30 protein-coding genes and 3 pseudogenes are annotated in these 41,723 nt (G+C 68.8%); 26 read left to right on the top strand and 7 right to left on the bottom strand.

The features are described from left to right. Positions 1–219 precede the first annotated feature (219 nt). Together E3T28_RS17305 and E3T28_RS06190 are read right to left on the bottom strand one after the other, a co-directional pair. Positions 220–437, bottom strand: a pseudogene (locus E3T28_RS17305) (IS1380 family transposase); the annotation flags it as partial. A 30-nt stretch (positions 438–467) separates the two neighbouring features. Next, positions 468–1,070 carry a helix-turn-helix domain-containing protein gene (locus E3T28_RS06190; protein ID WP_134428942.1) on the bottom strand — a complete coding sequence of 201 codons (603 nt, stop codon included), beginning with the start codon at positions 1,068–1,070 and terminating at the stop codon, positions 468–470. Between the two features lie 97 nt (positions 1,071–1,167). Between E3T28_RS06190 and E3T28_RS06185 the strand changes: the two genes are divergently transcribed. The 4 genes and pseudogenes from E3T28_RS06185 to E3T28_RS06170 all read left to right on the top strand — a co-directional run bounded on the left by E3T28_RS06185 (position 1,168) and on the right by E3T28_RS06170 (position 4,614). After that, a complete protein-coding gene (locus E3T28_RS06185) occupies positions 1,168–2,082 on the top strand; it encodes an NAD(P)/FAD-dependent oxidoreductase (RefSeq protein WP_241979196.1) in 915 nt (304 codons plus the stop codon). A gap of 186 nt (positions 2,083–2,268) precedes the next feature. Next, positions 2,269–2,529, top strand: coding sequence for a putative antibiotic biosynthesis monooxygenase (locus E3T28_RS06180; RefSeq protein WP_134428938.1), 261 nt, complete (start codon positions 2,269–2,271; stop codon positions 2,527–2,529). A gap of 193 nt (positions 2,530–2,722) precedes the next feature. Then, positions 2,723–3,004: pseudogene (locus E3T28_RS17725) on the top strand (DUF805 domain-containing protein); the annotation flags it as partial. Between the two features lie 222 nt (positions 3,005–3,226). Beyond that, positions 3,227–4,614 (top strand): annotated as a pseudogene (locus E3T28_RS06170) (ISL3 family transposase). A 188-nt stretch (positions 4,615–4,802) separates the two neighbouring features. Here E3T28_RS06170 and E3T28_RS06165 read toward each other — a convergent pair. Continuing rightward, on the bottom strand, positions 4,803–5,639 hold the full coding sequence (locus E3T28_RS06165; protein WP_134428936.1) for an SDR family NAD(P)-dependent oxidoreductase: 837 nt from the start codon (positions 5,637–5,639) through the stop codon (positions 4,803–4,805). Positions 5,640–5,760: 121 nt separating this feature from the next. On the opposite strand from E3T28_RS06165, the gene E3T28_RS06160 reads away from it, so the two are divergent. The 6 genes from E3T28_RS06160 to E3T28_RS06135 all read left to right on the top strand — a co-directional run bounded on the left by E3T28_RS06160 (position 5,761) and on the right by E3T28_RS06135 (position 12,672). Beyond that, positions 5,761–6,687, top strand: a complete 927-nt coding sequence (locus tag E3T28_RS06160; RefSeq protein ID WP_134428950.1) for an ABC transporter ATP-binding protein — start codon at positions 5,761–5,763, stop codon at positions 6,685–6,687. 121 nt (positions 6,688–6,808) lie between these two features. Continuing rightward, on the top strand, positions 6,809–7,864 hold the full coding sequence (locus E3T28_RS06155; protein WP_134428935.1) for an aliphatic sulfonate ABC transporter substrate-binding protein: 1,056 nt from the start codon (positions 6,809–6,811) through the stop codon (positions 7,862–7,864). Between the two features lie 120 nt (positions 7,865–7,984). Next, the gene (locus tag E3T28_RS06150) at positions 7,985–8,848 is read left to right on the top strand and encodes an ABC transporter permease (RefSeq protein WP_134428933.1); all 864 of its coding nucleotides are present in this window, start codon (positions 7,985–7,987) and stop codon (positions 8,846–8,848) included. Then, positions 8,839–10,974: an acetate--CoA ligase gene (gene acs / locus E3T28_RS06145; protein ID WP_134428931.1), complete on the top strand. Its 2,136-nt coding sequence runs from the start codon at positions 8,839–8,841 to the stop codon at positions 10,972–10,974. Before E3T28_RS06150 ends, acs begins: the two co-directional genes overlap by 10 nt. 123 nt (positions 10,975–11,097) lie before the next feature. Next, a complete protein-coding gene (locus E3T28_RS06140; protein WP_134428930.1) occupies positions 11,098–11,688 on the top strand; it encodes a hypothetical protein in 591 nt (196 codons plus the stop codon). Positions 11,689–11,799: 111 nt separating this feature from the next. Then, positions 11,800–12,672, top strand: a complete 873-nt coding sequence (locus tag E3T28_RS06135; protein ID WP_134428928.1) for a 2,3-bisphosphoglycerate-dependent phosphoglycerate mutase — start codon at positions 11,800–11,802, stop codon at positions 12,670–12,672. A 51-nt stretch (positions 12,673–12,723) separates the two neighbouring features. Here the strand turns inward: E3T28_RS06135 and E3T28_RS06130 are convergent, their stop codons facing one another. Next, positions 12,724–13,905: a glycerate kinase gene (locus E3T28_RS06130; RefSeq protein WP_134428926.1), complete on the bottom strand. Its 1,182-nt coding sequence runs from the start codon at positions 13,903–13,905 to the stop codon at positions 12,724–12,726. 86 nt (positions 13,906–13,991) lie between these two features. Between E3T28_RS06130 and E3T28_RS06125 the strand changes: the two genes are divergently transcribed. Together E3T28_RS06125 and E3T28_RS06120 are read left to right on the top strand one after the other, a co-directional pair. Next, positions 13,992–14,984 carry an LLM class F420-dependent oxidoreductase gene (locus tag E3T28_RS06125; protein WP_134428924.1) on the top strand — a complete coding sequence of 331 codons (993 nt, stop codon included), beginning with the start codon at positions 13,992–13,994 and terminating at the stop codon, positions 14,982–14,984. A gap of 152 nt (positions 14,985–15,136) precedes the next feature. Further along, positions 15,137–16,405, top strand: coding sequence for a methyltransferase (locus E3T28_RS06120; protein ID WP_134428922.1), 1,269 nt, complete (start codon positions 15,137–15,139; stop codon positions 16,403–16,405). A 59-nt stretch (positions 16,406–16,464) separates the two neighbouring features. Here the strand turns inward: E3T28_RS06120 and E3T28_RS06115 are convergent, their stop codons facing one another. Continuing rightward, complete coding sequence (locus tag E3T28_RS06115) at positions 16,465–16,845, bottom strand: DUF1622 domain-containing protein (protein ID WP_134428920.1); 381 nt, start codon at positions 16,843–16,845, stop codon at positions 16,465–16,467. A gap of 470 nt (positions 16,846–17,315) precedes the next feature. Between E3T28_RS06115 and E3T28_RS06110 the strand changes: the two genes are divergently transcribed. From E3T28_RS06110 to E3T28_RS06080, 7 genes are all read left to right on the top strand, one after another. After that, on the top strand, positions 17,316–18,719 hold the full coding sequence (locus E3T28_RS06110) for a DUF6421 family protein (RefSeq protein ID WP_134428917.1): 1,404 nt from the start codon (positions 17,316–17,318) through the stop codon (positions 18,717–18,719). Between the two features lie 4 nt (positions 18,720–18,723). Then, on the top strand, positions 18,724–19,407 hold the full coding sequence (locus E3T28_RS06105; protein WP_241979194.1) for an SDR family NAD(P)-dependent oxidoreductase: 684 nt from the start codon (positions 18,724–18,726) through the stop codon (positions 19,405–19,407). 87 nt (positions 19,408–19,494) lie between these two features. Further along, positions 19,495–20,379, top strand: coding sequence for an ABC transporter ATP-binding protein (locus tag E3T28_RS06100; RefSeq protein WP_134428915.1), 885 nt, complete (start codon positions 19,495–19,497; stop codon positions 20,377–20,379). Between the two features lie 50 nt (positions 20,380–20,429). Further along, positions 20,430–21,533, top strand: a complete 1,104-nt coding sequence (locus E3T28_RS06095) for an ABC transporter permease (protein WP_134428946.1) — start codon at positions 20,430–20,432, stop codon at positions 21,531–21,533. 124 nt (positions 21,534–21,657) lie between these two features. Beyond that, complete coding sequence (locus E3T28_RS06090; RefSeq protein WP_174776791.1) at positions 21,658–22,746, top strand: threonine aldolase family protein; 1,089 nt, start codon at positions 21,658–21,660, stop codon at positions 22,744–22,746. Next, complete coding sequence (locus tag E3T28_RS06085; RefSeq protein WP_134428914.1) at positions 22,743–24,434, top strand: long-chain-fatty-acid--CoA ligase; 1,692 nt, start codon at positions 22,743–22,745, stop codon at positions 24,432–24,434. The genes E3T28_RS06090 and E3T28_RS06085 overlap by 4 nt, the downstream gene beginning before the upstream one ends. A 302-nt stretch (positions 24,435–24,736) precedes the next feature. Then, complete coding sequence (locus E3T28_RS06080; RefSeq protein WP_134428912.1) at positions 24,737–26,203, top strand: dihydrolipoyl dehydrogenase family protein; 1,467 nt, start codon at positions 24,737–24,739, stop codon at positions 26,201–26,203. 57 nt (positions 26,204–26,260) lie between these two features. Here E3T28_RS06080 and E3T28_RS06075 read toward each other — a convergent pair whose 3' ends face one another. Both E3T28_RS06075 and E3T28_RS06070 read right to left on the bottom strand, forming a co-directional pair. Beyond that, on the bottom strand, positions 26,261–27,307 hold the full coding sequence (locus E3T28_RS06075) for a zinc-dependent alcohol dehydrogenase family protein (RefSeq protein ID WP_134428910.1): 1,047 nt from the start codon (positions 27,305–27,307) through the stop codon (positions 26,261–26,263). A 69-nt stretch (positions 27,308–27,376) separates the two neighbouring features. Further along, the gene (locus tag E3T28_RS06070; protein ID WP_134428908.1) at positions 27,377–29,566 is read right to left on the bottom strand and encodes an ATP-dependent Clp protease ATP-binding subunit; all 2,190 of its coding nucleotides are present in this window, start codon (positions 29,564–29,566) and stop codon (positions 27,377–27,379) included. A gap of 245 nt (positions 29,567–29,811) precedes the next feature. On the opposite strand from E3T28_RS06070, the gene E3T28_RS06065 reads away from it, so the two are divergent. The 7 genes from E3T28_RS06065 to E3T28_RS06035 all read left to right on the top strand — a co-directional run bounded on the left by E3T28_RS06065 (position 29,812) and on the right by E3T28_RS06035 (position 41,100). Then, entirely contained in the window at positions 29,812–31,242 is a 1,431-nt protein-coding gene (locus E3T28_RS06065) for an aminobutyraldehyde dehydrogenase (protein WP_134428906.1), read from the top strand. An 85-nt stretch (positions 31,243–31,327) separates the two neighbouring features. Continuing rightward, positions 31,328–33,280 carry a primary-amine oxidase gene (locus E3T28_RS06060; RefSeq protein ID WP_241979192.1) on the top strand — a complete coding sequence of 651 codons (1,953 nt, stop codon included), beginning with the start codon at positions 31,328–31,330 and terminating at the stop codon, positions 33,278–33,280. Between the two features lie 36 nt (positions 33,281–33,316). Continuing rightward, the gene (locus tag E3T28_RS06055; RefSeq protein WP_166786941.1) at positions 33,317–34,204 is read left to right on the top strand and encodes a universal stress protein; all 888 of its coding nucleotides are present in this window, start codon (positions 33,317–33,319) and stop codon (positions 34,202–34,204) included. Positions 34,205–34,220: 16 nt separating this feature from the next. Continuing rightward, positions 34,221–35,774, top strand: a complete 1,554-nt coding sequence (locus E3T28_RS06050) for an APC family permease (protein WP_134428900.1) — start codon at positions 34,221–34,223, stop codon at positions 35,772–35,774. Positions 35,775–35,881: 107 nt separating this feature from the next. Further along, complete coding sequence (locus tag E3T28_RS17145) at positions 35,882–39,190, top strand: DEAD/DEAH box helicase (RefSeq protein WP_198417163.1); 3,309 nt, start codon at positions 35,882–35,884, stop codon at positions 39,188–39,190. Positions 39,191–39,303: 113 nt separating this feature from the next. Continuing rightward, entirely contained in the window at positions 39,304–40,188 is an 885-nt protein-coding gene (locus E3T28_RS06040) for a fructose-bisphosphatase class II family protein (protein WP_134428896.1), read from the top strand. Between the two features lie 297 nt (positions 40,189–40,485). After that, positions 40,486–41,100 (top strand): histidine phosphatase family protein, encoded by a 615-nt coding sequence (locus E3T28_RS06035; RefSeq protein ID WP_134428894.1) that lies wholly within the window; start codon positions 40,486–40,488, stop codon positions 41,098–41,100. Positions 41,101–41,723: the final 623 nt, after the last annotated feature.

Genomic DNA, 41,723 nt, shown 5'->3' with positions numbered 1-41,723 from the left:
GGCCGGTGAACAAGGTCGAGATCGTTAGCGCACAGCTCGGTCTCACCAGCCAGTGGCAGCCGGACGGGAGCGTCCTGGTAGTCCCCGCCTACGCGTTCACGGATGCCGAAGGCGGCACCTGGTCGGTACTCGCCGTCGAGGAATCGATGCTCGACTTCCGGGCTTTTCGACCATGACGGCCGGTTGGTGAAGAACGCGTGGAACCTGTAAGTATCGAAAAATCGCGGGTGTCACGGCAGAGCCCATCGGTGCAGTGAGGGAGACTCTCGCGCCGACCCGGTGGACGGCGGCGACGACCGGGCGGTTATAGAACGCTCTGTCGGCGCGGAGGCGCACCAGCCCGGACGCGGTCGCTGACCGCAACCGCCGGACGGTGGCGAAGGTGCCGCCGACAATTTGCCGGCGCCGCGCGGGGATCGGCCCGCGCCCTTGCGGAGCAGGGCTGTCTGGGCGAGCCCCTGAGTCGGTCAGATATCGGCGCTGTCCACGCGTGATTCCGATTTGGCGCGGACGTGCACACCTTCGCCTTGCCGGCCGAACAGGCTGAGCACTTCGGCGCCTTTCCCGTCTGCGCTACCGAACCAGTGGGGAAGACGGGTGTCGAATTCGGCAGCCTCACCGGCGCTGAGAACCAGGTTGTGGTCTCCGAGGATGAGCCTCATCTTCCCGGCGAGTACATAGAGCCACTCATATCCTTCGTGGGTCCGAGGCTCCGGCTTGGTTTGGGTGGCGGGAATGAGAATTTTCCACGCCTGCACACCACCAGGCTGCGGAGTAAGCGGGATTACAGTGCGGCCATTGACTCGCCGCGGCCTCAGGCGCACGCGAGGATCGCCTACCTCGGGGGCACCGACCAGTTCGTCGAGCGGGACCCGGTATGCCTGGGCGAGTGGGAGCAGTAGTTCCAAACTCGGCCGGCGTTTGCCAGTCTCCAATCTGGACAATGTGCTCGTGGAGATCCCCGTCGTGCCCGACAATTCGGCGAGTGTGATGCCACGCTGGGAGCGCATTCGTTTGAGTCGGGGTCCGACTGCATCGAGCGCAGCGGCAATGATTGTGTTTTCTTCCATGCCCCCATTCCATCGCTCTATCCCGGAATTAGCAATAAACTTTGCGTAACGGGTAGCAACCGGTCACGCTCATCACATGAGTAATTACGACGTGCTAGTGATCGGCGGTGGTGCGGCCGGCCTGACAGCTGCGGTGGTTCTGCTTCGTGCCGGACGCACAGTGGCAGTGGTGGATGCCGGCGCACCGCGCAATGCGCCCGCAGCCGCGATGCACGGCTACTTGTCCAGAGACAGCATGCCACCGCGAGACTTGATCGCAGCTGGTCAGACGGAAGTCGCCGGCTACGGAGGCACCATCATCTACGGCACCGTCGTGGACGTTCAACCAGGCTTTCGCGCGCTCCTCGCAACTTCCACGGAGGTTGGTGCCCGCAAGATCCTTATTGCTACTGGTCTCCGCGACGAGATACCAAACATTCCGGGCGTCCGTGAACGGTGGGGGCAGGACCTGCTGCACTGCCCGTACTGCCACGGGTATGAGGTTCGCGACCAGCCGCTTGGCGTGCTCGGCGGCGACTCAGAAGCGGTTCAGCATGCGCTTCTCGTACGCCAGTGGTCATCAGATATCACGTTGTTCACGAACGGCACGTCCCCGACACCCGAGCAGCGAGAGGTGCTGGCAGCCCGCGGCGTCGTCATCATGGAAGAAGTAGTCGCTCGACTGGCCGTATTCGACGACAGACTGCATGGTGTTGAGCTGGTCGACGGTGCCCTCATCCCACGCTCCGCCGTGTTCGTACGTCCCCGGTTCGTTCCAAACTCAGACCTTTTGACGGCGCTCGGCTGCGACACGGATGACAACGGGTGGGTCACCCACGCAGCGACAGGTCGCACGTCGGTCGCCGGTGTATGGGTCGCCGGCAATGCTGCCGATCCACGGGCCCAGGTCATCACCGCCGCCGGGCAGGGATCCACCGCTGCGATCGCTATCAATGCGGAGCTGGTCGAAGAAGACATCGCCTTCGCGCTGGCCACTCACCGAGCCGCAAACCCCGATTCGTCAGGTCAGTGAACAGCTCGGCACCCGCCGGGCCGGTCCAAAGTCCTCTCACCCCTTCCCTCAGTTACGACTGGCACCCATACCCCCAGCTCACCCTGCCCACAGAACTTCAGCTGGGCCGATGGCATGGAAAGCACCACAACGGGCTCATTAGCCGTTCTCAATCTCACCCAATCACCTGATATAAGGAGCAACCAAATGTCTGCGACACCCACCGAACCCCGCACTATCCCCGTCGGGCCCCCGACAAAGCACCAGCTCGCGCTGATGATCTGGCTGGCAGTTTTTCCCACACTGACCGTCTTGAACCTCCTGCTCGGTTCCATCCTCAGTAATTTTCCGATGCTGCTACGCACCTTCATCCTCGCTACGATCGCGGTTCCCATCGTCATCTACGGCATCATGCCGCACCTCCACCGAGCCCGTCGGGCCCTGTTGGTCCGCCGCCACACCAACTAAGCCCTCCCTGCCCCTCGGATTCTCGGTAGGGAGAGTTAGGGAGAATTAGGCCGAGTGTTTCCTGGGTCGCCCACGCTATTTCGGGACCCGACAGAGTCGGCAGCCTCCGGAATGCAGATGATGGCATCATCCTCTCGAGAGAAAATATTCATGACGTTCGTGCCCGCCATTCGCACGGTGTTCCGAGTTCTGGTGGGGGGCGCCCTTTCGCGGCCTCGTTGATGCCGGTTTGGATGCATTCAGCAGCTCATTCGCCGACGGCACCACCACCTTGGATGCACTGTTATTCCTCGGTGTTTTGCTTCCCAGCCTCGCCGTAACTGTCCGTCGCCTTTGCAACGCCGAAAACAGCTGGCGTCATGTCTTATGGATACTGCCGCCCCTCGCGGGGAGCGTACTCATCGCGGTGCTCTGCGCACAGCCGCCGAAGCAACGCCTACCCCTGCTGTCGCCGGCTACCGTCGCTAACCGCTAAGTGAGCGCTGCCTTCAAGGTGGTCAATCGGGGCGCTTGTCGAGGCACCGGACCGCCGAGACGGCCCATTCACCCAACCGCGCCCTCAGAACGAGCATAAATAGTGCAACATAGGCTCTCCTGCTGCATCTGTGGGTGTTTCGGAGTGCCTGAACGGCCGCACGCCGCTTCCTGTTTAGGTTTCTGACTGTCTAGGAAAGAAACTCAAGGGCAGGAAAACGGCATGCGGTCTCTAACAATATGGCGGACTTTGCTTGGTGTCGACAAGACAGTGGTCGAGGCCGTTGATCTCGACATCGCGACGGTCGTTTTTGTCGCTTCGGTTCGGCTGACCAGGTCGATGCGGAACCGGTGTGGGAGCTGCCAGAAACGCACCCTCGCTACGACGAGGGGTCGGGCCGCCGCCGGTGGCGGGGCTTAGATTTCGGCTCGATCCGGGTCTTTTTGGAAGCGGATGCCCCGCGGGTGTCGTGCCGGGATCATGGTGTGATCGTGGCTGCGGCCCCGTGGGCCCGGCATCAGGCCGGCCACACCCGCCACTTCGATTCACATGTCGCGTGGCTGGCGACGAAAACCTCGAAGACCGCGGCAACCCAGTTGATGCGGATCGCATGGCGCACGGTCGGGGCGATCATCACTCGCGTTTGGGCCGAGACGGAAAAGCTCCATGATCCCTTCGCCGGGCTCACCCGGATCGGGATCGATGAGGTCTCCTTCAAACGCGGCCGGAAGTTCTTGACCGAGGTCGTTGACCACGACTCGGGCCGTCTGGTCTGGGCCGCTCCGGGCCAGGACAAAGCCACCCTGGCCACCTTCTTCGATGCCCTCGGCGAGGAACGATCCGCCCTGATCACGCATGTTTCCGCGGATGGGGCCGCCCGGATCGCGTCAGTCGTCGCGGCGCGCTGCCCGAACGCGGTCCGCTGCGCGGACCCATTCCACGTCGTTAAATGCGCCACGGAAGCCCTCGACGAAGTCCGCAAGGCCGCTTGGACCGAGGCCCGGAAACAGGCCCGCTTGAACGAGTCCCGCACGGTTGGCCGGCCCGCGCACTACGCCCCGCCCCGGCCCCACAGCGAGCACGCGAAGTTAATGATGAACTCCCGCTACGCGCTCTGGAAAAACCCGGAAAACCTCACCGAGAGACAACAGATCAAGCTGGCCTGGGTCGTTCACACCAACCCGGCCCTGGGCCGGGCCTACTACCTCAAAGAAGGCCTCCGCCTAATCTTCAAGCCGCCCCACGACGAAACCGCCGAGGCCCTGAACAAGTGGATCGGATGGGCCCGCCGCTGCCGGATTCCGTCGTTCGTGCAACTGCAACGCTCCATCGTCAAGCACCGCACCACGATCCTCGCCGCGATCGAGAACGGCCTCTCCAACGGCCGGATCGAATCCGTCAACACCAAGACCCGACTCATCACCCGAATCGCCTTCGGCTTCAGCTTCGGCTTCGGCTTCGGCTTCGGCTTCGGCTTCGGCTTCGGCTTCGGCTTCGGCTTCGGCTTCGGCTTCGGCTTCGGCTTCGGCTTTAAATCATCCGACGCCCTCATCGCACTAGCCATGCTCAGCCTCGGCGGCCACAAACCACTCCTCCCCGGCCGGGTTTAACCCACGGTTATGACAGGAGAGCCAGAATCTCCGTCGAATTGGTTGATGACCGGGCTCGGGGCTGCGCGCCGGAACCTCTGCAGGACAAGGTGACGGGTCTCGACGGGCTCGACCACCGGCGGGCGGCCTCCGGAGGACAGGGTCACCGGGTCGCCGCGTGTCGACGGGCTCGACCACCGGGGCTCGATTCAGGGGCGGCCGGTGAACTCGTCCATAGAGCCGTAGACGCCGAAGACGCGGCCGGCCACCACGTCCCAGAGGGGCAGAGGCAGCACTCCGCGGACCACCTTTGAGAGCTCGACCGTCCACGGCATGGTGAGCATGGGCTTGCCCGCGAGCATCGCCCGCCAAACCCGCTCGACCACATATTCCGGCGTCATCACGGGCGTCAGCAGCGGACCGCGGGCACCCTCGAACATCCCGGTCGAGATGTAGCTGGGGCAGACGGTCGTGACCTTGACGTGCCCGAACCGTTGTTGCTTGAGCTCCAGACGCAGCGAGTCACCCCACCCGATCAGGGCCGCCTTCGACGCCGCATAGACGCTCATCCGGGGGTTCGAGAGCATCCCGGCCGCCGACGCGATGTTCACGATGCGCGACGCACGACCGCGATTCGCCATCATCGCCGGCAGGAACTCTCGGGCGATGTACATCGGCGCGAGCGCGTTGATCTGCATGGTCGGCCGCGTGTCCGCGCCGTTGTCGTGCTCCCAGAAGAAGGCTCCGCGCACGACGCCGGCGTTGTTGATCACGATGTCCGGGTCGCCGACCTCCGTGCGCACCCGCTGGGCGGTCTGAGCGATCGCGCCGAGGTCGGCGATGTCCACGACATACGGGACAACGAGCGTGCCCTCGCCGGCCAGATCGCCGAGGATGCCGGCCACACGGGTCAGCGCCCCGGCGTCCCGGTCCCAGAGAATCACGGCCTGCGCGCCCTCGGCGACGGCCCGCTCGGCATAGAGACGGCCCATGCCGCTGGCGGCACCGGTAATGAGTACGAGGGCTCCGGAAACGGTTCGAGTCATGGCCCCATCATCCCAAGAAGAAGCGCCGCGTGTTACGTCGGGTTGCGGCCGGCCCAGCAGCATCCGTCTGCCCTCGGCTAACGTCAAGCAACTCTTCCCCGCCACCGACCGAAAGCCGCCCATGCCGCACCTCGCCGAACCACACGGGACGTCCGCCGATCCGGCGTCCGGGCGCGGCGGGGCGGCCAGAACCACGACCACGACCGGAAACTCGGCCTTCACAGTCGAGTTCGAGGCGATCGGCCGCACGTTCGCCCCCACCGCGACCCGCGGGCCCACCGCGTCGCCACCGGTGCTGCGCGACGTCTCGCTCACTGTGCGCCCCGGCGAGGTGCTGGCGATCCTGGGCACGAGCGGATGCGGCAAGTCCACTCTGCTTCGCATCGCAGGCGGCCTCGATTCCCCGACCACCGGCCAGGTGAGCATCGACGGCTCGCCGGTCGCCGGCATCGACCCGCGCTGCGCGGTCGGATTTCAGGAGCCGCGCCTGCTGCCCTGGCGCACCGTCACCGAGAACGTCGCATTGGGACTGCCCCGCGGCACCCCGAGGGCCGCCGGCCGCGCCCGCGTCGCCGAACTGATCGAGTTGGTCGGTCTGTCCACCTTCGCCGGCCACCGCCCCCAGGCCATCTCCGGCGGGATGGCGCAGCGCGCCTCCCTCGCCCGGGCTCTGGCTCGCAATCCGGGCGTGCTGCTGCTGGACGAACCGTTCGGCGCCCTCGACGCACTCACCCGCCTCAAAATGCAGGACCTCCTGCTCGACGTGCACGCCCAGGCGCCCACAACGGTCCTCCTGGTCACGCACGACGTCGACGAGGCGCTACAGCTGGCCGACCGGATCATCCTGCTCGGCCGGCCCGACAACGACACCCGCGACGGCGCGACCATCGTGCAGGAGCTCACCGTTCCCGGGGCCCGCCCCCGCGACCGCGGCTCGGCGGAACTCGCCGAACTGCGCGGACGACTTCTCGCCGGGCTCGGCATCGACCGTCACGGCGAGGCACGCGGGCTCGCCGCGACCTCCACCATCCCGGCCTTCCCCTACTGACTTCCCTGCCTCACCACTTTCCCCACACGTCACCATCGCACTGCTTCACGATCCCACTGCTTCACCACCGCTTTCCCACACCGGGGGCAGCATCCGCAGCCCGACCAACTGAGAGAACCCGATGACACAGCACCGCTCCACCGCACGAATCGCGCTCCTTGCCGTCGCAACGGCCGCCGCCCTGCTGCTCACCGGCTGCGTCGCGGGTGAGACTGCGCCGGCCGCCGAGCCGGCCGAAGCCGCCGAAGCGGGTGAGGCCACCGTCACCACCGGCGGCACCCTGAACATCGACTTCGCCACCTACAACCCGCTCAGCCTGGTGATCAAGGACCAGGGCTGGCTCGAGGATGCCCTCAGCGACCAGGACATCGCCGTGAACTGGGTGCAGTCAGCCGGCTCCAACAAGGCCAACGAGGCCCTGCGCGCCAATGCCATCGACGTGGGTTCCACCGCCGGCTCGGCCGCTCTGTTGTTCCGCTCGAACGGCTCGCCGATCCAGGTCATCGATATCTTCTCGCAGCCCGAGTGGGCGGCCCTCGTCGTTCCCGGCGACTCCGCGATCACCGACGTCGCGGACCTGAAGGGCAAGCAGATTGCCGCCACCAAGGGCACCGACCCCTACTTCTTCCTGCTCCAGGCACTGGAGGAGGCCGGACTCACCCTCGACGACGTGACCGTGCAGAACCTACAGCACGCCGACGGCTGGGCTGCCCTCCAGAACGGCTCGGTCGACGCCTGGGCCGGACTCGACCCGATCATGGCCGGTGCCGAGGCCGCCGGTGCGGAACTGCTCTACCGCAACGTCGCCTTCAACAGCTACGGCTTCCTCAACGCCACCGAAAGCTTCGTGACCGAAAAACCCGATGTGGCCCAGACCGTCGTCGACGTCTACGAGCACGCCCGCGCCTGGGCGCTGGAGAACCCCGACCAGACGGCCGAGATCCTGGCCGGCGTCTCGGGCCTCGACCTCGCCGTTGCCACCACGGTGATCACCGATCGCTCCAACCTCGACGTGGACAACGTGCCCGGCAAGGCCCAGCTCTCGGTGCTGAAGAAGATCGGCCCGACCTTCGTCGCCGCCGGTGACGTCGCGGCGCAGAGCCAGATCGACGACGCCCTCGACACGATCATCAACGACAGCTTCGCCACGAAGGCCGACCCGTCGGTCGTGAAGTAGCGGCCCTAGCCCGGTAACCACCGCACCACCGTCCGGGGCGGGCAACCGCCCCGGACACCCGCGCCGCCAGCACACCCGCGCCGCCAGCACACCAGCACCACCCACCGAGAGGACGCGACCATGACCGAGACCGTGCCCCGCACGCTGCCGCCCACGTCGGCCCGGACCGTGACCGATGCCACCGCAACGGCATCCGCACGCACCGCGCACTCCCCCCGCCGGTCGCTCACCTCGCGCGGCTCGGTCACCCTCATCGGCGGCGCGATCCTGCCGGTCCTGATCCTTGCGGCCTGGCAGCTCACCACCGCGCTCGGCGTGTTCACGATCGCCCAGCTTCCCTCCCCCGCCATGGTCTGGCAGGCCGGCCTCGACCTGTTCGCGAGTGGTCTGCTCGGCCAGTACGCGGCGATCTCCACCCAGCGCGTGCTCATCGGTTTCGCCGTCGGCGCCGCCCTCGGCATCGCCCTCGGAGCCCTGGTGGGGCTGTCCCGGACCGCCGACATCATGTTCGCCCCGACCCTCGGCGCCATTCGCGCGGTGCCGTCGCTCGCCTGGGTTCCCCTGCTCATCCTCTGGCTGAAGATCGGCGAGGAGTCCAAGCTCACCCTGATCGCCATTGGCGCCTTCTTCCCGGTCTACACGACCGTGTCGGCGGCGCTGCGGCATGTCGACCGCCAGCTCGTAGAGGCAGGACGGGCGTTCGGCCTGCGCGGGGTGCGCCTGTTCGCATCCGTGCAGCTGCCGGCCGTGATCCCCGCCGTGATCTCCGGGCTGCGGCTGGCCCTGGCCCAGGCCTGGCTCTTCCTCGTCGCCGCCGAGCTGATCGCCTCCTCGATGGGTCTGGGTTTCCTGTTAATCGACTCGCAGAACAACGGCCGCATCGACCGCATCCTGCTGGCGATCATTCTGCTCGCCATCCTCGGCAAGCTGACGGATGCCGCCGTTGGCCTCTTCGAGCGCTGGGCGAACCGTAAATGGGCGTGACGCCGGTGACGGCCGCATCGACGCCACCGACCGGGGCCCCGCGCTCGATCGATCCCGCGAGCGCCATCATCCGTGGTCTCCTGACCGAGACCCGACGCTACCCGGCCCCGGCCGCCTTCGCGGCGCAGGCGAACGTGGACGCCACCTGGTGGGACCGGGCCGCCGCAGATCCGATCGCGTTCTGGGCCGAGCAGGCGCACCGCCTCGACTGGGCCGAGCCGTGGCACACCGACCACACCTGGCAGCCGGCGGCAACGGATACCGACGGCGTGCTGTCCGTGCCCCGCGCCGAGTGGTTCGCGGGCGGAAAGCTCAACGTAGCCGTCAACTGCGTCGACCGGCACGTGGCCGCCGGCAAAGGCACCAAGGTCGCGTTCCACTTCGAGGGCGAGCCCGGCGACCGCCGCACCATCACCTACGCCGAACTCGGCCGCGAGGTGAACCGGGCCGCCAACGCGCTCACCGACCTCGGCATCGTGCCGGGCGACCGGGTCGTGCTCTACCTGCCGGTGATCCCCGAAACCATCATCATCACCCTCGCCATCGCGCGCCTGGGCGCCGTGCACTCGCTGGTCTTCGGCGGATTCTCGGCCGAGGCCCTGCGGTTCCGGGTGGAGGACACCGGCGCGAAGCTGCTCGTGACCACCGACGGCCAGTTCCGCCGGGGCCGGGCCGTTCGGGTCAAGGACGCGGCCGACGCGGCCGTCGCGGGCGTGGACTCGATCGAGCACGTGCTCGTGGTGCGCCGCACCGGCGACCTGACCCCCGACATCCCCTTCACGCCGGGCCGGGATGTCTGGTGGCACGAAGCAGTGGACCTCGCCTCCCCCGTGCACGAACCCGTGTTCTTCGACGCGGAGACCCCGCTGTTCATCATCTACACCTCGGGCACGACGGGCACCCCGAAGGGGCTCGTGCACACCAGCGGCGGGTACCTGACCCACGCGTCCTGGAGCCATTGGGCCGTCTTCGACGCCAAGGACGACGACGTGCACTGGTGCACCGCCGACCTGGCCTGGGTCACCGCGCACAGCTACGTGCACTACGGGCCGCTCTCCAACGGCACCACCTCGGTGATCTACGAGGGCACACCGAACACCCCGCATCCGGGCCGGCACTTCGAGATCATCGAGCGCTACGGTGTGACCACCTATTACACGGCGCCGACGCTCATTCGCACGTTCATGACCTGGTTCCCGGAGGGGCTGCCGAGCGAGTTCGACCTGTCCAGCATCCGCCTGCTCGGGTCAGTCGGCGAGGCCATCAACCCGGAGGCGTGGGTGTGGTTCCGCGAGAACGTCGGCGCCGGCAGTGCCCCGATCGTCGACACCTGGTGGCAGTCGGAGACGGGCGCCGCCGTGATGGCGCCGCTGCCGGGCGTCAGCACGCTCAAGCCCGGTTCGGCCCTGCGCGCCCTGCCCGGCCTGACGACGCACGTCGTCGACGACCACGGCCGGCCGGTGCCGTTCGGCTCCGGTGGCTACCTGGTGATCGAGGGAACCTGGCCCGGCATGGCTCGCACGGTCTGGGGCAACCCCGAGCGGTACCGCGATTCCTACTGGGCGCGGTTCGCCGAGCAGGGTTTCTTCTTCTCCGGCGACGGCGCGAAATACGACGACGACGGTGACATCTGGCTGCTCGGCCGGGTCGATGACGTGATCAACGTGTCCGGGCACCGCCTGTCGACGATCGAGATCGAGTCGGCGCTGGTGGCGCATCCGCTGGTCGGCGAGGCCGGCGTGGTCGGCGTGACGGATGCGACGACCGGGGAGGCCATCGCTGCTTTCGTGATCCCGGCGACGGCACCGCTCCGCTCCGGCAGCTCGGGAACGCGCGGCGGCCCCGGCAACCCGAACGACCCGGACGACTTGGCGGTCTGGCTGGGCGCACGAGGCACCCTCGAACCGCTGCTGCGGGCCCATGTCACGCAGGCCATCGGGGTCATCGCGAGGCCGCGGGAGGTGTTCGTCGTGCCTGACCTGCCCAAGACCCGCTCGGGCAAGATCATGCGCCGCCTGCTCGGTGACATCACGGCCGGCCGGCCGCTCGGGGACGTGACCTCACTGCAGGACGACACGGTTCCGAGCCGCATCGCCGCGATCGTGGCGGCGACGCGACAGCGCTGAGCCCTGTCCGGAGCAGGTTTCGCGCCGATTTGCCCCGGTTCCGGCGTTATTCCAGCCCCTACCCAGCGATGGGTGGAATCGTAGAAAACAACGCCCCGTCCCACCCGAGCCAAGGAGCACACCATGGGATTCTTCGACCGCCTTTTCGGCACCGAGCCCCAGCGGCCCCAGCAGCAGCGCCGCGCGGCCGCACCGGAGCGCACCGACGACGAGATCGCCGTCGAGCGCTACCAGTACCTGCTGCGCACGGCCCCGCCCGAGACGATCGAGCAGGTGCACGCGGAGGCCTTCAGCAAGCTGACCGATGAGCAGCGCGACCTGCTGTTCCGGCAGCTGAGCGAGAACGCCGAGGCCGGCGAGCGCCCAGCGAACGCCGAACCGGCGACGTTGGCCCAGGCGGCCACCCGGGCGGAACTGCGCCAGCCCGGCACCCTCACGCGCGCCTTCGGTAACCAGGGCGGTCAGGGGCAGGGTCAGGGCGGGCAGGGCGGACCGAGCTTCGGCAGCATGATGGGCAGCTCCCTGCTCGGCACCGTGGCCGGCTACGTCATCGCGTCGACGCTGATGAGCGCCTTCCTGCCCATGGATGGCGGCTCTGCGGATGCCTCGGGCACTGATTCCGGCGGCGACGCGGGTTCCGGCGGCGACGCGGGTTCCGGCGGCGGCGGCGACTTCGGCGGCGGCGACTTCGGCGGCGGCGACTTCGGCTTCTAGGCCGTCCCACTGCCGCGCGTGCGCCCAATCTGCCCCCTTGGCGCCGCCGCAGAGACACATTGCGCGCACGCGCGGCTGGGTTGCGGCGGCGGCGGGACTGTAACCTGAGGAATGCCGGCGGACGACGCCGTGACTCCCCGGCTGCGGCATCCGTCGCCGGGCAGGCGAGATCGAACAGGGCTGGTTACCGTGCGTGAAGCGGGGGTGTTGATCGTGCTGCGGCACGGCGAGAGCACCGCGAACGCCGCCGGGCTGTTCACGGGCGTGCTGGATGCGCCGCTGTCGAACCAGGGAATCCGCGAGGCCTCTGGGGCCACCGCCCTGCTGAACGCGGCACTGCCCCTCGACGTGCCGCGGGTCGATGCGCTGCCCCACCTCGCAGCATCCGTCACCCTGTTCACCTCGACCCTGGCGCGCGCCCGGCAGACGGCCGCGATCGTCGCCGCCGGGCTGGCCTGCCCCCTGGCCGGCTGCGACGCCGACTGGCGGTTGAATGAACGCAACTACGGCGCGCTGACCGGTCGATCCAAGGACGATGTGCGCGCGGAATTCGGTGAGGAGCAGTTCGTGGCCTGGCGCCGCTCGGTCGCCGAGGCCCCGCCCGCCATGGGCGACCGGCTCTACGACGAGTTCGCCGGCACCGCCCTGTTCCGCGCGCTGCCGCCGGCCGCGCTCACCCGCACCGAAGCGCTGAGCGACGTGATCACCCGAGTGGATGCCTTCCTCACCGAGCGCGTGGCGCCGCTCCTCGCCCGCGGCGAGACCGTGCTCGTGGTCGCGCACGGCAACTCCCTGCGGGCCCTCTGCGCGGTAATCGACGGTCTCGACGACCGGCAGATCCGCGACCTGAACCTACCCACCGGGCAGCCGCTGGTCTACCGTTTCGACGCCCGGGGGCACCCCGCGCCGGCCGGCGGCCGCTACCTCGACTCCGTCACCGCGCTGGCGGCCGCCATCACGCTCGCGAACGAGGGCGGCACCTAGCGATCACGGGCGTTCGCCCCTGGGCCTGACACGCTCCGGCGTGCGCGCCGCTCAAGCGCCCGTCGCCCAGCCTGTCTGCGCCCCGCGCGCGACCCCGGCCGACTGGCCGAGGGCAAGGATTCGGCACACCGTGGCGGCGGTCCGTTCCAGGTTCGCCGGGCCATCCGTCAGCGCGCGCTGGAGGTCGCTGACCTCCTGCACGATCGGCACCAGCGCGGCGAAGCCCTGGTCGTAGAGCACCTCGGCCCCCGGTCCAACCCGGCCCGCGAACGCGACCACGGGCACACCGTGACGCGCGGCAGCCTCTGCCACACCGAGCGGGGTCTTACCGTGGAGGGTCTGCCCGTCGATGCTACCCTCGCCCGTGAAGACAAAGTCGGCCCCGCTCAGGCGCTGCTCGAGGAGGGCAGCCTCCATCACCACCTCCACGCCGCGGCGCATGCGGGAGTCGAAGCAGGCCAGGAAGGCCGCGCCGAGCCCGCCGGCCGCACCGGCGCCGGGAAGATCTGCCACGGAACGTCCGGAGTCCGCGGCGAGCACCCGCGCGAAGACCGTGAGCGCCTCCTCGAGGTCCAGCACGGCCTGCGGATCGGCGCCCTTCTGCGGGCCGAAGACGGTGGAGGCCCCGTCGGGGCCGAGCAACGGATTGGCGACGTCGCTCGCAATCTCGAACGACGCGGACCGCGCCCGCGGGTCGAACCCCTCCAGATCGATCCGGCTCAGTCGCGAGAGCTCAGCGCCACCGTTCCCGAGGTCGCGTTCGTCGGAATCGAGCAGCCGCGCGCCGAGGGCATGGAGCATCCCGGCCCCGCCGTCATTGGTCACCGAGCCGCCCAGCCCAACCACGAACCGGCTCGCGCCTCGGTCCAGCGCATCGGTGATGAGCTGCCCGACGCCGAACGTGCTCGCGCTGCGCACGTCGCGGTCGGCCGAGGCCACGAGGTGGATGCCGGCCGCCGCAGCGACCTCGATGATCGCCAGTTGCTCGGCGGCCACGTAGCCGTAGGCGGCCTGCACCGGGCGACCGCAGGCATCCTGCACCTCGGTCACCACGAATTCGCCGGCGCAGGCGGAGACCAGCGCCTCCACGGTGCCCTCGCCGCCGTCCGCCATCGGCACCCGCACGCACTGGGCGGTGGGGAACACGGAACGGATTCCTCGCTCAAGGGCCTCGGCCGCCTCGGCGGCCGACATGGATTCCTTGAACGAGTCGGGAGCCAGAACGAACTTCATGCTGTTGATCTTCCCGGTCCCGGGCACCCGCTGCAACTGCGCGGCTCCGGAGGCCGCATCCGTTGCACCCGCGTAGGCTCGAAACCATGCGATTCGGACTCTTCATACCTCAGGGCTGGCGTCACGACCTGGTCGATATCGATCCCGCCGAGCAGTGGGCGACCATGAGCGGCCTCGCCGCGCACGCCGACGCCGGTGAGTGGGAGTCGATCTGGGTGTACGACCATTTCCACACCGTGCCGGTGCCGAGTGCCGAGGCCACCCACGAGGCCTGGACGCTGATGAGCGCGTTCGCCGCCACCACGAAGCGGGTGCGCCTCGGCCAGATGTGCACCTGCATCAGCTACCGCAACCCGGCCTACCTCGCGAAAGTCGCCTCGACCATCGACATCATCTCCGGCGGACGCGTCGAAATGGGCATCGGCGCCGGGTGGTACGAGCACGAATGGCGCGCCTACGGCTACGGCTTCCCCCGTGCAGGCGAGCGCCTCGCCCGCCTCGACGAGGGTGTGCAGATCATGCGCCAGGCCTGGACCACCGGCACGGCCACCCTCAACGGGCAGCACTACCAGGTGGACGGCGCCATCGTGCGGCCCCTCCCGTTGCAGGACGGCGGCATCCCGGTCTGGATCGCCGGCGGCGGCGAGAAGGTCACCCTCAAGATCGCGGCGAAGTACGCGAACTACACGAACTTCGACGGCTCCCCCGAGGGCTTCACACACAAGAGCGAGCTGCTCGAGGCGCACTGCCAGGCGGAAGGCACCGAGTTCGGCGCCATCACCCGCTCGGCGAACTACAACACCGTGATCGGGGCGACGGATGCCGAGGTCGCCGACAGGCTCGACGCCATCCAGTCCCGGGTCACGCCCTTCCTCGGGGAAGACGGCGCGACGGCGTTCATGGCCGAGTACCGCAGCGGCGAGGCGCAGGGCGTCGGCACGCCGGAACAGGTCGTCGATCGCCTGAACGGTATGAAGGCACGCGGCCTCGGCTACGCGATCCACTACTTCCCGGAGGCCGCCTACGACCGCTCGGGCCTGGAACTGTTCGAACGCGAGGTCATGCCCGCGCTGCGCTGATCGGGCGCAGTCCCCGCCGAGTTCGACACTTCCGGTCGAGTTCGATCCGCACACCACTCGAACTCGACCGAAACATTCGGCGCACTCGGCGCATTCGAGCGCACGCGGCGCATTCGAACGCACGCGGCGCATTCGAGCGCAAGGATGGAACCATGAGCAACACCAGCACCGACGCCGGAGCCGCGACCCCGGCCGGCCCCGCCCGCATCACCTGGGAGGAGGCCGGGCAGACCCGCTCGGCCCTCTGGCACTCGGAGAGCGGCTGGGCGCCGCCGCAACGCGTCATCATCGCCGACGACACCCTGACCGCGGATTCCGCCTACCGCTTGGCCCAGAACGGCACCGGCATGCTCTGGCGCGGCGACTTCCAGAACGCCCGCCAGCTGCTCAGCGCCCTCGCCCGCCGCGCCGACCGCGGCCGGCACGCGCCCACGACCGACCTGGCCGCGGCATTCCGGCACCACCGGTCCGAGGCGTTGCGCCGTGCCCGGCTGCTGGCCCTGGTGCTCGTGCCGCTCGACGCCGACTACACCGTTCCGCTCCGTCGCGCGCCCGACGTGCGGCGCGCCTGCACCGAGACTTACGGCCCGACGACGGATGCCTCGGTCACCGCCCTGCGCGAGCTCGTCGGCGTCATCGGGGCGCACGAGTGGCGCACGACCGGCGTCGACGTGCCCGCGCTCGGCGCCCGCATCCACCCGCACTACGGGGTCTTCTCGCCCGTGCGCGGCGAGTACCTCGACCTCGTCAACACCGCCCCGCTGCCGGCGGCCTGGGCCGGGGGCGCGGGTGAGACCGGCGCAGGCGAGTCCGGCTCGAGCGCCCGGGCCGCCTCGGCGTTCGACATCGGCACGGGCACCGGGGTGCTCGCGGCGGTGCTGGCGCGGCGTGGCATCCGTCACGTGGTCGGCACCGACCAGGAGCCGCGGGCGCTTGCCTGCGCGCGCGAGAACATCACGCGGCTCGGGCTCGCCGGTTCGGTCGAGATCGCCCGGGCCGACCTGTTCCCCGCCGGCCGCGCCGACCTGGTGGTCTGCAACCCGCCATGGATCCCCGCGTCCGCCGTCACCGCCACCGACTTCGCCGTCTACGACCCCGACAGCCGGATGCTGCGGGGCTTCCTGTCGGGGCTGGCCGACCACCTCGAACCGGCCGGGGAGGGCTGGCTCGTGCTCTCCGACATCGCCGAACACCTCGGGTTGCGCTCCCGCGGCGAACTCCTCGACCTGATCGAGGATTCCGGCCTCGAGGTGGTCGCCCGTCTGGACACCAAGCCCGTGCACGGTCGCGCCGCCGACGCATCCGACCCCCTGCACGCCGCCCGGTCGAAGGAAGTGACGTCACTCTGGCGGCTTCGAGCCGTCCCGGCGCCGGCCCAGGCGCCGGACGTCGCCGCCGACGTGGCCGACGCTGCTCGCTGAACCGTCACGTTTGAGGGGTCGGCGGCGGAGTACACCCCTCAGACATGTCGTTTCGGGCGCTACTCGAGGTTCTGCTTACCGCTCTTGGTCGCGGCGAGCCTCCAGCGGGACCAGGGCCAGATGCCGTCCATCTCCACCTCGAGCGAAAAACTGAGCAGCACCCGGATCACCACGATCGCGCCGAGCACCAGCACGCTCTCCGGGGTTGGATCCACCAGAATGGTACGGATGATGTCGGCGATGATCAGCACTTCGAGTCCGAGCAGGATGGCCCGGCCCAGATTGCGCCGCAACTCCTCGTAGGCTCGCTGCCGGGTGTCCGCCCGCAGCACGGCAGGCACCGCGGCAAGGAACGCGGTCGCACCGCCGAGCACCATGATGGCCGCGCCGGCCGCCTCCACGACCCGCACGACCGCCGAGATCACCTCGTCAAAGTTCATCGGCGGCGCTCCTCGCTGCATGGTCGCTGCATGGTCGCTGCGACGATAGCGCGGGCGACCCCGCCGGTCGAGCCGTCCGCGCGGTCGACCCCTGACTTGAGAGTCGCCGTTTGCGCCCACAATCGCCGGCGGGACGGCGTCACTCGGCACTATCGGCGATTCTCGACGTCCGAGCCGCGGGCCGCGGGCGGCGGGCCGCGGGCGGCGGGCCGCGGCGCTCACCCGACCGTGCCCGTTCCGGTCGAGAGTGACCCGCGGAACGGACACTTTCGACCGGAACGGGGGTTTTCGGCGAGCGAAGGGCGGGAACACGGCGATTCGTTGCGAGTTATGGCAAGAAAACGCTCGCGGCCTCCCGCTACTCTGGACCGTGGCGCCGGATGGCACCGAAACGCACGCTGCACGGCTCCAGCCCGCACCACCGCACCACCCCGCCGCGACCGCGGCACTCACGAAGAACGGAGGTTCCCATGTCGAATTACATTGCGCAAGATGCACTGGTCGGTGAGCCCGAGGTTCTAGAGGATGCCGCCAGCACCGTCGCCGCCGACCCGGCAACCCACCCGGCCTGGCTCCGCCTCAAGTCCGCGGCCACCGCGCTGCAGGCCAGCCAAGCGCAGGACGGCTCGATTCCCGTCGCCGACGCCCACACGGATGCCGCGGCGCACGTCGACGTGATCGTCGCAGCCATCGACGAGCTCGCCCCGCTGTTCCCGCACGACGCCGCCTACCTCACGGCCGTGAACGTGGACTTCACCCGCTGGTGCAGCGAGGGCTTCGGCGTGCCGGACTTCTTCGACTCCCTGATGGTGTTCCAGCCGCAGCAGCAGCGGGCCGACGGCATCCGTCACCTGGTCGTGTTCCCGATGTACACCCAGAACGGCAGCACGAACCGTTTCGTCGAGGCCGTGCTGATCGAGGTCATCTGGCCGGAGTTCATCGACGAGCTCGAGCAGGAGTACACGAACGGTCTGTTCGTGCCGATCCGGTTCCTCGACTTCACGCCCGGCTACGACACCAACTCGGCCGTGCTGTTCCCCGAGACCGTCGCCATGCGCCAGATTCCCACCTTCACCTGGGGTGCGATTTTCGCCGACCGCGAGGCTGCCCGGTTCCGTCGAGTCGTGCGCGCGGCCGCCGAGATCACGCGTCTCGAACTGCCCGCCGACGCGGCGGCGCTGCTCGACGACCAGCACCTGGCCGAGGAAACCTTCGTCATGTGGGACCTCATCCACGACCGCACGCACATGCGCGGCGACCTGCCGTTCGACCCGTTCATGATCAAGCAGCGGATGCCGTTCTTCCTCTATTCGCTCGAGGAGCTGCGCTGCGACCTGACCGCATTCCGCGAATCGGTCACGATCGAACGCGACGAGAATGCGAGTCCGGAGGCGCGCAGGCACGCGAAACTCGTGCAGTATGCCGTGATCTTCGACCGGATCTTCCGGTTCGCGATCAGCGGCAGCCGGGTGCGCAACTACGACGGGCTGGGCGGGCAGCTGCTGTTCGCGTGGATGCACCAGCACCACGTGCTGCACTGGACAGACACCCGGCTCACCTTCGACTGGGCGGCCGTGCCCGACGTCGTCATCGCGCTCGGCGCGCAGATCGACGACCTCTACTGGGAGTCGATCGACCGGCCGAAGAAGTCCCACTGGCTGGCCGCCTACGACATGATCGCGAAGACGCTCACGCCGAACCCGGCGTCGCAGTGGGCTCGCGGCCTGCCGTTGGACGTGCTCGCCGGCGCGCCGAAGGGCTACACCGACCTCGTGCTCGACGACGAGTTCCCGCTGTCGATGTTCTTCGAGGCGCTCGACAAGAAGATGAAGCCCGTGATCGAGTCGACCGCCGGGCTCACCGGGCGTGACTGACGACGTGGCTGATTCCGCTGCCGGCCGGGCCGTTGCCGGTCGCACCGTGCTCATTGCCGGTGCGACCAGCGCGGCCGGCCGCGCCGTGGCCATCGCGCTGACGGATGCCGGCGCGCGCGTGATCGCGGTCGGCTCCAACGCCGAGCGCCTGCAGGGCCTCCAGGCCGAGGTCACCGGCGCCGAAACGTATGTCTGCGACCTCGGCGACCTCGCGGAGGTCACGGCGCTGGCCGACGCCGTGCACGCCGAGCACGGCCGCATCGACGGCCTGATCCACCTGGTCGGCGGCTGGCGCGGCGGCGGCGGACTGGCCGGCCAGTCCGACGAGGACTGGGACTTCCTGCACGCGCATGTCGTCACCACGCTCCGCAACACCACTCGCGCGTTCAACGACGACCTGCTGGCCTCGCCGGCCGGGCGCCTGGCGATCGTATCCAGTGTCTCGGTCGACAAACCCGCCCCGGGCGGCGCGAACTACGCCGCCGCGAAGGCCGCCGCCGAGATCTGGACCCGCGCGGTCGGTCAAGGCTTCGCCAAGGCAGGCTCGGATGCCGCGGCGGTCGTCTTCGTCGTGCGTGCCCTCGCCGGGCTGGAAACCGAGCTGGCGACTGAGGTCGTTTCCCTCTGGGACCCGCCCGCGGCATCCGTCAACAATTCCCGGATGCTCCTGGCCCCGCCGACCGAGTGAACCGCTGACAGTTGGAGGGAAGAGCGGAAGCCGGCCGGCCGCAACTCGCGGCACGCTAGCGTGGGACCAGGCTTCGAAGGGGTAGGCATGCTCGAAATCAGGTCCATCAACAAGCGCTACGGCACCCGGAAAGTACTGACCGACGTGAGCTTCGGCGTCGACGGCGGACGCCTGACCGGTTTCGTCGGCGCGAACGGCGCCGGCAAGACCACCACCATGCGGATCATCCTCGGTGTGCTGTCGGCCGACTCCGGCACGGTGCTGCAAGACGGCGTTCCGCTGTCCAGCGACGACCGTCGCCGCTTCGGCTACATGCCGGAGGAGCGCGGCCTCTACCCGAAGATGCGGGTCGGCGAGCACCTCGTCTACCTGGCCCGCCTGCACGGGCTGAGCCCGGCATCCGCCCGCCGCAACACCGCCGAGCTGCTCGACCGGCTCGGACTCGGCGAGCGCACCGGCGACCTGGTGCAGTCCCTCTCGCTCGGCAACCAGCAGCGCGCCCAGATCGCGGCCGCGCTTGTGCACGACCCGGAGTTCCTCGTGCTCGACGAGCCGTTCTCCGGCCTCGACCCGCTCGCGGTCGAGGTGGTCATGAGCGTGCTCTCCGGCTTCGCCGCCCAGGGCGCGCCGGTGCTGTTCTCCTCGCACCAGCTCGACATCGTCGAGCGTCTCTGCGACGACGTCGTGATCATCGCCGACGGCGAGATCCGGGCGAACGGCCCCCGCGAGCAGCTGCGCGAACAACACAGCAGCCCCCGGTTCGAACTCCGCACGGCCGCCACCGCGGAGTGGGTCCGCGCCGTGCCCGGCATCTCCGTGCTCGACCTCTCCGACGGGGTCGCCGTGTTCGAGGCCGAAACGGATGCCGCCAGCCAGGCCGTCCTGCGCCAGGCTCTCGACCTGGGCCCGGTCACGTCGTTCAGCCAGCAGCGCCCCAGCCTCGCCACCATCTTCAAGGAGGTCGTTCAGTGAGCACGCCCCGGAACGACCTCGCCGGCACGCCGCACACCGACCGTGCGCAGGTGCGCCCGCGGTACCCGGCCCCGAGCTTCGCCCGGAGCGTGTGGCTCGTCGCCACCCGCGAGATCGTGGCGCGGCTGCGCAGCAAGGCGTTCCTGGTCTCCACGGGCATCCTGCTGCTCATCTCGATCGGTTCCGTCGTCGCCGGCAGCATCGCGAGCCAGAACCAGACCCTGCCCAAGGTGGCCGTCGTCGGTGCCGCCGCCCAGATCGTGGAGCAAACCGAGTCGTTCACGACGGTGAAGGCCGACGACGTCGCCACTGCCGAGGACCTGGTGCGGGACGGCACCGTTTCCGCTGCGGTCGTTCCGTCCACCCGAGCCGATGCCTTGCTCGGCGTGCGCGTCATCGCCCTCAGCTCCCCGCCGGTCGGCGTGCTCGCGGCCCTGAGCGTTACGCCCGCAGTGAGCGTGCTGGAGCCGACCTCGCGGCAGAGCGACGGCCTGGTCTACCTCGTCTCGCTAGGTTTCGGGCTGGTCTTCTTCATGTCGGCGATCACGTTCGGCTCGACCATCGCGCAGAGCGTCGTCGAGGAGAAGCAGACCCGGGTCGTCGAGATTTTGATGACCACCATTCCGGTGCGCGCTCTGCTCGGCGGCAAGGTGGTGGGCAACAGCATCATGGCCTTCGGGCAGATCGTGGCGATCAGCTCGCTGGTGGCGATCGGCATGGCCACAACCGGCCAAATCAGCCTGCTGGGCACCGTCGGGCCGTCGATCCTCTGGTTCGCCGTGTTCTTCGCGTTCGGCTTCATCATGCTCGCGGCGCTGTTCGCCGCGACCGCCTCGATGGTCTCCCGCCAGGAAGACGTGGGCTCGGCCACCTCGCCGGTGCTGTTCCTCGTGATGATTCCCTATTTCCTGGTGATCTTCTTCAACGACAACCCCACCGTGCTCGCGATCATGTCCTACATCCCGTTCTCGGCCCCGGTCGGCATGCCGATGCGCATCTTCCTCGGCACCGCCGCCTGGTGGGAGCCGCTGCTCTCGCTGGCGATCCTGCTCGCATCGACGGCCGTGGTCATCCTGCTGGGCTCCCGGATCTACTCGAACTCCCTGCTCCGGATGGGAGCCCGCGTCACGTTGCGCCAGGCCCTGCGCGGCTGACCCGACCCCGAACCAATTCGACGGAGATTGTGCCCTGACGGCCGCGTTTCGGCCCGAAAACACCGTTTCAAGGCACAATCTCCGTCGAATTCGCACACCGAGCGCACAGAACCGAGGCAGACGGATGCGCAAAGATGGAGTGGTGACTCAACTCCATGACCTTTCCTCGCGCGGGTTTGCCTCCGACAATTACTCCGGGGTGCATCCCGAGATCCTCGACGCGATCGTCGCCGCCAACGGCGCGCACCAGATCGCCTACGGCGAAGACGTCTACACGGCCAGGCTGCAGCAGGTCTTCGCCGAACACTTCGGCGCGGGCGTGGAGGCCTTCCCGGTCTTCAACGGCACCGGCGCCAATGTGATCGGCCTGCAGTCGATGCTGCCGCGCTGGGGCGCCGTGATCTGCGCATCCACCGCCCATATCAACACGGATGAGGCGGGCGCCCCCGAAAAGGTGGCCGGCATCAAGCTCCTCACCGTCGACACCCCCGACGGCAAGCTCACCCCCGCTCTGATCGACCAGCAGGCGTGGGGCTGGGGCGACGAGCACCGGGCTCAGCCACTGGTCGTGTCGATCACCCAGACCACCGAGCTCGGCACCGCGTACACCGTCGACGAGGTGCAGGCCATCGCCGACCACGCGCACGCCCACGGCATGAAGCTGCACATGGACGGCGCCCGCCTCTCCAACGCCGCCGCCTCGCTCGGCCTGCCGTTCCGCGCCTTCACCCGCGACGCCGGCGTCGACGTGCTCAGCTTCGGCGGCACCAAGAACGGCATGATGTACGGCGAGTGTGTCGTGGTACTGAACCCGGAGGCATCCGCCGGCCTGATCTACCTGCGCAAACTGAACATGCAACTGGCCTCGAAGATGCGCTTCATCTCGGCCCAGCTGATCGCGCTGCTCGGCGGCGACCTCTGGCTGCGGAACGCCGGCCACTCCAACGCCATGGCCCAACGGATGCGCACCGCTCTCGAGGCCGGCATCGCCGCCGGTCAGATCGAGGGTTTGTCCTTCACCCAGAACACCCAGGCCAACGCGATCTTCGCGATCCTGCCGCCCGGCGTGGCCGATCGCCTTCGCGGGCACTTCCGGTTCTACGATTGGAACCCTGCGACCAACGAGGTGCGCTGGATGTGCGGCTTCGACACCGACGAGGCCGACATCGACGCATTCGTCGCGGCCCTGATCCGAGAGCTGGCAGCCCGATGAACGTCTTCGAGAACAAACCCTGGCTCGGCTCCTACGCCCCCGGCGTTCCTAGCACCATCCAAGAGCCGACCGACACGCTCTCCGACATGATCGAGACCTCCGCGCGCCGGTTCGGCCCCAGTGTGGCACTCGACTTCTTCGGCGCCACCACCACCTACGCCGAGCTCGGCGAGCAGATCTCCCGCGCCGCGAACGGCTTGCTGCGCCTCGGCGTCAAGCCCGGCGACCGGGTGGCCCTGGTACTGCCGAACTGCCCGCAGCACGTGGTGGCCTTCTACGCCGTGCTGCGCCTGGGCGCGATCGTGGTCGAGCACAACCCGCTCTACACCGAGCGCGAGCTCCGGCACCAGTTCGAGGACCACGGCGCCCGCGTCGTGATTGTCTGGGACAAGATCTACAAGACCGTCACCGATTTCCCCGCCGACCTGGGCCTACGCACCGTGATCGCGGTGAACCTGACGGAGGCGATGCCGCTCGCCAAGCGGCTCCTGCTCAAACTGCCGATAGCGAAAGCCCGCGAGTCGCGCGACGCCCTGACCTCAGGCCCCTTGGGCAAGGATGCCTTCACCTGGGCCGGCATCGTCGGCTCGCGCAAGCTGCGCCACAGCCACCCGCGCCCGAAGGTCACCGACACGGCCGCGCTCCAGTACACCAGCGGCACCACCGGCACCCCGAAGGGCGCCATCCTCAGCCACTTCAACCTGCGCGCGAATGCCCTGCAGGGCGAGGCCTGGGTGCAGGGGCTGCGTCCCGGCGAGGAAGTCTTCTACGCGGTCCTGCCCATGTTCCACGCCTACGGCCTGACCCTGTGCCTGACCTTCGCGATGGCCACCGGCGCCCGGCTCGTGCTGTTCCCCAAGTTCGACGAGGGACTGCTGCTCGATGCGGCCCGGCGCACCCCACCCACGTTCATGCCGGCCGTTCCGCCGATCTACGACCGCCTCGTGAAGGCCGCGGCGGCGAAGAATGTGAGCCTCCGCAGCGTTCGTTACGCCATCTCGGGCGCGATGAGCCTGCCGGTGTCGATCGTGGAACGCTGGGAGGCCGCCACCGGCGGGCTGCTGGTCGAGGGCTACGGCATGACCGAGGCCTCGCCGATCGCCGTCGGCAACCCGATGGGCCCCAGCCGACGCCCCGGCACGGTGGGCGTGCCGTTCCCGAGCACCGAGATCCGCGTGGTGGACCCGGACGACCCCACCGTGAACCGCGGAATCGAGGAAGAGGGTGAGCTGCTCATCCGTGGCCCGCAGGTCTTCTCCGGCTACTGGGACCAGCCGACCGAGACCGCCAAGACCCTGCTCGAGGGGGGCTGGCTGCGCACCGGCGACATCGTGCGGGTCTCCGCCGACGGCTTCGTCACGGTCGTCGACCGCATCAAGGAGCTCATCATCACCGGCGGCTTCAACGTGGCGCCCTCCGAGGTCGAGGCGGCCCTGCTGTCGCATCCGGATGTCGCCGACGCCGCCGTCGTTGGGCTGCCGAGCGCGAACGGCGGCGAAGACGTGGCCGCCGCGGTGGTGCTGGCGCCGGGTGCCACCCTCGACGTGGACGCCATCCGCACCTACTGCCGCACCCGGCTCTCCGCCTACAAGGTGCCCCGCACCGTCGTGGCGGTCGACGAGTTGCCCCGGTCACTGATCGGCAAGGTGCTGCGCCGCGAGGTGCGCGCGGGTCTGATCGAGGAGTAGCGCCCGGGCTCCCCCGCAGCCCGATCAGCCGACCTCCGGCTCGCCCGTGCGCTTGAATCGTCGTTCAGTACGCGCCACACCGACAATTCACCCGCACTCGCACGCCGGAGGTCTCGGCGGCTCGGTGATCGAGCCGCACCGGTGATCGAGCCGCACCGGCGGTCGAGCCTGTCGAGATCCCTGTCGAGATCCCCGCCCCGACACAGTAACTCCACAGCCCCGTCAGGTAAAAATGTCATCCGACTATTTTTCTCGGACAAGCGTCCGGGCGCTCTCAGGAGTGACCACCGGTGGAGACCACGATGACCAGAAACACTCTTGACCACTTCGATGTCGTCGTCATCGGCGCGGGGCCGGCTGGAACGGCCGCAGCGCTCCGGGCCGCCGAACTGGGAGCCCGCGTCGCCGTGGCGGAGGCCGACCGGCTCGGCGGAACCTGCGTGAACACGGGGTGCGTGCCGACGCGGGTGCTCGCCAAGGCGGCACGCCTGATGCGCGAGGTGCGCACGGCGGATACCTATGGAATCGTGGTCAGCGACCCGCGCATCGACTGGGCCACCATGGTCGATCGGGTGCAGTCGCGGGTGAACAAGGTACGCTCGATCAAGAGCGAGGCCGAGCGGTTCGAGGCTTCGGGAATCGAACTGGTTCTGGAAGGCCGGGCGCGATTCATCGATCCGCACTCCGTGGTCCTGGACACCGGCCGCATCCTCACCGCCGACACGTTCCTGGTCTGCGTCGGCGGGCACTCTCGGCGCCTGCCCGTGCCGGGGGCGCACCTGGCGACAGTCCCGGAAGACATCCTGAAGCTGACGGCCCTTCCCCGACGGGTCGCCGTGATCGGCGCCGGCAACACCGGCGCACAACTAGTCACGGTGTTCAGCTCCTTCGGCTCGGCGGTGACCCTGCTCGACGTCGCCCCGCGTATCCTGACGGCATCGGATTCCGACATCTCCGACACGGTGTCGACGGCATTCCGCCGGCAGGGTGTGGCCGTGCACACGGGAATTGACACGGTGACCGCGATCCAGCAGCAAGCCGACGGAACCCTCACCCTGTCCTGGCGCGAGAACGGAGCGGGGCAGTCCGCCGACTTCGATGCCGTCATCATGTCCACCGGCTGGCCAGCGGATGTCGACGACCTGGGACTCGATCAGGCCGGCATCACCACCGAACGTTCGGCGATCCCGGTGGACCTGTACTTCCGGAGCGTCGTGCCTCACATTTTCGCCGTCGGCGACGCGAATGGACGGGACATGCTCGTGCAGGCCGCCCAGTTCGAGGGTGAAGCCGCCGCCGAGAACGCGGTGCTGGGCGCCAATCGCAGAACGCCGCACCACCTGCTCCCTGCCGGCGGCTTCACCGACCCCGACTACGCGGGCGTGGGGTTCACCGAGGAGGAGGCCAGGGCTCGGGACCCGCACTGCGTCGTCGCGACAGTGCCCTACTCCGAGCTCGACCGCGCTGTGATCGACGGCCGGAACCTGGGGTTCCTCAAGCTGATCGCCGACCGGCGGCGGGAACTGATCCTCGGCGCCCACGCCACCGGGGAGAACGCGGTCGAGGTGATCCAGTCAGTGACGACGGCGATGGCCGCCGGAGTCGACGTTGCCACCCTGGCCGGGGTGCGCTTCGCCTACCCCACCTACAGCGCGGTCATCGGCCTCACGGCCCGTCGTCTGCTGCTGGAGGCGCCGGAGCCGGTCGCGGTGGCCGCGCCTGCCCCGGTGGCCGCGCCTGCCCCGGTGGCCGAGCCAATCCCGCGGTGATCGAGCCGGTCGCGGTAATCGAGCCTGTCGAGATGCCCGACAAGCCCGATCTCCGGCCTACGGGCGCAGCAGCACCTTGATGGCGCGCCGCTCGTCCATGGCGGCGTAGGCGTCGGCGACCTCGGACAGCGGCAGCTGCAGGTCGAACACGCGGCCGGGGTTGATGGCGCCCGAGAGCACCTCCGGCAGCAGCTCTTCCACGTAACCGCGTACGGATGCGACGCCGCCGTTCAGACCCACGTTCCGCCCGAACAGCGGGCGAACCTCGATCGGTCCGCCGGTGGGCACGCCGACATAGCCGACCATTCCGCCGGGACGGGCCGACGCGATCGCCTGCTCCATCGATTCCTTGGTGCCGACGCACTCGAGCACGCAGTCCGCGCCGATGCCGTCGAAGAGTTCACGGATGCGGGCCACACCGGCCTCGCCGCGCTCCTCGACGACGTCGGTGGCGCCGAACTCGCGGGCCACGACCTGGCGTTCGGGGTGGCGCGACATGGCCACGATCCGGGATGCCCCGAGCCGCTTGGCCGCGATGATGGCGCAGAGGCCGACCGCGCCGTCGCCGACGACGACGACCGTGCTGCCCGCGGTCACACCGGCGGAGACCGCGGCGTGGTGGCCGGTGCCCATGACGTCGGCGAGGGTCAGCAGACCGGGAACCTGGGCGTCGGTGGGCAGCGTCGGCGTCGCCACGAGCGACCCGTCGGCGTGCGGCACGCGCACCTTCTCGCCCTGGGCGCCATCGGCGAAGCCGCCGAGCTGGTCGTCCGAGCCCCACCAGCCGCCGTGCAGGCAGGAGGTGCTGGTGCCGTTCTGGCAGTTGATGCAGGTATTGTCGCAGTCGTAGAACGGCGCGATGACGAAGTCGCCGACCTTGATCCGGCTCACGTCGGCGCCGATCTCCTCGACGATGCCGACGAACTCGTGGCCGATTCGTTTCGGCTCCTCGGTGGGCTGGATTCCCCGGTAGGGCCAGAGGTCTGAGCCACAGACGCAGGCTGCGACGACGCGCACGATGGCGTCACCGCCGGTGGAGAGAATCGGATCGGATACTTCTTCGAGGCGGATGTCCCGTTCCCCGTAAATCACTGTTGCACGCATGGTCCGAGCCTAAGCCCGCCCACCTGACCGTCTCCCGACGGCCAGGGGGAGCGGCGGCGACGGGAAGCCCTACAACAGCGCGTCGTCGTCGAGGTCGACCGGGTCCGAAACCAGCAGCGGGGCGGAGGCGACGCTGAGTGAGTCCCCGTCCGGCGCCAAGTCCACGCGCACCGTGTCGCCGTCCCGCACGGCGCCCGACAGGATCGCCGTCGCCAGCTTGTCATCGATCTCGGTCTGCATCAGCCGGCGCAGCGGGCGGGCGCCGTAGATCGGGTCGTAGCCGCGCTCCGCCAGCCAGGTGCGGGCATCCGGGGTCACCCCCAGCTCGAGCCGGCGCTCGACCAGCCGCTTTTCCAGCCGGTCCACCATCAGCCCGACGATCTGGCCGAGGTCCTCCATCGACAGCGTCTGGAACACCACGATGTCATCGAGACGGTTGACGAACTCGGGCTTGAACGTCTGGCGCACGAGCGTCTGCACGGCAGCCTCCTTCTCCTCCCGGCTGAGCACCGGGTCGATCAGGAACGCCGACCCGAGGTTCGAGGTCAGCACCAGGATCGTGTTGCGGAAGTCCACGGTGCGGCCCTGGCCATCCGTCAGCCGGCCGTCGTCGAGTACCTGCAGCAAGACATCGAAGACCTCCGGATGCGCCTTCTCCACCTCGTCGAACAGGATCACCGAATACGGGCGGCGGCGCACGGCCTCGGTCAGCTGCCCGCCCTGCTCATAGCCGATATAGCCGGGAGGCGCCCCGACCAGGCGGGACACGGAAAACTTCTCCCCGTACTCGCTCATGTCGATGCGCACCATCGCCTTCTCGTCGTCGAAAAGGAACTCGGCGAGCGCCTTCGCGAGCTCTGTCTTGCCCACGCCGGTCGGCCCGAGGAAGAGAAACGAACCGGTCGGCCGGTCCGGGTCAGAGATACCGGCTCGGCTGCGGCGCACGGCGTCGGCGACCGCCCGCACGGCCTGCCTCTGCCCGACCAGGCGGTGCCCGAGCTCACCCTCGAGGTTCAGCAGCTTCTCCGTCTCGCCCTGCAGCAGCCGGCCCACCGGGATGCCCGTCCACATGGCGACCACTGCGGCGATGTCCTCGGCGGTGACCTGATCATTGACCATGCGCGGCCCGTCGGACTCCGCCTGCTCGGCCGCGGCGAGCTCCTTCTCCATCTTGGGGATGTCGCCGTAGAGCAGCCGGGACGCCTTCTCCAGGTTGCCCTCCCGTTCGGCCCGGTCCGCCGCGCTGCGCGCGGTGTCGAGCCGCTCCTTGAGCCCGCCGACCCGGTTCAGCGAGGCGCGTTCCTTCTCCCAGCGTGTCTGCAGCTCGGTCAGTTTCAGCTCACGATCCTCGAGGTCGCCGCGCAGCTTCTCCAGCCGGGCCTTCGACGCGTCGTCCTTCTCCTTCTTCAGCGCGAGTTCCTCCAGCTTGAGCCGGTCCACGCTGCGCCGCAGCTCGTCGATCTCCACCGGGGCGGAGTCGATCTCCATCCTGAGCCGGCTGGCGGCCTCGTCGATCAGGTCGATGGCCTTGTCGGGCAGCTGGCGGGCCGTGATGTACCGGTTGGAGAGGGATGCCGCGGCCACCAGTGCCGCGTCCGCGATCAACACCTTGTGGTGCGCCTCGTAGCGCTCCTTGAGGCCGCGCAGGATGGCCACGGTGTCTTCCACGCTCGGCTCGTCGACCAGCACCGGCTGGAAGCGGCGCTCGAGGGCGGCATCCTTCTCAATGAATTCGCGATACTCGTTGAGCGTGGTCGCGCCGATCAGGCGCAGTTCGCCGCGCGCGAGCATGGGCTTGAGCATGTTGGAGGCAGCCACGGAGCCCTCGCCGCCGCCGGCACCCATCAGGGTGTGCAGTTCGTCGACGAAGGTGATGATCTGGCCCTGCGCGTCGTTGATCTCCTTGAGCACGGCCTTGAGCCGTTCCTCGAACTCACCGCGATACTTCGCCCCGGCCACCAGGGCCGCCAGGTCAAGGGCCACCAGTTGCTTGCCCTTGAGGGAATCGGCCACGTCGCCGGCCACGATGCGCTGGGCCAGGCCCTCCACCACGGCGGTCTTGCCCACGCCGGGTTCCCCGATCAGCACCGGGTTGTTCTTGGTGCGGCGGGTGAGCACCTGGCTGACCCGGCGGATTTCGGCGTCCCGCCCGATCACCGGGTCGAGCTTGCCGCTCTTGGCGATCTCGGTGAGGTTGACGCCGTACTGCTGCAGCGCCGTCTTCGCTTCGTCCTGGGGCGGTTGCTGACCTGCTTGCATCGGAGGATCCTCTCTCGGGCCGGCCGCTCGCGCCGCAGGTCGGTGGAAAAGCTGAGTCTGATGGACTCAAGTTTAGAGGACATCGGGAAAACGCGCCAGCGGTTCGGGGGCGAACGGGCCCGCAAGGCCCGCCTGCACCCCCCGTCACGACTCAATTTCCCCCGGGGTATCCGGATTCCTCTGTCGGATGCCATACTTACCGAACAAAAGACCCGTTTCTATACTCAGCGCAGAGGATCAGGCCCGTGGCCACCCCCACCCTTAAAAACTTCATCAATGGCCGCTTCGTCGCTCCCGCCGGCACCGAGCTGCTTCACATCGTCGATCCCACGACGGGACGCCTGGTCGCGCTGGCCCCGGTGTCCACAGCGGCCGACGTCGACGATGCGATGACCGCCGCGAAGAGCGCCTTCCGCACCTGGGGGCGCACAACCCCCTCCGAACGACAGCGCGCGCTGCTGCGCCTCGCTGACGCGATCGACGCCGAGAGCGACGCCATCGTGGAGGCCCAGCACCGCAACACCGGTCAGCCCCGTGCCACGATCGCCGCCGACGAGGTCGCGGCCGGTGCCGACCAGCTGCGTTTCTTCGCGGGTGCCGCCCGCCTGCTCGAGGGCAAGTCCGCCGGTGAATACCTGCCCGGCATGACTTCCTGGGTGCGCCGGGAGCCGATCGGTGTGGTCGGCCAGGTCACCCCGTGGAACTTCCCCTTCCTGATGGCGATCTGGAAGATCGGCCCGGCGCTGGCCGCCGGCAACACCCTCGTTCTCAAGCCCAGCGACACCACCCCCGAGTCGACCCTCGAACTCGCCCGGATCAGCCAGGGCATCCTCCCCGACGGCGTGATGAACATCGTGCTCGGAAACGGCGGGACCGGGGCCGCGATCGTCGAGCATCCGGTGCCGGGCCTGGTCTCGATCACCGGCAGCGTGCGGGCCGGCATGGCCGTCGCCGCAGGCGCCGCGAAGACGCTCAAGCGGGCCCACCTCGAGCTCGGTGGCAAGGCGCCGGCCCTGGTCTTCGCCGGCGTGGACGTGGCGAAGACCGCCGCCGCCATCGCCGACTTCTCCTTCTACAACGCCGGGCAGGACTGCACGGCCATCACCCGGGTACTCGTGCACGAGTCGATCCACGACGAGTTCGTCGAGGCCTTCGTCGCCGAGGCCCGCGGCCGCACCACCGGGTCGGCCGACGACGCCGACAACTACTTCGGTCCGCTCAACAACGTCAACCACTTCGGCGACGTCGTGCGGAAGGTCGCCGCCCTGCCCGACCACGCCGTGATCGCCACCGGCGGCCACCAGGTCGGTACCGAGGGCTTCTACTTCGAGCCCACCGTTGTCACCCAGGTGCGGCAAACGGATGCGATCGTGCAGGAGGAAACGTTCGGCCCGGTGATCACGGTGCAGCCCTTCAGCTCGGAGGAGGACGCGGTCACGCTCGCGAACGATGTCAACTATGCGTTGGCGTCCAGCGTCTGGACTCGCGACCACGCCACGGCCATGCGGGTCTCCCGCGACCTCGACTTCGGCGCGGTGTGGATCAACACCCACATCCTGCTGACCGCCGAGATGCCGCACGGCGGGTTCAAGCAGTCCGGTTACGGCAAGGACCTGTCGATGTACGGCGTCGAGGACTACACCCGGATCAAGCATGTGATGAGCGCGCTCGAATAACCGGCCTCGACAACCGGGTCTCGACAGGCTCGACCCAGAAGCCCGACCACAGACCGCCCGATTCATGGAGAACAGAGGAAGATCGTTGACATTCCATCCGCTCGACCCGCTGTCCGCCGTTGAGTTCACCGCCGCCGTGGCCGTTCTCGCCCGTGAGCGCGGCGTCGCCGACGGGTGGCGGTTCACCTCGATCGAGCTGGTCGAGCCCTCCCGGAGCGCCGTCGCCGGGTTCGCGGCCACGGGAGCGGTTCCTGACCGTCGCGCCCGGCTGGTCGTGCTCAACCGTGCCGAGAACACCACCTGGGTCGGCGTCGTGTCGCTCACGACCGACGCCCTGTTCGAGTGGGACACCGTTCCGGGGATGCAGGCGAACTTCACCGTCGACGAGTGGGAGGAGGCCGACGCCGCCCTCCGCGCCCACCCCGACGTGATCGCCGCCCTCGCCCGCCGGGGGATCACCGACCTCGACCTGGTCTTCATCGACACCTGGACCTACGGCGACGCCGTCATCCCCGACCGGTACCGCGGCCGCCGCCTGGGCTGGTCGGACGTCTGGGTGCGGGCATCCACGGAAGCCAACCCCTACGCGGGGCCGGTCAGCGGCCTCCACTTCGTGCTCGACGTCAACAGCATGGAACTGCTCGAGGTCGAGGACTCGTTCACGGTCGAACCTCCGGCGGGAATGGGCGAATACGTGCCGCACCTGGTGCCCCGGCGCATCCGGGATCGAAGCGAGCGCCCGACGCTGACGCCGCTCGACATCGTGCAGCCCGACGGCCCGAGCTTCACACTCGACGGCAACCTGGTGCAGTGGCAGAACTGGTCACTGCGGGTGGGGTTCAACTACCGAGAAGGCATGACCCTGCACACCGTGGGCTACCGGGACGGGGGCCGGGTGCGCCCCATCGCCAACCGGTTGTCGTTCGCGGAGATGGTCGTGCCGTACCGCGACCCCAGTGTCGACCACTTCCGCCGCACGGCCTTCGACGTCGGCGAGTGGGGTCTGGGCTTCATGACCACCTCGCTCGAACTCGGCTGCGATTGCCTGGGCGAAATCCGCTACCTCGACGCCGTGCTGCACAACAGCAAGGGCGAGCCGTACAGCATCCCGAACGCGTTCTGCATCCACGAGGAAGACAACGCGGTGCTCTGGAAGCACGTCGACCACAACGGCAGTGCCGAGGTGCGACGGATGCGCCGGCTCGTCGTGTCCTTCCACGTCACGGTCGCGAACTACGAGTACCTCGTCTACTGGCGCTTCTACCAGGACGGCAACATGGAGTGCGAGGTGCGCGCCACCGGAATCATGGTGGTGACCCACCTCGACGAGGGCCAGCCGCACCCCAACGGCACCCTGGTCGACACGCGCACCTACGCGCCGTTCCACCAGCATTTCATCGTGGCCCGGATGGACCTCGACGTCGACGGCCCGGAGAACACGGTGTTCCGCACCGAGACCCAGGTCGAGCCGATCAGCGCCGCGAACCCGCTCGGCCTCGCGCTCACGCAGCAGAACACCCCGATCGAGACCGAGGGGTTCGACGACTACAACTGGGACACCCAGCGGGCCTGGAAGGTCGTGAACGAGAACTTGCTCAACGGCCTCGGCACGCCGGTGTCCTACAAGCTGGTGCCCGGCGGCGCCATCCCCTCCTTCTTCGACCGTTCGGCGCCCGCTCTCCAGCGCGCCCAGGTGATCGGGCACACGGTCTGGGTCACCCCGAACGACGAGACCGAGCGTTGGCCGTGCGGCGAGTTCGTGAACCAGAGCGCGGTCGACCACGGCCTACCCGAGTGGATCCAGGCCGGACGGCCGGTGCGGAACGCGGATGTCGTGCTCTGGTATGTTTTCGGCATCCACCACATCACCCGGCCGGAGGAGTGGCCGATCATGGCCGTCGATACCGTGTCGTTCTGGCTCAAGCCGGTCGGTTTCTTCGACCGCAATCCGTCGCTCGATGTGGAACCGCGTCCGGCGCACTGTGCGCCGGACGAGCACGCCCAGCACGCGCACGACGCAGACCACCATGACCACTGAGTGCGACACCCGTCGCGAACCGAGGGAGAAACCAGCGTGACCCGAGTAGCCAACTACGTCGTCGCCTACGAAGCGACCGAACGGGGCAATGACACCGTCGAGCTGGGTGTCGCGCTGGCGCGCCTGACCCGCTCCGAGCTGCGTCTGTGCCTTGTGCTTCCGCATCATTCGTCCACCGTCCCGGCCCGGGTCGGCGCCGTGTCCTCCCCCGACTACCAGGCGCTGCTCGAGGCGCAGGCCCTCGAATGGCTCGAACAGGGCCGGGCCCTGGTTCCCGATGACGTGGTCGCCACCACGCATCTGCTCTACGCCGACTCCACCACGGAGGGACTGCTCCAGGCCGCCCGCACGTTCGACTCGGACCGCATCGTCGTCGGGGCCTCGCGCCGCGGCCTGATGAACCGATTCACGATCGGCAGTGTCGCCAGCGCGCTCCTGCACGCCTCACCGGTGCCCGTCGCGCTCGCTCCCCGCGGCTACCAGGCTCCCGCGCAGCTGACCCGGATCACCTGCGCCATCGGCACCCGGCCGGGCTGGAAGGCGCTGCTCGACTCGCTGGTGGCCTTCTCGGAGGACCTCACCGTCGACCTGCGCTTCGTCACGCTCGTGGAGGTCGACGCCGGTCGTCGACACCCGGTCGAGGTCACCGAGAGCCAGGCCCACCTCGCCGGCGTGCTGGAGTACTTCCAGAGCCGGTCGAAGGCGAGCGGCACCATCACCACCGAGGTCGGGTCCGGTCACAGCGTCGAGACCGCCGTCGAGGCCCTCGACTGGCAGCAGTCCGAAATCGCCTTCGTCGGGTCCAGCCGGCTGGCCCAGCCGACCACGATCTTCCTCGGCATCACCGCTCACCGCATGCTGCACGCGCTCCCCGTTCCCCTCATCGTGGTTCCCACCGGCACTGACGCCCGTAAGCCGCACTGACCGAAAGGACAGTCCTATGACTAGCCAATCTCCCTCCTCGGGCTCCACGCCCGGCACCACCACCCTCACCGGCGGCCTGTCCGAAAAGGGCCTCAGCGCCGGCTCGATCGGGCTGCTCGGCGCCACGGTCATCGGCATCTCGAGCATCGCGCCGGCGTACACCCTGACGGCCTCCCTCGGCCCGACCGTCGCGGCCGTCGGCGCCCAGATGCCCGGCATCTTCCTGGTGGGGTTCATCCCCATGCTGCTGGTGGCGCTCGGCTATCGCGAACTCAACAACGCCATGCCGGATGCCGGCACGTCCTTCACCTGGGCCACCCGCGCCTTCGGGCCGTGGCTGGGCTGGATGGGCGGCTGGGGTCTGATCGTCGCGACCGTGGTCGTGCTCTCCAACCTGGCCGGAGTCGCCGTCGACTTCTTCTATCTGATGCTCGCGCAGCTGTTCGGCAACCCTGGCCTCGCCGACCTGACCAACAACGCGGTGATCAACGTGCTCACCTGTCTGGTGTTCATGGTGGCGGCCGCCTACGTCTCCTACCGCGGCATGGAGACCACCAAGGCCGTGCAGTACGTGCTCGTCGCCTTCCAGCTGGTCGTGCTGGTCTGGTTCAGCGTCGCCGCCCTGACCCAGGTCGCCGAAGGCACCGCCTTCGACGCGCTGGCATTCAGTGCCGACTGGTTCAACCCGTTCCTCGCCCCCTCGTTCTCGGCCTTCGCAGCCGGGGTCTCGCTCTCGATCTTCATCTTCTGGGGTTGGGACGTCACCCTGACCATGAACGAGGAGACCAGGAACCCGAAGACCACCCCCGGGCGCGCGGCGACGCTGACCATCGGCATCATCTTCGCGCTGTACATCCTCGTGGCGGTCGCCACCCTGATGTTCTCCGGCGTCGGTGCCGGCGAATTCGGCCTCGGCAATGAGGAGATCCAGGGCAATGTATTCGCCCCCCTGGCCGGACCGGTAATGGGCCCCTTCGCCATCCTGATGTCGCTGGCCGTGTTGTCGAGTTCGGCCGCGTCGCTCCAGTCGACCTTCGTCGGGCCGGCGCGCACCATGCTCTCGATGGGCCACTACAAGGCGTTCCCGAAACGGTTCGCCTCGATCAGCCCGCGCTACAAGTCCCCGGCCTTCGCCACCGTGATGGCGGGCGCCGTGGCCTGGGGCTTCTACGCGATCATGCGCGTGCTCAGCACGGATGTGCTCACCGACACCATCCTCACTCTGGGCATGATGATCTGCTTCTACTACGGGGTCACCGCGTTCGCCTGCGTCTGGTACTTCCGTGACTCGCTGCACGGCCCCCGGGCCATCCTGCTCAAGCTCCTGGCACCGCTGATCGGCGGTGTCATCCTGCTGGTCATCTTCGCCACCACGCTGTACGACAGCATGAACCCCGACTACGGCAGCGGGTCGAACATCGGCGGTGTCGGACTCGTCTTCATCCTCGCTATGGTGCTCTTCATCGGTGGCATCGTGCTGATGCTCATCCAGCACAGGGTCAACCCGGACTTCTTCCAGGGGAAAACGCTGACAACGGGATCCTCGAAGGAACACGGGCACGTGGAGTAGCCCCCTGCCGTAACCGGCCGGGCCTGCCCCGGCCGGGCCTGCCCCGGCCGGGCACGGCTCGGCCAGGGCGCGGCTCGGCCAGGGCACATGGAAGAATGGGTCCCGCCATGGCCCACACGCTCAGCTCCCACGACATCGCGCTCCTTGTGGGCAGCCAGGCCTTCTCGCGCGGCGAACGCTACGCCCGCAACGGCCACGTCGAGGTTGAGACCTGGTTCGGTTCGGGCACCCAGCTCTTCGGCTCTGTGCGCGGTTCGCACCGCACGCCCTATTCGGTGACCGTCTCGTTCACCCTTGATTCCACCGGCGCAACGGTGCGGGCATCCGGCGTCTGCACCTGCCCGATGAAGCGAAACTGCAAGCATGTCGCCGCGCTGCTGATCGACAGCCAGGGCGGTGCCGTGAGGGGCAGCCTCGGCCGGGTTCCGGGTGACTCAGACACCCACGACACTCTCCTGGGCCGCGAGCCCGGTTCCGCCCCGGCCGTGTTCCCCGCACGGGCCGCGTGGCGCAGCGCGCTGGCCCCGCTGGCGCGTCCGGATTCGGCGGCGGCAGGCAGTAAGACCCGGCTCGCACTCCAGTTCCAGCTCCTCGCTCCGGAATCCAGCCGTTTCGCCGGCCAGCCGGGGCTCCGGCGGCTCGCGGCCCGGCCCGTGGTGATGGGCAAGCAAGGCAAGTGGATCCGGGGCAGCGTCACCTGGGAGAACCTGACCACCGACGGCTCCCTCGACCGCAGCCAGCTGAGGGTGCTCTCGGCGATCTACGCCCTGCAGTTCGCGGCGCGGCCGTACTACGCGACGGCGGCACAGTGGATCCCCATCGATGCGTTCCCCGACCGGTCGCTCTGGGACCTACTCGCCGACGCGGCGAACACCGGACTTCCCCTGGTCTCCGCCACGGAGGAGCAGGATTCGGTACTCATCTCACCCGTTCCTGCGGGCCTGGAGCTGGACATCCGTCGCGCCTCCGACGGCCTCACACTGCACCCCACCCTGCTGCTGGGCGACGAACCGCAGAAGCGTGGCACCTTCGGGTTCATCGGCAACCCGGCCCACGGCGTCTACACCTGGGCCGACCCGCTCGGCGGCGCCCCTCAGATCACGCTCGCCCCGCTCTCGGGCGAGATCAGCCGGGAACTGCGCGCCATGGCCGCCTCAGACAGCATCGCCGTGCCCGGGGCCGACGAGGCCGACTTCCTGACCGAGTTCTACCCGTTCCTCCGCCACCGCATCGCCGTGACCAGCCGGGACGACTCGTTCGCCCTGCCGGAGACCCCGCAGCCGGTGCTGGCCCTGACCATCACGCACCAGACGGATGCCCGCATCGCCCTGCACTGGGAGTGGCACTACCCGGAATACCACCAGCCGCTCCGCCCGGCGCCCGGCGACAGCAGGTTTCGCGACGGCACCCGCGAGGGGCAGATCCTGCATGGGGTGCACCCGTTGCTCGCCTCCGTGCCGACGCTGGTCGGTCAGCAGACCGGCCGGCCGGTCCTGATCGAGCGGGCCACCCTGTCCGGCACCGCCATGCTCGGCTTCCTCGACACGGTGGCGCCAACCCTGGGGGCGGCCGATCACGTCACCGTCCTGGTCGCCGGGGACGCGCCGGAGTACCGCCGTGCCGACGAGGCGCCGGTGATCACCGTGGGCACCACCGAACGCCCCGGCAACCGGGACTGGTTCGACCTGCAGGTGTCGGTCAGCATCGACGGCGAGGAAATCCCGTTCGACAGCTTGTTCCGGGCCCTGGCGACCGGGCAGCAACTGATGATCCTGCCCAGCGGCACGTATTTCAGCCTCGACCGCCCCGAACTGCACACGCTCCGCCGGCTGATCGAGGAGGCGCGCGGACTGCAGGACGCCGGAGCAGAGTCCCTGGGGATCAGCCCGTTCCAAGCCGACCTCTGGGAAGAGCTGCAGGCCCTCGGGGTTGTCGCCGGCCAGGCGGCCGCGTGGCGCGACACCGTGTCGGGGCTCACCGACGTCGCCCAGATCCCGGAGCAGACGCTGCCAGCGGGGGTCGACGCCACCCTGCGCGGCTACCAGCAGGCCGGTTTCGAGTGGCTGAGTTTTCTCTACGACCACCAGCTGGGCGGCATCCTCGCAGACGACATGGGCCTCGGCAAGACCCTGCAGGCCATCGCCCTGATGGAACGGGTGCGGGAACAGCCGGGGGTGAGCGCGCCGTTCCTGGTTGTGGCTCCGACCAGCGTCGTCTCCAACTGGGCCGCCGAGTGCACCCGGTTCGCGCCCGGCCTGCGGGTGGCCGCGATCACCGAGACCGCCGGCAAGCGCAGCACCACCCTGGCCTCGCTGCACGCCGACGCGGATGTCGTGCTCACCTCGTACACACTGTTCCGGTTGGACTTCGGCGACTACGAAGCCCTGGCCTGGTCGGGCCTTCTGCTCGACGAGGCCCAGTTCGTGAAGAACCGCAAGTCCCGCGCCCACCAGTGCGCCCGCCGCCTGGACGCCCCGTTCAAGCTCGCGATCACGGGCACGCCGCTGGAAAACAACCTGATGGAGTTCTGGTCGCTGCTGTCGATCACGGCACCGGGGCTGTTTCCCAGCCCCGGCCGCTTCGGCGATTACTACCAGAAGCCGATCGAGCGGGATGCCGCCGAAGACCGGCTCGACCAACTGCGCCGCCGCATCCGCCCGTTCATGCTGCGCCGCACGAAGGAGCAGGTGGCCGGCGACCTGCCCACCAAACAGGAGCAGGTGCTCGAACTGACCCTGCACCCGAAGCACCGCGCGGTCTACGACACGCACCTGCAACGGGAGCGCCAGAAGGTGCTCGGGCTGATCGACGATATGAACGCGAACCGGTTCGAGATCTTCCGCTCGCTCACCATGTTGCGCCAGCTCAGCCTCGATGCCAGCCTCTACGACGAGAAATACGCCGACCTTCCGTCGACCAAACTCGACGTGCTCCTCGAGCTCCTCGACGACATCGTCGCCGGCGGGCACCGCACCCTCATCTTCAGCCAGTTCACCCAGTACCTGGGCAAGGCCCGCGCGCGCCTCGATGCCGCCGGCATCAGCTACTCCTACCTCGACGGCAAGACCCGCGACCGCGCACAGGTGATCGACGGCTTCAAGACCGGCGACGATTCGGTGTTCCTGATCAGCCTCAAGGCCGGCGGGTTCGGCCTCAACCTGACCGAGGCCGACTACGCCATCCTGCTCGACCCGTGGTGGAACCCGGCCACCGAGGCGCAGGCCGTGGACCGCATGCACCGCATCGGCCAGACGAAGAACGTCTTCGTCTACCGCCTGGTCTCTCGGGACACGATCGAGGAGAAGGTGATGGCCCTCAAGGCCACGAAGGCTCGCCTGTTCGAGAGCGTGATGACGACTGCGGCGGCACGCGGAACCGCCCTGACCGCCGCCGACATCCGCGAACTGCTCGCATAGCCGCGCAGCCGAACAGCCCGACGTTGACACGCACAGCCGCGCAGCCGCGCAGCCCTCACGAGTAGGCTTTCAGCTGCCGGTCACGAGACCGCTGTCCCAGCAAGAGGTGGCCCATGCCGCAGCACCGTCCATTCGTTCCCCGGCCCGAATCCACCGTGATAGGGGCCGACGGCTGGCCGGCCGAGCTGGTCGCCGCCGTACGCGCGTCGACCGAAGCGGCCGCAGTCGCCACGCTGCCCTGGGTGGGCCGCGGCGACAAAATCGCCGCCGACCAGGCGGCCGTCGCGGCCATGCGGGCCGTGCTCCTGACCGCCCCGTTTCGCGGAACCGTCGTGATCGGTGAGGGCGAGAAGGACCACGCCCCCATGCTCGCCAACGGCGAACGGCTCGGCAGTGGTGACGGGCCCGACTGCGACATCGCGGTCGACCCGCTCGACGGCACGACCCTCGCGGCCCTGGGCCTGCCCGGCGCGGTGTGCGTGATCGCCCTCTCCCCCCGAGGCACGATGTTCGATCCCGCCGGGGTCTTCTACATGGAGAAACTCATCTCCGGCCCGGCCGGTCACGGCGTTCTGGACCTGCGTGCCTCAGCCACCCACAATCTCCGTGCCTTCGCGGCCGCACGTAGCGTCCCCGAGACCGCACTGACCGTGGCCGTGCTCGACAAACCACGCCACGTCGCGCTGATCCGCGAACTTGAGTTCGCCGGTGCGCGCGTGCTCCGCATCGCCGAGGGTGATGTGTCCACGGCCATCGCCGCCGCGTCGACGGATGCCGGGGTCGACCTGTCGATGGGCATCGGCGGCACTCCGGAGGGCGTCATCGCGGCCTGTGCCGTCCGCGCCCTCGGCGGGGTCATGCTCGGCCGAATGGCCCCGCAGAGTGATGCCGAGCGCGGCGCCGCACGCAGTGCGGGCCTCGACCTCACCCTCATCTACACCGCCGCCGACCTGGTGTCGAGCGAGCGCGTGCTGTTCGCCTCGGCCCCGGCCACCTGACCCGCTCGGTCGGCGCCCCTGACCCGCGGCGGGCCGCGCCCCCGGTGGTCGAGCCCCCGCTGGTCGAGCCTGTCGAGACCCGGCGACCCAGCCCCCGCTGGTCGAGCCTGTCGAGACCCGGCGACCCAGCCCCCGCTGGTCGAGCCTGTCGAGACCCGGCGACCCAGCCCCCCGGGGCCTCCCAAGCCAACCCACACCCCACAACCGGTACCCCTGCACCCCGGCACCCCGGCACCCCACAACCGGCACCCCGCACCCGATTCCTCTCCCGCCTTCGGCACGAGAGAGAATAGAACGGTGAGTTCCACAACTACCTTCGCCCTTATCCGCCACGGCCAGACCGACTGGAATGCCGCACTGCGCATCCAGGGTCACTCCGACATCCCACTTAATGACACCGGTCGCGGACAGGCAGCGGATGCCGTCGGTGACCTGGCCGCGCACGAGTGGGACTTCGTCGTCTCCTCGCCGCTCAGCCGCGCAGCCGAGACGGCCGACCTGATCGCCGAGGGCCTCGGTCTTACCGTCACCGGTCGCATCCCGGAGATCGTCGAGCGCAACTACGGTCCTGCCGAGGGTCTCGGCGCCGGCCCCGAGTTGGACGCGCTCCGCGTGCCCGGCGGCCCCACCGGTATCGGCGGGTTCCGCGGCGCTGAGACGGAGGCCAGTGTGGCCGACCGCGGAGTCGAGGCCCTGCAGCTACTCGCGCACGAGAACCCGGGTGCCCGCATCATCGTCGTGAGTCACGGTACTCTGATTCGTCTCACCCTCATGCAGGCCCTCGATCAGCCCGTCGACACGATCCGGAACGCGTCCCTCAACGTGATCGTCCACGACGAGGCCGGTTGGACTCTCGACATTCTCAACGGCGAACCAGTCCCCGTCGCCGACCTCCTCCCCACCACGAACTAGTTCCGACCGCGAGAGCGACCGTTCCGGTCGAGAGTGGCCGTTGTGCCGGACACTCGCGTCCGAACGGGCACAGTCACCACTGGTTAGCGGCGGATGGCTCCCGTTGGCTCCCGTGCGGGGTGGCTTTCTTCGGTTGTGGTGTGTGCGCGTTGGCAGGTGGGCNTTCTTCGGTTGTGGTGTGTGCGCGTTGGCAGGTGGGCTTTCGGGTGTGGCTGATTCAGGACATCCGTCGCCCGTAGCCACCGGCCGGCGCGGACTAGTGCGGGGCGGGTGTGGGTGCCCGGGGCGGCGTGCTGGGTTCTCCTGAGTTGGCCACATCGTCGGTGCTTGCGGCATCACCGGTGGTTCTGTAGCGCTGACGGTTGCCGGGGCAGGGGGCGGTGTGGGTTCGGTGCCGCCGTGAGTGTTGCTGTTCCGGTCGAGAGTGGCTGGTGTGCCGGGCACGGTCGACCGGAACGGGCACAGTCACGACTGGTTAACGGCGGAAGGCCACCGTGTGGGGTGGCCTTCCTGCGGTGGTGCGGGTGGTGCGGGTGGTGCGGGTGGTGCGGGTGGTGCGGGTGGTGCGGGTGGTGCGGGTGGTGCGGGTGGTGCGGGTGGTGCGGGTGGTGCGGGTGGTGCGG

Origin of the sequence: Cryobacterium sinapicolor (assembly GCF_004403465.1) — a bacterium.
Classification (GTDB): Bacteria; Actinomycetota; Actinomycetes; order Actinomycetales; family Microbacteriaceae; genus Cryobacterium; species Cryobacterium sinapicolor.
Note: the sequence above shows the minus strand (reverse complement) of the source record. Positions and strands in the feature narration are given on the sequence as shown.

Excerpts from the sequence above, each read along its gene's own strand:
- E3T28_RS06190 (WP_134428942.1), bottom strand. The coding sequence starts at position 1,070 with ATGGAAGAAAACACAATCATTGCCGCTGCGCTCGATGCAGTCGGACCC.
- E3T28_RS06180 (WP_134428938.1), top strand. The coding sequence starts at position 2,269 with ATGTCTGCGACACCCACCGAACCCCGCACTATCCCCGTCGGGCCCCCG.
- E3T28_RS06165 (WP_134428936.1), bottom strand. The coding sequence starts at position 5,639 with ATGACTCGAACCGTTTCCGGAGCCCTCGTACTCATTACCGGTGCCGCC.
- E3T28_RS06160 (WP_134428950.1), top strand. The coding sequence starts at position 5,761 with ATGCCGCACCTCGCCGAACCACACGGGACGTCCGCCGATCCGGCGTCC.
- E3T28_RS06155 (WP_134428935.1), top strand. The coding sequence starts at position 6,809 with ATGACACAGCACCGCTCCACCGCACGAATCGCGCTCCTTGCCGTCGCA.
- E3T28_RS06150 (WP_134428933.1), top strand. The coding sequence starts at position 7,985 with ATGACCGAGACCGTGCCCCGCACGCTGCCGCCCACGTCGGCCCGGACC.
- acs (WP_134428931.1), top strand. The coding sequence starts at position 8,839 with ATGGGCGTGACGCCGGTGACGGCCGCATCGACGCCACCGACCGGGGCC.
- E3T28_RS06140 (WP_134428930.1), top strand. The coding sequence starts at position 11,098 with ATGGGATTCTTCGACCGCCTTTTCGGCACCGAGCCCCAGCGGCCCCAG.
- E3T28_RS06135 (WP_134428928.1), top strand. The coding sequence starts at position 11,800 with ATGCCGGCGGACGACGCCGTGACTCCCCGGCTGCGGCATCCGTCGCCG.
- E3T28_RS06130 (WP_134428926.1), bottom strand. The coding sequence starts at position 13,905 with ATGAAGTTCGTTCTGGCTCCCGACTCGTTCAAGGAATCCATGTCGGCC.
- E3T28_RS06125 (WP_134428924.1), top strand. The coding sequence starts at position 13,992 with ATGCGATTCGGACTCTTCATACCTCAGGGCTGGCGTCACGACCTGGTC.
- E3T28_RS06120 (WP_134428922.1), top strand. The coding sequence starts at position 15,137 with ATGAGCAACACCAGCACCGACGCCGGAGCCGCGACCCCGGCCGGCCCC.
- E3T28_RS06115 (WP_134428920.1), bottom strand. The coding sequence starts at position 16,845 with ATGAACTTTGACGAGGTGATCTCGGCGGTCGTGCGGGTCGTGGAGGCG.
- E3T28_RS06110 (WP_134428917.1), top strand. The coding sequence starts at position 17,316 with ATGTCGAATTACATTGCGCAAGATGCACTGGTCGGTGAGCCCGAGGTT.
- E3T28_RS06100 (WP_134428915.1), top strand. The coding sequence starts at position 19,495 with ATGCTCGAAATCAGGTCCATCAACAAGCGCTACGGCACCCGGAAAGTA.
- E3T28_RS06090 (WP_174776791.1), top strand. The coding sequence starts at position 21,658 with ATGCGCAAAGATGGAGTGGTGACTCAACTCCATGACCTTTCCTCGCGC.
- E3T28_RS06085 (WP_134428914.1), top strand. The coding sequence starts at position 22,743 with ATGAACGTCTTCGAGAACAAACCCTGGCTCGGCTCCTACGCCCCCGGC.
- E3T28_RS06080 (WP_134428912.1), top strand. The coding sequence starts at position 24,737 with ATGACCAGAAACACTCTTGACCACTTCGATGTCGTCGTCATCGGCGCG.
- E3T28_RS06075 (WP_134428910.1), bottom strand. The coding sequence starts at position 27,307 with ATGCGTGCAACAGTGATTTACGGGGAACGGGACATCCGCCTCGAAGAA.
- E3T28_RS06070 (WP_134428908.1), bottom strand. The coding sequence starts at position 29,566 with ATGCAAGCAGGTCAGCAACCGCCCCAGGACGAAGCGAAGACGGCGCTG.
- E3T28_RS06050 (WP_134428900.1), top strand. The coding sequence starts at position 34,221 with ATGACTAGCCAATCTCCCTCCTCGGGCTCCACGCCCGGCACCACCACC.
- E3T28_RS17145 (WP_198417163.1), top strand. The coding sequence starts at position 35,882 with ATGGCCCACACGCTCAGCTCCCACGACATCGCGCTCCTTGTGGGCAGC.
- E3T28_RS06040 (WP_134428896.1), top strand. The coding sequence starts at position 39,304 with ATGCCGCAGCACCGTCCATTCGTTCCCCGGCCCGAATCCACCGTGATA.